Genomic DNA, 57,090 nt, shown 5'->3' on the forward strand with positions numbered 1-57,090 from the left:
ATCTTCTCCTCCAGCAACGCCATGAACGCATCGGCCTGACGCACCCGCAGCGGACGGTCATCACCCTCCGCCCGCGGTCTGGCGTAGGCGTCCAGCAGCGCCTGCAACCGGGCGGCGTGCTCACGCGGGAGATAGAACTCCCCTTCCAGCCCGCCGCCCTTGCCCGGGCGGACCCGCAGGAACCGCCGCGCGTAATCGGCCCGCTCATCGCGGTCCTCGCCGTCGGGGTCGAGTATCGCCCGCAGATAGCGGCCGGCCTTGGCCACCTCCGCCGCGCCCGCCCTGGCCGCCAGCTCCAAAAGGATCGGCTCGGCCAGCGCGACCTGCTCATCCGACAGCCCGGAGATCGCCGTGCAGATGGCTTCGGCCACTCCGGCCGCCAGCTCGCCGGCGGCGAACTTCTCCCGCACGAGGGGCAGGCGGGCCAGCTCCACCGCCAACGTCAGCAGCCGGCCCGCACCGGCGACGGTCATCCCGCCCGTGGTGCGCAGCCAGCTACGGGTGGAGGCATGCCCGTGCCGCTTGGCCTGCCCCGCCCGATGCACCCGACCCACCCGGTCGGCAAGAGCACACGTGATCCGATCCCGGGCGAACAACAACTCCTCGGCCTCGGCCAGGCAAATGTCCGCATCGTCGGGAACCGGCGCCAACGCCAACGCCTGCGCCGACTCACGCAACGACCCCACCAGCACCCACGACGGACGAGGCCGGTCGCGACCGGGACGCTCTGTTGCATCGTCGGCGGCGCCGGGGCCGCTTTCAGCCGCATTGCCGGTTGCGTCACTGGCCGCACCGGCACCCACAGAGTGATCAGACGGAACTCCAGAGTCTGCGGTTCCTGCGCAACTGGCGCGATTACCCCTGCCCTCCCCCGATACGGACTGCCCGAAAAGCCGATCGTGGGCGAGGGAGCCTTCGGATGACCATAGGGGCGAGTTGGCGATGAGCTCGTCCCACCAGTCGCCGGATGGCGCATTCGAATGCCGAGGATGTGCGGGAGCGACTTCGATGGGCTCCATCACACCCCCCTCTCAATCGAATGCCTGTACGAATTCTTTCACCGGCTATTACTTACAGCAAGTTCACCGCACGATTACTTGGAGTCACAGGATCGAGGCCGGACAAGCATCAGACATGACCGGCCACGAGGGCGAGCCGGACTACTAGCGCCTGGCGAGCGAGATCCGCCGCGACATCCGGGGCAGCGGTGCGCAGGTCGGACTCGGCGGCCAGCAGCCCGCTTTTCACCGCTATGTTCTCGGCGCCGACGACCACACGCGAGGACGCGAGCGTCCTCGCGCATCGAGTGCAGGGTTTCCACGTTCGGACAACCCCGAGGACGTGCACCGCCGGGTGAGCTGACCGCTTCCGCGCCCCCGGGGCGTCGTGCTATCGGCCGAAGATGCGCATCTGGAGCATGACGCTGAGCCGCGCGTCGGGGTCGGACAGGTCCAGCCCGCCGATCTCGGTCAACCGCTTGAGGCGGTAGCGGAACGTGTTGGCGTGCACGTGGACCCGCGCGGCGGCGGCGTTGACGTCGCCGAAGGCGTCCAGGTAGGCACGCAGCGTGGCGACCAGCTCGCTCCCGTGCTCGGCGTCGTACGCGAGCAGCCGCTCGTACGGCCCGTTGGGCGCCTGTTTCTCCGCGCGGACCAGATCGGAGAACTGGAGCAGCAACGCCTCGAAGTGCACGCTCGTGTACCCGGCCGCCTGGCCGGAGGCGCCCCTGGCGCGCAGCACCCGTAGCGCCCGGTCGGCGTCGGCCCGCGAGCGGGCCACCTCGGCGAGGTCGGCCGCCAGGCGGCCCACGCCGGTGTTGGCCGCGTGCCGGGGGCCGACCCTGGTCAGGAAGCTTTCCGCCACGCGTACGGCCCGCGCCTCCTCCTGCCCGCCGGCCTGCAGGGGCAGCACGGCATAGGCCACCGAGCCGACCAGCGCGGCGGCGGCCTTCGGGTGGATGGCCGCGACGTGCAGGGCGAGAGCGTCGCAGAACCGCTGCCGGTCGCTCTCCAACCGGGCGGCGTCGTCGTACGCCTCCTCGGTGAGCTGGGCCGCGAGCACGCACAGGCGCTCGCTCGCCACGCCCAGCCGGCCGGCCGCCTCCGCGGCGTCGCCGCCGCCGGCGAGCACGGTCGACAGGAGATCGGCGCGCAGCCGCCTGCTGGTGTCGGCCCCGGCGCGCTGCCGCAGAAGCTGCAGCGCGACGATCTTGGCGGCGTCGGCGAGGGCGCGCCGCCGCTGCTCGCTCAGCGGCTCGCGCACGGCGGCCCAGATGGAGCCGAGGACCTCGTCGCCCGAGCGGACGGCCACCGCCGCCCGGTTGATCCCCTCGTCGTGCAGTTCGATGTAGATCGGCTCACGGCTCTGGTAGAGCCGGCGGAAGACGCCCCCCTCCTCCAGCATCCGCCGGTACCGCTCCGGCACCTGACGGCCGAGCACGGTCGCCACCCGCCCGGGGTCGGCCTCCTCCTGCCGCTCGGAGTACGCCAGCACCCGGGAGGAGCGGTCCTCGATGGTCACCGGCGCGTCCAGCAGCGCGCACACGGCGTTGGCCAGCGAGAACAGGCCGTCCGGCGACTCGTCCAGCAGCGGGTCCCGCAGCTCGGCCAGCAGGGAGCGCAGCAGCGCCGCCACCTGGGCCCAGGACGCGGCGCGGGTGAGACCGAGCACCGCGACCCCGGTCTCCCTGACCTTCGCGCGGAGCGGCTCGTCGACCTCCACGGGCTGCTTGACCACGATGCCGGCCGCCGGACCGGCCGCGTCGAGCAGGGCCCGTACCCGCTCGGCCGAGTCCACCCCGACGGCGAGCACGAGAGCGCCCTCCTGCAGCGAGGGCTCGTCCAGGGGGTCGTGGATGTGCACCCCGGTGACCTCGGCGTCGAGGTCACCGGGAGAGGCGGCCACGTCGAGCACGGTGCTGCCGAGGTCCTCCAGAACGCGGCGAAGGCTGGCGCGCGGCCGTGCGTCCATCCCCCGCCTCAGCCGATCCTGGGCGTGGCCCGTGCGCCGAGGTGGACGTACGGCGTGCCGTCGGCGAGCCGGAAGAAGACGGCCGACCACCAGTCGGGCTGCCCCTGCGGGCGGCCGACGAACGTGACGTCGTCCACCGGCACGAGATCGAGGTCCACGGGCGGCTGCGCGCCGGCGAGGGCCCCGGTGGCCTCGATGTGCGTCGCCAGGGCTCCGTCGCGCGCGGTCATCGTGATCCGCATGCCGGTTCGCTCGTAGACCCCGGCGTATCGCGCCACGTCTGTCTCGTACGGCTCGGCCGGCGGGCCGAGCACGGGCGGGACGGCCAGGCCGAGCAGGTCGCCGAACAGCTCGGTGGCCACGGCGTGCTGGAAGGCGCCGGTCTGGCCGCCGTTGGCCAGCACGCACGCGACGGTGCCCGCCCCGGGGATCGCCCAGAGCATGGCGGCCTGGCCGATCGTGTTGCCGCCGTGCGAGATCACCCGGCGGCCGTCCCACTCGTCGAGGATCCAGCCGATCCCCCACTGCCTGCCCAGCGTGTGCGGATTCGGGATGTCCACCTGCGGCTCCCACATCACACGGGGATCGGCGAGCAGGCCGCCTTCCAGGTGGGCACGGGCGAAGGCCACGACGTCGGCGGCGCGGGCGCAGATGAGCCCGGCCGGTCCCCCCGACCGCATCAGGCCCCACATCGGTGCCGGAGCACCGTCGACGTGCCCCATGGCCGCGCGGAACCGCAGGACGTCCTCCGGCAGGGTCCAGGTGTGGGTCAGGCCCAGCGGCTCGACGATCTGCTCGCGCAGCGCGGCGTCCCACACCTTGCCGGTCAGGCGCTCGATCACCCGCCCCACGACGGAGAAGCCGGAGTTGCAGTACGACTGGGTGGCCCCGAGCGGGTGGTTCTGCGCGAGGTCCGCGCACGCCTCGACGTACTTCTCCAGGCAGTCGTCACCCCGGCCGGTGTCGAGGAACAGGTCACCGTCGATGCCCGAGGTGTGCGACAGCAGGTGCCGGAGCGTGACCCTCTTGGTCGCCTCCGGGTCCGCGACGCGGAACTCCGGCAGGATCTCCCGCACGGGGGTGTCGAGGGTGACCCGCCCCTGCTCGGCCAGCAGCATGATCTGCGTCGAGGTCCACAGCTTCGTGATCGAGCCGATCTGGAAGAGGGAGTCGGCGGTCGCCTCGACGCCGGTGGCGACGTTGAGCACGCCGGCGGCGAACTCACGGACCTCTCCCCCGTGCAGGAAGGCCAGGGCCGCGCCGGGGACCTCGTACTCGGCGATCAGCTCACCGAGCCGCGTCCGCCATCGTCCTGCCACGTCAGCCATCGAAAGGTCCTTCCGTCGCCGGGGCCGTCGCCCGAACGCTAGACGTCCTTCCCTGCCGCTGCTTCGTCCGGCTCAACGAACCGGCGCGTCGCCCGTAGTGGGATTGTCCAACACGACGCGCCGTACCTCGAACTTGAAGCAGCCTCGCGTCAGGAGGCGCTGACGGTCTCCGGCACGCTCTCCTCGGCGGCCGCCTTGGCGGCCTTGCGCTTCAGCCACACCGTGGTGCCCAGCCCGAACAGGACGGCGATCACCAGCCCGACCCAGGAGAAGCCCTTGAGCCACTTGTCGGCCACCACGCCCAGGTAGTAGATCGCGGCCGTGGTACCGCCGGCCCACACGATCCCGCCGAGGACGTTGGCGACGAGGAAGCGCCAGTAGGGCATGTGCAGGGCGCCGGCCAGCGGCCCGGCGAGGATCCGCAGGAGGGCGACGAAGCGGCCGAAGAACACCGCCCACATGCCGTGGCGGTTGAACACCTGCTCCGCCTTGGCGATGTGCGCCGGGCCGAAGTGCTTGGGGAAGCGCCGCCCCAGACGGTCGAACAGCGGCCGTCCGCCCCTGCGGCCGATCAGGTAGCCGATCGAGTCCCCGACGATCGCGCCGCCGCTCGCGCAGATCCCGACGATCAGGGGGTCCACGACTCCTCTGGACGACAGCAGCGCGGCGCTCACCAGCACGATCTCACCCGGGAGCGGGATGCCCAGGCTCTCCAGCCCGATGACGGCGCCCACGAGCACGTAGACCCAGACGGACGGGATGGTCTGCAGCCACTCGTCGACGTGCATCTCACTCCTCATGGCGGGGAAACAGCACCCATTCTGCCGTCGCCCCGCGAGTGCGGCATCCGCCGGAAGGACCAACAGGGGTAAGCCCGCAGGAGGACGGGCGCGCCCCCGGGTCCGGCCCGGAAACGATCAACCGCGCATGGCGGCGCGTACGGCCTCGCGCATCGCGGCGTGGACCGCCGCGTTGCGCGCCCGGTCGGTGCGCGCCTCCACCAGCCGCAGGCCGTCCCCCTTGATCGCCCTGGACAGCTCCTCGGGATCCTCCACCAGCGTGTACGGCAGGCCGCTCGCCGCGGCCAGGTAGCCGAAGTCCACGCCGTGAGGGGTACCGAAGACCCGCTCGAACGGGTCCTCGATGGCGGCCTGCGGCAGCAGCGAGAAGATCCCGCCGCCGTCGTTGTTCACCACCACCAGGCACAGGTCGGGCCGGGGCTCACGCGGGCCGAGGATCAGCCCGTTCTGGTCGTGCAGGAGAGTCAGGTCGCCGATCAGCGCGTACGCGGGCCCGTTGTGGGCGAGCGCGGCCCCGACGGCGGTGGAGACCAGGCCGTCGATGCCCGAGGCGCCCCGGTTGGCCATGAGCCGCAGCCCCCGCCGTGGGCGCATGGCCTGGTCGAGGTCGCGGATCGGCATGGACGAGCCGCAGAACAGCAGCGACCCGTTGGGCAGCACCTCGGTGAGGTCCCTGGCCAGCCGCGGCTCGGTCAGCCCGGAGGAGTCGAGCACCGTGTCGAGCGCCTCGCGCGCCAGTTGGTCGGCGTGCCGCCAGGCACGCAGCCAGGCGTCCCCTCCCGCGGCGATCGGGATCTCCACGGCCTGGGCCACCTGGGTGGCCGAACGCGTCGGGTCGGGCCACCGGGTCAGGTCGGGGGCCACGACGATGTGCTCCTCGGCCCGGCGCAGCCACGACAGCAGCGGGCGCGACAGCCCGGGGCGGCCGAGGGTGACCACGACGTCCGGCCGGTGGGCGTCGGCCCACTCCTGGTCGCCCAGCAGGAAGTGGTACGTCGAGATGGCGTGGTCGCCGTACCGGCCGCCTCCGTTGGGCTCCGACAGCACGGGCCAGCCCGCCATGCCCGCGGCGGCGACGTACCGCCGCACGTTGGCGGCGCCGTCGCCGACCACCAGCACGCCGCGCCGGGTCGGCGGGATGTGCAGGGCGGCGGACGGCGGCGCGACCCGCGCCCGCATCCACGCGCCCGAGGCGTCGCCGTCGAGGGGCTCGCACCAGCTCGCGTCGCCGTCGGGGATCAGCGGCTCGCGGAAGGCCACGTTGAGGTGGACGGGACCGGGGTCCGGCGGCCCGGCGGCGCGCTGGCAGGCCCGGCACACCAGGGAGCGCCAGTAGGCCACCTGGCCGGGCCGCTCCTCCGGCACGCCGACCTCGGCGAACCATCGCACGGCCGAGCCGTACAACTTGACCTGGTCGATCGTCTGGTTGGCGCCGGTGCCGCGCAACTCGGGCGGCCGGTCGGCGGTCAGCAGGAGCAGCGGCACCCCCGACTCCGACGCCTCGATCACGGCGGGATGGAAGTTGGCCGCCGCGGTGCCGGAGGTGCAGATCAGAGCCACCGGCCGCTCGGACCTCTTGGCCAGGCCGAGCGCGAGGTACGAGGCCGAGCGCTCGTCGACGCGCACGTGCAGCCGCACCCGTGACTCGCCGTGCGCGGCGAGCGCCAGCGGCGCGGACCGGGACCCCGGGGCGAGCACCACGTCGGTGACCCCGCAGCGCACCAGTTCGTCGATCAGGACGGTCGAAAGAGCGGTCGCCGGGTTCACCGCCGCGCCTCCAGAACGCCCAGATCTAGAACGCCCAGACCGGCCCGGTTTGTGTCCACCCGCCCGTCTCCTCCCGTTCCCGCAGCCGCAAGCGTACGGCAAAACGGAGAGGCCGCCGTCATCCCGCGGCCTCTCCCGGAGCCGGTCAGGGCCGGCGGGGGTACTTCGAGAAGTCCGGCTTGCGCTTCTCCTTGAACGCGTCGCGGCCCTCCTGGGCCTCCTCGCTCATGTAGTACAGCAGCGTCGCGTCGCCGGCGAACTGCTGCATGCCGGCCGCGCCGTCGGTCACCGCGTTGAGCGCGCCCTTCAGCATGCGCAGCGCGAGGGGCGACTTCTCCAGCAGCTCGCGGGCCCACTGGACGGTCTCCTCCTCCAGGCGCTCGAGCGGCACGACGGCGTTGACCAGACCCCACTGGAGCGCGGTCTGGGCGTCGTACTGACGGCACAGGTACCAGATCTCGCGGGCCCGCTTGAGGCCCACGGTCTCGGCGAGCAGCCAGGAGCCGTATCCGCCGTCGAACGAGCCCACCTTGGGGCCGGTCTGGCCGAATCTCGCGTTGTCGGCGGCGATCGTCAGGTCGCAGCAGACGTGCAGCACGTGGCCGCCGCCGATCGCGTAGCCCGCCACCATCGCGATGACCGGCTTGGGGCAGCGGCGGATCTGCACCTGGAGGTCCAGGACGTTGAGCCGGCCGATGCCGTGGGTCTTGTCGTCCACGTAGCCGTCGTCGCCGCGGATCTTCTGGTCGCCGCCGGAGCAGAACGCCTTGTCCCCGGCGCCGGTGAAGATGATCACACCGACCTCGGTGTCCTCCTGGGCCCGGTCGAAGGCCGCGCGGAGCTCGAACAACGTCGTGGGGCGGAAGGCGTTGTGCCGCTCGGGGCGGTTGATCGTGATCTTCGCCATCCCCTCGGCGGTCTCGTAGATGATGTCCTCGTACTCACCCGACCGCTTCCAGTCGACCCCGCTCGTCACACCCGCTCCTTCGTCGTCACCTGCCAGGCGGCGGCGTACGGCCACCGCGCCGGGACTAACCTTACGACCGTGCTCAGCCCTCCCGGACACCGCCCAGGACAGCGACCCGTGCACGCCCTCGTCCTGCCTCCGGGGCCCGCCCTGTCGGAGGCCGTACGGCAGGCCCTGACCGGCGACGGCCCCGCCGTGCTGCCGCTGTCGCCGGATCTGCCACGGCCCGCGCTGGAGGCGACGCTCGCCGCGCTGCGGCCCACCCACGTCGTCACCGCCGACGGCGTGCGGCGCGAGCCGGACGGGGAGCCGTCCGACGCGGCGCTGATCATCGCGACCTCCGGCTCCACCGGCGCCCCCAAGGGCGTGGAACTGACGGCCGGGGCGCTGCTCGCCTCGGCCCGGGCCTCGCTGGCCAGGCTCGGCGCCCGCGAGGGCGACCGCTGGCTGTGCTGCCTGCCGCCGTCGCACATCTCCGGCGCGCAGGTGCTCATCCGGTCGCTGCTGTGCGGCACCGAGCCGATCATCCATTCCCGCTTCTCCCCCGCCGAGGTCATCGCGAGCCGGGCCGACTACGTCTCGCTGGTCCCCACCCAGGTGCGGCGCGTGCTCGACGCGGGTGCGGACCTCACGGCCTTCCCCGTGATCCTGCTCGGCGGGGCCGCCGCTCCCGCCGGCCTGCTCGCCGAGGCCCGCGCCGCCGGGCTCCGGGTCGTCACGTCGTACGGCATGAGCGAGACGAGCGGCGGCTGCGTGTACGACGGCGTGCCCCTGGACGGCGTCGAGGTCGAGATCGGCGGCGACGGGCGGGTGCGGATCTCGGGCTCGGTGCTGTTCTCGGGCTACCGGCTGCGCGAGGACCGGCCCTTCGAGGGCGGCTGGTTCGTCACCTCCGACCTAGGGCGGATGGAGAACGGGCGGCTCACCGTGCTCGGCCGGGCGGACGACGTGATCAACACCGGCGGCCGGAAGGTCGTGGCGGGCGCGGTCGCCGAGGTGCTGGCCGGGCACCCGGCCGTACGCGACGTCGTGGTGGTGGGCAGGCCCGACCCCGAGTGGGGTGAGACCGTGGTCGCCGTCGTGGTTCCGGGGGACGCCCGCGAGGTCACGCTCGACGCGCTGAGAGGCTTCGCCAAGGAGCGACTGCCCGCCTACGCCGCGCCGCGCGCCCTCGAGCTGGTGTCCCAGATTCCCCTGCTTCCGAACGGCAAACCGGATATGGTCGCACTGAAGAACCGGAAGTGAAGATCCGGAACCGCGGATGACCGCCGTGCGTCTATGAGAGTGGGGGAAGGGGACGCCGCATGCAACCGATCCGCCTCACGCCGGCGCACAAGATGATGGCCTCCGCCGTGCTCGTCGGCGTCGTCATCGTGGGCGGAGCGTCGGTCACCGCGGCCGCGTTCTCCGGGCGCCTGGACGACGTCGCGAAGGCGGACGACGCTCCCGCCGCCAAGCTCGGCCCTGCGGGCCGCGGCCACGAGGGATCGCGCGACATCCTCCCGGCCGACTCCGGCCGGGGCGGCTTCACCGGGTCCAGGTCCACTCCCGGCGCCGACCCGGACGTGGTGTCCGAGGCGCTCACGGACGACCCGGACGGGGTCGCCGGCTACTGGACCAACGAGCGCATGGAGGACGCCGGTCCCATGCCGGTGCCCGAGGTCAGCGTCACCATCATCCCCGACTGACAGCACCGGCCGGCCGGGCCGCCCGGCCGGGTCCACCACCCTCCCCCGCGGGGTGAGGGAACAAACCAGGCGCGAGAGCGTTATTGATACTGGTGCGCTGAGCCGCCGGACGCCGCGCCCCGATCGCAAGCATTCGAAACCATGAACTCCGCAAGGAGGAGGTGTCCTCATGCCCCGGACCGCCGTGGCGGCCTCGCCCGAGCGCGAGGTGACCCCGACGACGCTCGACCTGCTGCTGGAGCGAGGCCGTGCGCAGGGTCGCCTTTCCCTGTCGGAGCTGCGCGAGGCCTTCGCCAAGGCCGGCGTCAGCCCCGTCGAGGGCCGCTCGATCCTGCGCGAGCTGACCGAGGCGGGCGTGAACCTGGCCGCCGACACCGCCGCTGACGGCGCGCCGGGCGGCACCGCCCCCGCGGGCACCCAGAAGGCCAAGGCTCCCGCCAGGAAGTCCCGCCGGGCCGCCCAGGCCGAGGCCGCCAAGAAGAGCGCGCCCGCCGCCAGGAGCACCGCGAAGAAGACGGCCAAGGCCGGCGACGAGGAGCCGTACGACGAGGAGCTCCCGGTCGACGAGACCGAGGCGGAGGAGAGCGAGACGCTCGACCTCGACGACACCTCGTCGGTCATGGGCGACTCGGTGCACACCTACCTGAAGTCCATCGGCCGCCGCACCCTGCTCACCGCCGCCCAGGAGGTGGAGCTGGCCAAGCGCATCGAGGCCGGGCTGTACGCCGAGTACAAGCTCGAGACCGCCCTGGAGAACGGCGAGCGCCTCGCGCCGGGCGTCCGCGAGGACCTGGAGTGGGTCATCGAGGACGGCAGGCGGGCCAAGGACCACATGCTGGAGGCCAACCTCCGCCTGGTCGTCTCGGTCGCCAAGAAGTACACCGACCGCGGCATGGCCCTGCTCGACGTCGTGCAGGAGGGCAACCTCGGCCTGATCCGCGCGGTCGAGAAGTTCGACTACACCAAGGGCTACAAGTTCTCGACGTACGCCATGTGGTGGATCCGGCAGGCCATCCAGCGCGGCTTCGCCGACTCGGCCCGTACGATCCGGCTGCCCGTCCACGTGCTGGAGATGCTGTCGAAGCTGTCGCGCGTCGAGCGTGACATGCACCAGCGTCTCGGCCGTGAGCCCACGCCGGAGGAGCTGGCCGTCGAGCTGGACAAGACCCCGGACCAGATCGAGGAGCTGCTGCGCACCAGCCGGCAGCCGATCAGCCTCGACTCGACCATCGGCGAGGACGGCGAGACCCGGATCGGCGACCTCATCGAGGACGTCGACTCCCCCGAGGCGTCCGAGGTCGTGGACCGGCAGCTGCTGGCCGAGCAGCTCAAGGGCGTGCTGAGCAACCTGTCGCCGCGCGAGGCCAAGATCATGAGCCTGCGCTTCGGCCTGGCCGACGGCAAGCCGCACACGCTGGACGAGATCGGCAAGCACCTGGGCCTGACCCGGGAGCGGATCCGCCAGCTCGAGAAGGAGTCGCTGTCCAAGCTGCGCCACCCGAGCAACACCCGCCCGCTGCTCGACTGGGCGAGCTGAGATCTGGGCCGGCTGAGCGCCGCCTGATCCGGATACGAGTACGGCCCGCGTCCCCGCGAAGGGGGCGCGGGCCGTACGGCTTTCACGCCCCCGGCTGGTCGTCCCGCCGTCCGCCCCGCAGCCTGCGCAGGACGGTCCACAGCGAGGACCGGGCGGCCCGGCGGTTGTCGGCGGGGGCGTCGGCGGGGACGTCGGACGGCTCCCGTCCGCTGTCACCACCCGCGCTCTGCGCATCGCTCCTGCCACGCGGCCCGGACGCCGGCCTCACCTCGTACTGCACGGGCAGGGAGCGCAGCGCCCGCGTGAAGGGGGAAGGGCGCCAGGGCAGCTGGTCGGGCGGCAGCGCGAGGCCCAGCGCCGCGAACCGCTCGAGCAGCCGCCGCACGGCGATCGTGGTGATCTGGGTCGCCAGCCGCCGGCTCGGGCATCGGTGCGGGCCCGCGCCCCACGACAGGTGCGCGCGGGTGCTGCGCACGGTGTCGTCGCCGAGGGCCGAGGCGAACCGCGGGTCGTTGTTCGCGGCCGCGATCGACAGCAGCACGGGGTCGCCCGCGGCGATCGTGAAGTTCCCCAGCTTCGCGTCCGCCCTGGCGTAGCGGAGGGTGACGTTGGCGATCGACGGTTTCAGCATCGCGACCCGGTTCACCGCCTCCTCGACCGCCCCCGTCGACAACGTCGCCCGCAGCCGCGGGTTGGTGATCGCCTCGACCACCGCGTTGCAGATCAGGCTGCCGGTGAAGTCCAGGAAGGCGGGCAGCAGGAACAGCTCGCGGGCCAGCTCGTCGTCGGTGAAATCCGGCTTGGCGGCGAGCAGATAGGAGGGGACGTCCTCGCCGGGCCTTCTCCGCTTGACCGTCGCGAGTTCCAGGAAGGTGGCGTGCAGCCGCTGGTACGCCCCGCCGGAGTCCGGGCCGTCCAGCAGGCGCCACAGATCCATCACCAGGTCGTCGCCGCGGCCGATGCCGATGCCGAACAGGCGGCCCGCGACCATCAGCGGCAGCGGTCGCCCGTACTGCGCGGACAGGTCCGCGAGCCCCGTGGACGTGCCCTCCGTGACGACGTCGATGAGCTCGTCGCAGTAGCGCAGGATGGCGCGTTCCATCAGCTGCGCCTGCGGATGAGCGGGGTCCTGGTACGGCCGGAGGGCGGCGTCCCAGGCCGCGCGGCCCGCGCGGTGCCTGTCCCCGTCCTGGAACCCGGTGTTGTCCGCCGCGAGCAGGGTCAGCGGCGGCCAGTCGGCGGGCACCCTGCCCTCGGTGTAGGCCCGCCAGCCGGCCACGCACTTTCTCCAGCGCTCGCCCGCGTTCTGCAGGACGTGCAGCACCTCGTCGTAGCCGAGGACGAACCACACGGGCACACCGAGGAGATCGACCGGCGCCACCGGGCCGTAGGCGCGCCGGAGGCGTTCGTGGACGAGCGCGGGTTCGGTGTCGTACTCCCTGGTGAGCAGGGGTTCCAGCGGTGACGACGACAGCGAGTCGGGGATCAAGGGGACGACCTGCCTTCCTGCTCCCGAGCCCTGACGCTCGGCTCGGGTGTGAGGCGGAATCGTAGACCTTCGCGGCTCCCGTGTCAGGAGCCGCGATCACCGTCGTCGCGCCGGCCGGCCGGCCCGGACGCGCGGGCTCAGCGACCGGCGGCGGCCAGCCCCTTGCGCACGTCGCGCGGGGTCAGGCGGGCGGGGTCGCCCGTCTTGCCGGCACGGGGCACCCGCGGAATGCCGCTGAGGCGGTGCGCCTCGCGCAGCGTGCGCAGCCGGTTCACCTCGTCGGTCCACAGCGCGCCGTCGGGGGTGGCCCTCGCCTTGCGCCGGGCGATCCTGCTGTCGTAGGACTTCACGCCGTACGTGGCACGCTGTCCCGCCTCGGCCGCGCGCAGCGCCTCGGTCAGCGCCGTGTCGAGGCCCAGGGCCGCCTCACGGAGCTCGGGGAGCGGCACGCCCGCCGCCTTCGCCTCCTGGAACCGCCGCTGCGCCGCCCGGAGCTTGTCCAGCACGTGGTCGAAGTTCTTCCGGGTCTCCAGATCCGCGTGGTAGCGGACCTCCGCCTCCCGGCTCACCCGCGGACGGAAAAACGCCATCGTCAGCCCCTTCGTATCGGCTCGCGCATCGAACTCACGTCGCAAGCGGTAGCGTACGCGCTCCGCGCGGAGGCCCGCACCGCAGGGTGCGCCGCCCTTTACGAAGTAAGGCCCGATGTGGCAGCATGATCGCATGCCCGCCAAGCGACCACCCGTCCCCCTGTCCCGGGAGCGGATCATCGACGCCGCCCTGCACATCGCCGACGGTCAGGGCCTGCGCCGGCTGACCATGCGCCGGCTCGGCGACGCCCTCCAGGTGGAGGCCATGGCCATCTACCACCACCTGCCGCGGGGCAAGGAGGCGCTGATGGACGCCCTCGCCGAGCACGTGACGACCGTGGAGGTCGATCCGGCCGGCGCCGCCACCTGGCAGGACAGGGCGCGCGCCTGGGCCCGCGCGAGCCGCGCCGCGCTGCTGGAGCACCCGGGTGTGCTGTCGCTGGCCCTGACCAAGCCCCCCAAGGGATCGGCCCTCATCGCGATCAGGGAGCAGACCGAGCAGCTGCGCGAGTCGGGGATCGGCGACCCGGCCGGGGCGGTCCGCGCGCTGCGGGCCTACGTGTTCGGCAGCGTGGCCGTGGAGGTCCAGCAGTCGGGGTGGGCCGATCCGGACGCCGAGGTGCGCGACGCGCGCACCGCCGAGGGCGAGCGCGACTTCGAGCACGGCCTCGACGCGCTGATCGCCGGCCTCGGCGGCTGAGGGACCGGATTTCCGGGCCGACTACATCTAGCTCGTCAGGCGGCCGAAACCTGTGATCTTCCGGTTACCCGGCTGTCGGCGTGTCGAGGCCGGACCGTTGCCTGCAATGGGGCATTCTTGTGTACTAGGTCACAACAGTGCGCGTGAGCCTGCTCGGGGTGCGGCCGGGTCCCCTGCCCGACCGGCGGAAATGCTCCGAACGGACTATGTCGTACGGATGCGGCCGAGCCGCAAACTGGTGTAGTCCAGTGTGGTGTTCGTCATACCGAGCTCCTCGCACCCTGAACGAGGACACTCGTGACGGCGCCCGCGGGACGCCCGCAAGACAAAACGAGCGAACGAACGAAAAGACACGGAGCCCCGGCGATGTGCCCTCATGAACCGGCCTGTCCCACCGCGGACGCGAAGGACCGAGAAGCCGCCCGCACGATAGCCTGTCACCCCGAGCAGGGCTGGAGTCTGCTCTGCAACGGTGTCGTGCTGTTCGAGGACACCGGCGAGCTGCTGCCGGACGGCGGCGTCATCGCCCCGCACCGTCCCACCGACATGGCCATCAGCGCCGCCTAGGCGGCAACAGCCACTGCGCCACCACCTCGCCCACCCGGGCGGGGTCCTTCTTGAACTCGTGTCCCTCCCCCGGGAGGACGACGAGACGTGCGGCGTCCTTCTCGTCCGGCACGCCGAACGGATCCCGATCCCCGTTGACCACGAGCACGGGGGTCCCCGCCTGCCGCAGTTCCTCCGCCCGTGAGCGTTCCGGCTTTCCCGGCGGATGCAGCGGGAACGCGAGCGCCACCACCGCCTCGGCCCCGGCGGCGCGCGCGGTGCGGCAGGCGACCCGCGCCCCGTTGCTCCGCCCGCCCTGGACGAACGGCAGGCCCGGATGACGCGCGCGGAGCGCGGCCACGATCGACAGCCACGCCTCGTCCTGCTTGACCGCCGGCCCCGGCGCCCGCGCGCCGCGCAGCCGGAACGGCTGGACCACCCGGGCGACCGTCCCCCCGGCCGCCAGCACCGCGTCACGTACGGCGAGCAGGTCGGGGGCGTCCACACCTCCCCCGGACCCGTGGGTCAGGACCAGCAGCAGCCGGGGATCGGGCGCCTCGTCCACCTCGGCCAGGGCGCGGCCGTGCGGGGTCTCGATCTCCATGGCGGTGACGGTAGCGGGTCCGACCGGAGCAGGAGGAGGCGACCCTCCGATCGGAGGATGGCAGGCCCCCGAGGAAGGGGACAGAATGTCATGGTGCCGGACATCGCATCCCAGCAGCCGCCCGCGACCGGGCGCCCCGTCCCCCCGCCGTCCGTGGCGCCATCGACCCGTGAGGACCTGCGCGCCGTCATGGCGGCCCGCCGCGACCTCGGCCCGGATTACGAGGACGCGCTGGTCGACTCGTTCCTCGACAAGCTCGACGTGGAGATCGCCGCGCGGGTGCGTAACGAGGTGGCGGCCCACCTCAGCCGGCAGCCGCCCGGGAGTCAGCCCAGGCAGAAGGACAACGGGGTCGCGGTGGCCCTGGGATCGCTGGGCATCGGCATCCCCCTGACCACGATCGCGGGGGCCGCCGGTCACCTTCCCGGCATGGTCCTCGCCTGGGGCGGGATCATCGCGGTCAACGTCGCCTACGCCCTCGGCCGCCGCAACCAGCGCTGAGCCCCGCCCGGCGGATCAGGCCTCCACGACGCCTTCCATGACGGGGCGCACATCCCGCCCGAGGCGCAGCCGCACCTGCTCGGCGAGCGCCGGATCGGGGTGGTCGAGGCCGTAGCGCCACACGGTCTCCGCGTCGCCGTCGCGGCCGCGCAGCGGCAGCGTACGGGCCAGCAGTTCGATCGCGAGCGCGCCGGTGCCGGCGTCGGCCCCCTCCTGGCGGCTGTCCTCCACGGCCCCGGCGAACTGCGCGCACGCCATCTCCAGATGGGCCATGCCGAGCAGCACCCGCAGGCGCGCCGGGTCGGCCACCGCGCTGACCGACAGCGCCTCCAGCAGAATGTCGGCGGCCCGTTCGGGCTCGCCGTCCTCCAGCAGCCGCTCGGCCATCCGCTCGACCACGACGGACAGGCCCTCGCCGGCCTCGCCGCGGTCCGGCGCGGCCTCGTCCGCCGCGAGCTCCGCGAAGATCGCGGCCGCGCCGTCGAGGTCGCCGCCCTCGGCGAGCCGGCGCGCGTGGTCGAGCCGGTCGGACCGCCGCCCGGATTCGATGGCCGTCATACAGGGGCCTCGCATTGTCGCAGGTGATGAGGAACGATCACCGCGATCTTAACGAGACCGGCCGCCGGGCGGGGCCGACATACTCAACTGATCAGTCCTCGTACGCCTCGAGCGGCGGGCAGGAGCAGACGAGGTTGCGGTCGCCGTACGCCTGGTCGATCCGGCGCACCGGCGACCAGTACTTGTCGTCCCGCAGGCCGGGCACCGGGTAGGCCGCGACCGCCCGCGAGTACGGGTGGGTCCACTCGTCGGCGGTGAGGCACTCGGCCGTGTGCGGGGCGTTGCGCAGCGGGTTGTCGCTCTTGTCGAACTCGCCCGACGCCACCTTGGCGATCTCACCCCGGATGGCGATCATCGCGTCGGCGAAGCGGTCGAGCTCGGCCAGGTCCTCGCTCTCCGTCGGCTCGATCATGAGCGTCCCGGCGACGGGGAACGACATGGTCGGCGCGTGGAAACCGTAGTCGATCAGGCGCTTGGCCACGTCGTCGACGGTGACGCCGGTCTCCTTGGTGATCTGCCGCAGGTCGACGATGCACTCGTGGGCGACCAGGCCGTCCCTGCCGGTGTACAGCACCGGGTAGTGCGGCGCCAGCCGCCGGGCCAGGTAGTTGGCCGAGAGGATCGCCTGCTCGGTGGCCTGCCGCAGGCCGTCGCCGCCCATCATCCTGACGTACGCCCAGGAGATCGGCAGGATGCCCGCCGAGCCGTACGGCGCGGCCGACACGTGCGCCGGGAGGTGCTCGGCGAGGTGGGCCTTGACGGCCACCGGGCCGACGCCGGGCCCGCCGCCGCCGTGCGGGATGCAGAAGGTCTTGTGCAGGTTCAGGTGGGAGACGTCCGCGCCGAACTCGCCCAGCTTGGCCAGGCCCACCAGCGCGTTGAGGTTGGCGCCGTCGACGTAGACCTGCCCGCCGGCCTCGTGCACCCGCTCGCAGATCTCGACGATCGTCTCCTCGTACACGCCGTGCGTGGACGGGTAGGTCACCATGATCGCGGCGAGCGCGTCGCGGTGCTTGTCGATCTTGGCGGCGAGGTCGGCGAGGTCGACGTTGCCGCATCCGTCACAGGCCACCACGACCACCCGCATGCCCGCCATGACGGCGCTGGCGGCGTTGGTCCCGTGCGCGGAGGACGGGATGAGGCACACGTCACGGCCGCCCTCGCCCCTGGAGCGGTGGTAGGACCTGATCGCCAGCAGCCCGGCGAACTCGCCCTGGGAGCCCGCGTTCGGCTGGATGGACACCCGGTCGTAGCCGGTCACCTCGGCCAGCCAGCCCTCCAGCGTCGCGATCAGCTCGGCGTACCCCTCGGCCTGCCCGGCGGGCGCGAACGGGTGGATGGAGGCGAACTCCGGCCAGGTGATGGGCTCCATCTCGGTGGTCGCGTTGAGCTTCATCGTGCAGGAGCCCAGCGGGATCATCGAGCGGTCGAGCGCGATGTCCTTGTCCTGCAGGCGACGCAGGTAGCGCAGCATGGCCGTCTCGGACCGGTAGGCGTGGAACACCGGGTGGGTGAGGAAGTCCGAGGTCCGCTGCAGACCGGCGGGAACGGCGTCGGGCGTCACCCGGTCGAGGTCCTCCACCACGACCTGCCCGGCGCCGAACGCCTCCCACACGGCCCTCAGGTGACCGGTGGTGGTCTTCTCGTCGCAGGCGACGCCGACGTGGTCGTCGTCCGCGAGGCGCAGGTTCACTCCCCGCTCCGCGGCGGCGGCCACGACCTGGGCGGCCCGCCCGGGCACGCGGGCGAGCACGGTGTCGAAGAACTCGTCGTGGACGACCTCCACGCCGCCCTCGCGCAGGCCGGCGGCGAGGACGGCGGCGTGGCGGTGCACCCGCTGGGCGATCCTCCGCAGGCCGTCCGGGCCGTGGTAGACCGCGTACATGGACGCCATGACCGCGAGGAGGACCTGCGCGGTGCAGATGTTGCTGGTGGCCTTCTCGCGCCGGATGTGCTGCTCGCGGGTCTGCAGGGCGAGCCGGTAGGCCGTGCGGCCGTCGGCGTCCACCGAGACGCCGACCAGACGGCCCGGCATCTGCCGCTGCAGGCCCTCGCGGACCGCCATGTAGGCCGCGTGCGGACCGCCGTAGCCCAGCGGGACCCCGAAGCGCTGGGAGGAGCCGACGGCGATGTCGGCGCCCTGCTCCCCGGGGGGCTCCAGCAGGGTCAGCGCCAGCAGGTCGGCCGCGGCCACGAGCAGCGCCCCCCGGGCGTGGGCCCGCTCGGCGACCTCGCGGAAGGACGCCACCCGGCCGCCCGCCCCCGGATACTGCACGAGGACCCCGAAGCACTCGGGCAGCTCACCGGCGAGGTCGGACTCCACCAGCGTGATGCCGAGCGGCTCGGCGCGGGTCGCCAGCACGGCCTTGGTCTGCGGCAGCGCGTCGGCGTCCACCACGAACACGTCGGTCTTGACCTTGCTCGCCCGGCGGGCCAGGGTCATCGCCTCGGCCGCGGCGGTCGCCTCGTCCAGCAGGGACGCACCGGCGACGTCGAGGCCGGTGAGGTCGGACACGACCGTCTGGAAGTTCAGCAGCGCCTCCAGCCGCCCCTGCGAGATCTCCGGCTGGTACGGCGTGTACGCGGTGTACCAGCCCGGGTTCTCCAGCACGTTGCGCAGGACGACGCCCGGCGTGATCGTGTCGTGGTAGCCGAGGCCGATCATCGAGGTCAGCACCCGGTTGCGGCCCGCGAGGGCGCGCAGCTCGGCCAGGGCCTCGGCCTCCCCCACCGCCTCGGGCAGGTTCAGCGGACCGCGCGTGCGGATCGCCTCGGGCACGGCCACGGCGACCAGGTCGGCCACCGACTCGTAGCCGACGGCCTCGAGCATCCGGGCGCGGCCGGCCTCCGAGGGGCCGATGTGACGGGTCGCGAAGGGCGGAGCGGAAAGATCGCGGAGCGTGGACCGATCGGTCATGACAGGGGCCTCCTGGACGGGGTCGAGACCTGCGGCGACCGCCCGGCGCCCTGTGTGGCGCGGCCGGTCGTGAAGCGGTCTCCCCCTCTGTCATCGGACCTGAGAGCTTCACCGGGCCGTCGAGCCCGGCTTTCCCCTTCGGTGAGGCGCCGCCTGGCCGGCGGGCCTGCTTTTCAGAGTCGCCTCGTCCGTGCGGTACGGATGCCTGAGAGATTCCGGGGAGGTTTGCTCCTTCGGCGCCTCTGAACGTCCAGAGGTCTCTCCCGCACGAGGTCGTCGGCCTTGTCACTCTACCCGTTACGGGAGAGCCGACTCCCCTCGCTCCTTGCTTTGCCGATCACCAGGGACCGTCGATCACAGGGACCGTCGATCGCAGGGACCTCAGCCGGTCCTGCGGGCCTTTCTACGGCGGGCCAGCTCGTCCGCGGGATGGTCCCCCTCCGCATCCGGGGCGGGCTCCGCGCGCTCACCCGGAAGCTCGGCCAGCGATCCCTCGACCTCGCGCCAGACCCGGCCGAGCGCGATGCCGAACACGCCCTGACCGCCCTGCAGCAGGTCGATCACCTCGTCCGCGCTCGTGCACTCGTAAACGCTCACGCCGTCGCTCATCAAGGTGATCTGGGCCAGGTCGTTGACGCCGCGGTCGCGCAGATGCCGTACGGCGGTGCGTATCTGCTGGAGGGAGACCCCCGTGTCGAGAAGACGTTTGACGACCTTCAGGACGAGGATGTCGCGGAAGCTGTACAGTCGCTGGGACCCGGATCCCTGGGCGGCCCTTATCGTCGGGAGCACCAGTTCGGTCCGGGCCCAGTAGTCGAGCTGACGGTATGTGATCCCGGCCGCCGCACACGCCGTCGGCCCGCGGTATCCGATGCCCTGGGGCAGCGCCGTCGGCTGCTCGTCGAACAGCAGACCCTGTTCGCCGGCGCGCTCGCGCGCCGCCTGCCGAACCGGGTCGTGCTGGCCGGCCGACTTACCCTCGCCGCTGCTGACCGCCACTGCGGACCTCCGGCTTTCTCTCATCCCACGGTCTGATCTGGGGGTTCGTGAATTACAACCGTGGTTTCCCTTGCACCGTAGGACCGGGGCCATCGTCAGTCAACGACCCCGTCCGGCGCGTCGTGAAGCGTAATCTCCCGAAATCGTCCGGCACGTCAGCCCGCCCGGCCGAAGTCTTCCGGGGTGATTTTGTCCAGGAACTCGCGGAACTTCTCCACTTCGTCTTCCTGGTCGTCGGGCATGCTCACGCCCGCCTCCTGGATCACGTCCTCACTCGCGTAGATCGTCGCACCCGTACGCAACGCCAGCGCGATCGAGTCCGAAGGACGGGCGCTGACCTCCACGCCGTTGGAGAAGACCAGATCGGCGAAGAAGATTCCATCGCGGAGCGCGACGATGTTGACGGTGCGCAACCGCACCCCCAGGGCCTCAATGACGTCACGGAACAAGTCGTGGGTCAGCGGCCGGGGCGGGGGCTCCTCCGCCTGGGCCAGCGCGATAGCGGTCGCCTCGGTCATGCCTATCCAGATCGGAAGGTACCGATCGCCGCTCGTCTCCTTCAGGAGCACGATCGGCTGGTTGGTGGGCATCTCAACGCGAACCCCCACGACCTCCATCTGCAACACGGGCGGCTCCGTCTCAAGCGTCGCGGCATATCACCAGGCATTCAACGTAACACCCACGGAGGAGCGGATGTGCCGGTCACCGCCCCAGAACGCCGCGAACACTCCCACGCAGTAACGCATTGTGCACTTCCTGGAGAAGTCCGGAGATCTCCCGTGCGGTCTCGTCCGCCTCGGCGATCGCCCCCGGCGCCTTGCGCCGCAGCAGCGGGGCCACCGCCTGCTCGATCAGGCCGGCCTCCCGCTCCACCGCCGCGCGGACCGCTCTCAGGTGCCGCGCGCGCAGGCCGAACCGCGACAGCGCCCCCACGCTGCGCGCGATCTCCAGCGCCTCCCCGTCGTACCGGCGCGCCACGGGGGCGACCAGGCCGAAGCTCTCCATCTCGGCCAGGGTCTCCTCGTCGATGCCCGCGGCCTCGATGAGCTCCTCCCGGCTGAGACGCACGGGCGGCACCCCGTCGGAGACGGCGTGCGGACGGGCCGCCTGCTCGTCCAGCTGGTCCTTGATGACCCGCAGCGGCAGGTACTGGTCGCGCTGCGCCCGCAGGATGTACCGCAGGCGCTCGACGTCGGTGTAGGTGAACTTGCGGTACCCCGACGGGCTCCGCTGGGGCTCGATCAGCCCCTCACCCTCCAGAAACCGGATCTTGGAGACGGTCACGTCCGGGAACTCGCCCTGAAGCAGGGCGAGCACTTCCCCGATGCTCATGAACGCCCGTACGGCCTGCGCGCTCATGACTCCTCCTCCTCAGCGATCACAGCCCTCCGGGACCACGCGTGAGGAACACCAGCCGGAACTTGCCGATCTGCACCTCGTCTCCGCCCTGCAGCGGCGACTCCTCGATGCGCTCCCGGTTGACGTAGGTGCCGTTCAGGCTGCCCACGTCACGCACGGTGAACTGGCCCCCGCGCCGGTAGAACTCCACGTGCCTCCTGGACACGGTCACATCGTCCAGGAAAATGTCGCTTTCCGGGTGGCGACCCGCCGTAGTGAGGTCGCTGTCGAGCAGAAAACGGCTGCCGGCGTTCGGGCCCCGCATGACCACCAGGAGAGCCGTGCCGGGGGGCAGCTGGTCGACCGCCGACCTGTCCGGCAGAAGCGTCTGGCCCGTCTCCGCCTCGAGCGCCTCGAGCGAGATCGTCGAGGTCGTGTCGGCCGCGACGGGCGCGGGAGCGCTCAGCGGCGAACCGCATCGTGAACAGAAACGGGCATCCTCGGGGTTGGCATGACCGCACTGCGTGCAGTAGACGCTGGGCATCGAACGGCTCGGCCTCTCTCACGACTTGCTCTAGGACTAGCTCAAACTGCGAATGCCGCAACTTACGCTGATCAGGCACAAAGGTCAAGACCGCGGCTGGGCGCGGACTGACCAACGCTACAGCCAGCGGCGGTTCAATGTCATCTAGCTCCGGCCGCTTGTTCGACGACGTGGGCCCAGCGTTCCAGGAGTGCCTGGGCCGTGTCCATGTCGTGGCCCTCGGCCCACAGGTGGGTGACGGCCTCGGCGGGGTCGGGCAGGACGAGCGCCCAGCTCCCGTCGTCCTCCACGACGCGGACGCCGTCGGTGGTGTCGAGGCGGTGGCCCTCGGCCGCCTCGACGACCGAGCGCATCACCGCGCCCTTGTGCGCCCAGGGTGTCGGAACGGTCCGCTTGAGCAGCTTGGCCTCCGGGATCCGGGCGTCGATCTGGCTGAGCGACAGCCGGGTGCGCGCGACCAGGCCGAGCAGCCGCAGGAACACCGCGAGGCCGTCCACGGTGGGCGCGAACTCCGGGACGATGAAGCCTCCCCTGCCGTCGCCGGCGAAGATCGTGTCCGGGTGCCGGGCCGCGTGCGTCAGCGTGTCGAGGCTCGTGGCCGTCCAGTCGACCTGCACGCCGTGGAAGCGGCACACCATCTCCGCCACCCGCGTCGTGGTGACCGGCAGGGCCACCCGCCCGCCCCGGCGCTCGGCCGCCACCAGGTCGAGCACCACGAGCAGCGCGCGCTCCTCGCTGATGAGCTGGCCCATCTCGTCCACCAGGGAGACCCGCTCCCCCACCGGGTCGAACCGCACGCCGAAGGCGGCCCGCGCCGAGGCCACCAGCTCCGCCAGGCGCTGCAGATCACGGCGGCGCTCGGCCAGCGTCTCGGTGGGCGAGGCGTCGTCGAGGCGGTTGTTCACGGTCAGCACGTCGACCCCGGCCCGGCCCAGCAGGCTCGGCAGCACGAGCGAGGAGGTGCCGCCCGCGCAGTCGACCACGACCTTCATCTCCGTGTCCTTCACGCCGGACATGTCGATGCAGGCCAGCAGCTCCCGGGCGTAGGTGTCCACGGCGCGGGCCGGGAAGGTCAGCTCGGCGATCTCGCCGGGGAAGGCCCGGCGGTACTCCTGCCGGGAGAAGACCCGCTCCAGCTTGCGCTGGGCCGCCTGGGACAGGTCGGCCCCCGTCTCGTCCATGAAGACGATGTCGACGCTCTGGGGATCGCCCGCCGTGGTGCGTACGGCGATGCCGCCCCGGACGTTCTCGCGGGAGGTGTTGAACCGGGCGACCGGCAGGGCGGCGGCCTCCAGGTCGACCACGTTGATCGCGCTGGAGTTCAGCGCGCTGATCACCGCCCGCTTGAGCGCCCGCGCCGCGCGTGAGGCGTCGCGGGAGGTGACGACCGTGTCGCCCTTGTGCAGCGTCGTGGCGTACGCGCTGGCCAGCCGTACGCACAGCTCCGGGGTGATCTCGACGTTGACCAGCCCGGAGACGCCGCGGGGGCCGAACAGGCTGCGCTGGCCGCGCGACTCCCAGATGACGCTGGTGTTGACGACCGTGCCCGCCTCGATCGTCTTGAACGGATAGATCTTCACGCCGGAGGAGACGTACGCCTCGGCCTCGATGACGCACTCGTCGCCGACGACCGCGTTCTCCTCGATCCTGGCGCCGGTCATCACGTCGGTGTTCTTGCCGATCACGCAGCCGCGCAGGTGGGCGGCGGGGCCGACGTACACGTTGTCGCTGACCACCGCGCGGTGGAGGAAGGCGCCCTCCTTCACGACCGCGTTGCTGCCGAGCACGGTGTACTCCCGCAGCTCGGCGCCGGCCTCGACCTTGGCGTAGTCGCCGATGTACAGAGGGCCCTTGAGCACGGCCTCGGGGTCCACCGACGCGCCCTCGGCGGCCCACACGCCCGGGGCCAGTTCGAAGGCGTCGAAGTCGACCTTGACCTTGCCCTCCAGCACGTCGGCCTGGGCCTTGAGGTAGCTCTCGTGCGTGCCGACGTCCTCCCAGTAGCCCTCGGCCACGTACCCGAACAGGCGGCAGCCGCGGTCGAGCAGCCTGGGGAAGATGTCGGACGACCAGTCGACCGACTGGCCGGGGGCGATCTCGTCGAGGACCGACGGCTCCATGACGTAGATGCCGGTGTTGACCGTGTCGGAGAACACCTGGCCCCAGGTGGGCTTCTCCAGGAAGCGCTGGATGCGGCCGTTCTCGTCCACGATGATGATCCCGAACTCCAGCGGGTTGGGCACGCGCTTGAGCCCGATGGTGACCAGCGCCCGGTTCTCGCGGTGGAAGCGGAGCATGTCGGTCAGGTCGATGTCGGTGAGCGCGTCGCCGGAGATGACCAGGAACCGGTCGTCGCGGAGCTTGTCTGCGGCGTTCTTCACGCTGCCGGCCGTGCCGAGCGGGACCTCCTCGGTGGCGTAGTGGAGGGTCATGCCCAGTTCGTCGCCGTCGCCGAAGTAGTTGCGGATCAGGGCGGCCAGGAACTGCACGGTGACCACGGTCTCGGTGAACCCGTGCCGCTTCAGCAGCCGGAGCACGTGTTCCATGATCGGCCGGTTGATGATGGGGAGCAGGGGCTTGGGCTGGTTGGCGGTCATCGGCCGCAGCCGTGTCCCCTCCCCGCCCGCCATGACGACGGCCTTCACGGGTCACCCCTTCGTTAGCTGGCGCACCTGTACGACATACAACACCCCCGCCCACCAATACAGACCAGTTCCCCAGATGGCGAAGGCCCATCCGAAGATCGCGGCAATCTCGGCGTACCAGCCCGCGTGAGAGGCGAGGAACAGCAGCGGGAAGGCGTACATCAGGGCGGCGGTGCCCGCTTTGCCGAGGAAGTGGACGGGCAGGGCCGGGCCGTACCCGTGCCGCCGCAGCAGGGGCGGGATCCACAGCATCAGCACGTCGCGCAGCGGCACCGCGAGCGCCAGCCACCAGGGGACCACGTCCCGCAGGACCAGGCCGACCAGGGTGGCGAGGATGTAGAGGCGGTCGGCGAGCGGGTCGATGAGCCGGCCGAGCCGGCTGATCTGGTTCCAGGCGCGGGCGAGCTTGCCGTCGAGCCAGTCGCTGAAGCCCGCGAGCGCCAGCAGCGCGATGGCCCATCCGTCGGCGTGGGGACCCAGCACGAGCCAGAGGAAGACGGGGACGCCGAGCAGCCGCAGGGCGCTCAGCAGGTTGGGCACCGTCCAGATCCGGTCCTCGGCAGCGTTCACGCCCCAGACCCTACATGCCGCCCTCGCTGCCGCTTCGCGGAGGATCAACGGGGTTGAACCCCGTGTCGACCAAGCCGAACCGGTGCGCCAGCACCGCCGCCTGGGTGCGGTTGCGCAGCCCCAGCTTCTCGATGAGCGCGGCGACATGGCTCTTGACCGTCGTGACGCCCACGTGCAGCCGCTCGGCGATCTCGGCGTTGGACAGGCCCACCCCGACCAGGGTGAGCACCTGCGCCTCGCGCTCGGTGACCCCGGGCGGCAGCGGCGCCGCCTGACGCTCGGCGGCCAGGGCCCGTTCGACGACGCGCCGCAGCACGGACGGCGCGAGCGGGGGCTCCCCCGCCGCGGCCCGCCGTACGGACTCGACCATGCGGGCGGGCGGGTCGTCCTTGACCAGGAACCCGAGCGCGCCCGCGCCCAGGGCGGCGTAGAGGTTCGCGTCCTCGGAGAACGTGGTGAGCACGACGATCCGGGCGGACGGCTGGGCCGCGAGGATCCTGCGGGTGGCCTCCAGGCCGTCGACGCGCGGCATCCGCAGGTCCATCAGCACGACGTCGGGGCGGTGCCGCTCGGTCAGCCGTACGGCCTCGGCCCCGTCGGCGGCCTCCCCGCACACCTCCATGTCCCCGGCCGCCTCCAGCATCATCCGGACGCCGGCGCGCACCAGGGCCTGGTCGTCGGCGACCACGACGCGGATCACGCGAACCTCCCCACCTTGCGGCACGCCGATCGGCCCTCGCGCGGGACGGGCAGCGAGGCGGTCAGGCGCCAGCCGCCGTCCCCGGCCGGCCCCGCGGTGACGTGCCCGCCGAAGGCGCGGGCGCGCTCCCGCATGCCCGCGATGCCCTGGCCGTGGGACGGCAGCGTCTCGGTGGGAGGGCAGGTGCCGGGGCCGTTGCGCACCTCCACCGTCAGCGCGTCCGGGCCCATCGCCACGCTGACCTCCGCGCGGGCTCCCGGCCCCGCGTGTTTGAGCACGTTCGTCAGTCCCTCCTGGACGATCCTCGCCGCCGACGCCCGCACCACCAGCGGGGCCCGCTCCGCCTCGGCCGACAGGCGCAGGTCCACCAGCAGGCCGGCCGCCGACACCCGGGCCACGGCGTCGCGCAGCACGTCGTCCGGGTCGGCGAGCATGTCGGCGAGCGCGAGATCGGCGCCCTCATCCGGGCCGAAACCGGGGTCGGGGGACTCGCCCGGGTCGCGCAGCACCGCCAGCAGGCCGCGCAGGTCCTCCAGCACACGGTGGCCGGTGTCCCTGATGTCGGCCAGCGCCTCGGCGGCCGGTCCGCTCGCCCCGGCGTACTGCGCCGCGCTCGCCCGCAGCACCATGGCCCCAACGTGGTGGGCCACGATGTCGTGGACGTCCCTGGCGATCCGCTCCCGCTCGGCGAGCCGGCCCGCCCTGGCCCGCTCCGCGGCGAGCTCGGCGGCGTGCCTGGCCTGGGCCTGGCGCACGCCCACGTAGCGGCCGATCGCCACGGGGGCGGTCACCATCGTCATCAGCGCGACCACCCGGAAGGGCGTGATGTCGGCGGGGTCGTCCACGACCACGACCGCGGCGACCGAGCAGGTCAGCGCGTACGCCGCGGCCAGCCACGGCCAGGCGGCGCGGGTCGCGAAGACGCCGAGGGCCACCAGGGTGAGCAGTTGCAGGCTGCTGCCGGTCCCCGGCGCGTATTGGTCGGCCAGGAGCAGCGCGCCGCTCTCCAGCAGCAGGACCGCCCCGGGCAGGTGCCGTACGACGCCCAGCGCGAGCCCGGCGAGCATCACCCCGAGCGCGACCGCCCACACGGGCACCGCGCCGCCGTGCCAGTAGGGCCAGGTGGTGAGCACCGACAGCGCGACCCCGCCGCCCGCGAGCAGCAGGTCGAGCAGCGGCGCGGGGTCCTCCTTGCGGCGTCCCTCCTGGCCGCGCAGGTAGCGGCCGATCAGCACGGGAGCCGCGATCAGTCCGGTGGAGTAGAACCAGGTGTTGCCCGTGAGGGCGATGCCGGGGTCGGCGAGGTTCACCGCCGTCGCGGCGGAGGCGAGCACGGCCGCCGGTGCCGTCCGGCGCCAGCCGCGCGACCGGGCCAGCACGCCCACCGAGATCGGCAGCAGGACCTGCAGGGTGTTGACGGTGAACGCGCCGAGCTGGTCGCAGATCACCAGCAGCGCGGACAGGTAGACGGCCACCGGCCCGGGCCACCGGCGCAGCAGGCCCATCGGCAGCCCGGCCAGCAGCGCGAACCCCATGCCCACCCACACGGTGACGGAGCCACCCGCGTCGCCGGAGAAACCCCAGGAACCGGCGCTGACGAGCACGTCGAGCCCGGTCCCGCACACCGCCAGCCCGATGTCGAGGGCCGCCCCGCGCGGGAACGCCAAGGGCCTGCCGGTCAGGATCGGGCGCGTCGGGGGCCACCGCATGAGGGAACGCTACCGCCCGCCCGCGCGGTGCCCGGTCCTCCACCCGGAGGACCCCCCTCCTCCTTCTGGCCGGTGCCGCCCCGCCGACCGGTCGCCATGTCGGTCCGGACGGCGGGCGGCCGGGCCGCGACCGCGGGCCTAGCGTCGCGGCATGACCAGCGAATCAGCGATCCTCTTCGGGCAGTTCCTGCGCTCCCCCGCCGCGACCGGGGCGGTCGCGCCCAGCTCACGGCGGTTGTCGGAGGCGGTGTGCGTGCCGGTGCCGGAGCGCGGCGACCCCGTCGTGGTCGAGCTGGGGCCGGGCACCGGTCCCTTCACGGCCGAGATCCAGCGCCGGCTCGGCGGACGGGGACGGCACCTGGCGGTCGAGATCAATGCGCGGCTGGCCGGCCGTCTCGCGGCCCGCTATCCGAAGGTCGAGCTCGTGGTCGACGACGCCGCGCGGCTGCCGGAGCTGCTCGCGGGCCGGGGCGTGGCCGCCGCCGACGTGATCGTGAGCGGGCTGCCCTGGGCGGCGTTTGCCCCGGCCCACCAGGCGGGCCTGCTGCGCGCGGTGGTCGCCTCGCTCGCGCCCGGGGGCGCGTTCACCACGTTCTCCTACGTCCATGCCCGCGCCCTGCCCGCGGCCCTGCGGTTCCGCCGCGGGCTGGGCCGCGCGTTCGAGGAGGTGGTGGCCGGGCGCACGGTGTGGCGGAACCTGCCCCCCGCCTTCGTCTACCACGCCCGGCGTCCGCGCCGATGATCTCGCGGCCCGCCGAATGGCGTTCTAGAGTGGCGGGCATGGACTTCACGCTGCCGGAGAGCGCGCAGGCGGTGCGCCGGGGCATCGCGGACATCTGCTCGCGCTACGACATGGACTACTGGCAGCGCTGCGAGGCGGACAAGCGCTGGCCGGAGGAGGTCTGGGCCGATCTGGCCAAGGGCGGCTGGCTCGGTCTCGCCGTGCCCGAGGAGTACGGCGGAGGCGGACAGGGCCTGCTGGAGCTGGCCGTGGCCACCGAGACCCTGTCGGCCTCCGGTTCCGCAGGCGGCTCGGCGTTCATGTACGTGCTGACGCCGGGGTTCGGGGCGCTCACGCTGGCCAGGCACGGCACGGCCGAGCAGAAGGCCGCGCTGCTGCCGAAGCTGGCCACGGGCGAGATCGAGACCTGCTTCGCGCTGACCGAGCCCGACGCCGGGTCCAACTCCCTGGCGATCTCGACCTTCGCCCGCAGGGACGGCGACGACTTCGTCGTCAACGGCCAGAAGATCTGGATCACCGGGGTGCAGCGGGCCGCCTGGATGCTGCTCGTCACCCGGACGATCCCGGCGGCGGAGGCGAAACCGCGGACGGACGGGCTGACGGTGTTCCTCGTGAACGTGCCCGAGGCCGTGGCGGCGGGGCGGCTGTCCTACCGGCCGATCCCGAAGATGGGCGCGAACACCACGCCGTCCAACATGGTCTTCGTCGACGACCTGCGACTGCCCGCCTCCAGCGTGCTCGGCGAGGTGGACCGGGGCGTGGCCGTGCTCTGGGACGTGCTGAACCCGGAGCGCATCCTGCTGGCGGCCAGTGCGCTCGGCGGCGCCGAGGTGGCGCTGCGGGTGGGCGTGGACTACGCGAGGCAGCGGGAGGTCTTCGGCCGCCCCATCGGGGCCAACCAGGCCATCGCGTTCCCGCTGGCGCAGGTCAAGGCCAAGATCGAGCTGGCCAGGCTGATGCTGTACAAGGCCGCCTGGTCGTTCGACAACGGGCTGCCCTGCGGCACCGAGGCCAACATCGCCAAGCTGACGGCCTCGCAGGCCGCGTGGGAGGCCGCCGACGCCGCGTTCCAGACCCACGGCGGCATGGCGTACTCGCTGGAGTACCCCGTCGCGCGGCTGCTCGCCGACGCGAGGATCGGCAGGGTCGCGCCGGTGACCGAGGAACTGCTGCTCAACTATCTGGCCACGCAGGTGCTCGGCCTGCCGAGGAGCTTCTGACGCTCGCGCGGGAGCGGATCAGGACCGGAACCGGGGCGGGCGCTTGTCGCGCAGGGCTCTGACGCCCTCGGCCGCGTCCGGGCCGGTGAACCCGAGGAACTCCATGGCCAGCGAGGCGTCGAACGACGGCCCCGCCATGCGCAGCCAGTTGTTCAGCGCGTGTTTGGTGAGGCGGATCGCCTCGGCCGAGCCGGCGGCCAGCCGGGTCGCGATCTCCAGCGCCCTGTCGTGGACCCGGTCGTCGTCGACGCACAGGCTCACCAGGCCCATCGCCTCTGCCTGCTCGCCGGTGACCGGCTCGCACAGCAAAAGGTGATACTTCGCCTTGGCCATCCCGCAGAGCAGCGGCCAGATGATCGCGGCGTGGTCGCCCGCCGCGACGCCGAGCCGGGTGTGCCCGTCGATGATCCGGGCCGTCCGCCCGGCGACCGAGATGTCGGCCAGCAGCGCGACGGCGAGCCCCGCGCCCACCGCCGGCCCCTGGATCGCGGAGACGACCGGTTTGGAGCAGTTGAGCACGTTGTAGACGATGTCGCGGGCCTCGGCGAAGACCTCCAGGCGCGTGGCGTGGTCGCGGATCATCTCCTCGATCATCGACAGGTCGCCGCCCGCCGAGAACGCCTCGCCCTCCCCGCGCACGATCACCGCCCTGACCTCGTCGTCGCGGTCCACATCGCGCCAGATCTCGGCCAGCTCGCGGTGACCGGTGCGGTCAACGGCGTTGCGCCGGGACGGCTCGCTGATCACGATTCGCAGCACGCCGTCGGCCGCCCACTCGGTGCGCAGCTTCTCGTACTCCCTCACGACGCGGCTCCCATAGCGTCCCTGAGCCGGGCCGCGAGGAGATCGCGGCCCTCCAGCGCCTGGTCGAAGAACCCGGGCAGGCCGAGGAAGCCGTGCAGGGCGCCCTCGAAGCAGCGGTACTCCACGGGGACGCCCGCCCCGGCGAGCGCCCGCGCGTAGGCCGCGCCCTCCTCGCACAGCGGGTCGCACTCCGCCGTGATCACGGTCGCGGGCACCAGGCCCGACTTGTCCAGCAGGTGCAGCGGCGCGAGCCGGGGGTCGCGGGGGTCGGCGCCGCCCGCGTACTGCTCGATGAACCACCGCATCTCCGCGGCGTCGAGCCCGAACCCCTTCGCGTACGTCACATAGCTGGGCGTGTCGGTCGAGACGTCGACGACCGGGTAGATCAGCGCCTGGTGGACGAGGCGCAGCCCGGCGTCCCTGGCCAGCCAGGCCGCCACCGCCGCGAGGTTGCCTCCGGCGCTGTCGCCGACGACCGCCACCCTGCGGGGGTCCGCGCCATAGCGGGCGGGACGGGCGTGCACGTCGCGGACCACGGCGAAGGCGTCCTCGGCGGCCGCGGGGAACGGGTGCTCGGGCGCGAGGCGGTAGTCCACCGAGACGACGACCGCTCCGGTCCGGTGGGCGAGGTCGCGGGCGAGGGCGTCGTTGCGCTCGACGCTGCCGAAGACCCAGCCGCCGCCGTGGAAGTACACGAGCACCGGCAGCGGACGCCCGTCCGGCTCCGGGCGGTAGATCCGGACCGGCACCCCGGCCGCCGTCTCGTCCCTGACCTCCGGCAGGGCAATCCTCGGCCCGCGCTGCGCGGCCATGCCGTCCACAGACCTCATCCGGGCGATCTGCTCACGGGTGAGGGAGGCGATGTCGACGCCGAGATCCGAGGGGAACCGCGTGAGGTAGGCCTCAGCCTGGGGATGCAACGCCATGCCCCGCACAGTAACAGCGCCCGCCGGCGGCCACTGCCGCACCGATGATCAGGGGCGGGCCGCGTCCACCAGCGCCTCGACGAGGCGGTTGTCCTGGCCGCGCTCGGGGTGCCACTGGACGCCGACCGCGAACCGGTGCCCCTGCAACTCGACGGCCTCGACGATCTGGTCGTCCGCCCAGGCCACCGCGATCAGGCCGGTGCCGAGCCGCCGGACGCCCCGGCGGTGCGCGCCGGTGACCTCGGCGCGGTCGCCCACGGCCTTGCCGAGCCTGCTCGACACGCTGACCGTGACCACGTGCGCGGCGCTCTCGTGGCGGTCGTGGCCGACGGCCTCCCGCAGCGACGTGATCAGCGTGCCGCCCTGGGCGACGTTGAGCACGTGCATCCCCCGCGAGATCGCCAGCAGCGGCACGTCCGCCTCCACCGCCGCCTGCGCCAGCGCCGTCTCGAACCGGTCGCGCTGGGGCTGCGGTCCGCCGAGCCCGTCGTCCGGTTCGTCGGTGGGGACCTCGCCGTACAGCGCGGGGTCGACCTCGCCGCCCCCCGCGAGGACGACCGCGTCCAGGCGGCGGACGTAATCTCCGGCGGACACCGGGCTCAGCGGCGGCAGCAGGACCGGCGCACCGCCCGCCTTCTCCACCGCGCGCGCGTACGCACGGGGCGAGACCGCCGCCTCACGGACCCATGTCCCCCAGCGCGCGGCCTCGAGGTAGGTGGTGATGCCGACGATGGGACGCGCCATGGGCCATCTCCTGGGGTGTGCGAGCAGGCAGGCCCATCATGGCGCAGATCTTTCCTCTGTTGGCCGATTTTCACACGAGTCACACCAGTCACAGCGTGAGCGTCACGATAAATAACGAAGTGTTCACAGTCGGTTGCCTTGCGGGGAATCGGTTGTGGCGCCCGGGACCGAGTGGAACACTCCCCGTTGAGCGATCGGTCGAGCCGGGGCCGCCGGCGCTCGTCACCCGGAGCCGTCAGGGAGGTGGATCGACAGACCGGAGCACGATTCCGGTCCCTAGGGTGGGACACAACTGATGCCGCTGAATCCGCGCCTCGTCAAGGAGAGCTTCTCGGTCGTCGAACCCGTCGCCGGGAAGGCCGCGGGGTACTTCTACGGACGACTGTTCACCCACTGCCCGCACATGCGGGGGATGTTCCCGCCGGGCATGGAGGTGCAGCGCGACCGGCTCTTCAACGCGCTCACCAGGGTCGTCTGGATGCTCGACAGCCCCGAGGGGCTGGCGTCCTATCTCGCCCAGCTCGGGCGGGACCATCGCAAGTACGGCGTGTCCCCCGAGCACTACACCGCCGTGGGCAGCGCCCTTCTCGCCACCATCAGGCATTTCGCCGCCGACATCTGGACCGACGAGATCGAGGCCGCCTGGACCGAGGCGTACGCCATGGCGGCGAAGATCATGATCGACGCCGCCGCCGCGGAGACGACCCCGCCCTGGTGGCTGGCCGAGGTGACCGACCACGAGCAGCGCACCCGGGACATCTCGGTGCTCACGCTGCGGCCCTCGCAGCCGATGGACTTCGTCCCCGGCCAGTACGTCACGGTCCAGACGGCCAGGTGGCCCCGGGTGTGGCGGCGGTTCTCCATCGCGAACGCGCCCCGCCCCGACGGCACGCTGCGCCTGCACGTGCGCGCCGTGCCGGGCGGCTGGGTGAGCACGGCGCTGGTCCGCCACACCCGCGTCGGCGACCAGCTCCTGCTGGGCCCGCCCGTGGGCACGATGACGCCGCCCGAGTCCGACCGGGACATCCTCTGCGTCGCGGGAGGCACCGGTCTCGCGCCGATCAAGGCCGTCGTCGAGCACGTCATCGCCTCCGGCGACCGCCCGAACATCCACCTGCTGTTCGGCGCCCGCCACGCGCGAGACCTGTACGACATGCCGGACCTGGCGAGGATGGAGGCCGCCTTCCCCTGGCTGCGGGTGATCCCGGTGGTCTCCGACGACCCCGGCTTCGACGGGATGCGCGGGCGGCTCCCCGACGTGGTCGACAGGTTTCACTCCTGGGCCGACCACGAGACGTACGTCTGCGGCCCGCCCGCGATGGTGAACGAGACCGTACGGCGCCTCCAGTGCTCGGGGGTGCCGCTGTCACGGATCCACCGCGACCCGGTCCAGAGCACCGCTTGACCGGAACCGCGAGCGGACAGGAGGGCTTCCTGGCAGGATCGAATCGAAAACACGATCGAAACCGGCACATGGGAGGACCAATGACCGCACTGCTCGCCATCGGCACCCGAAAGGGACTGTTCCTCGCGCGCTCCTCGGAGGGCGGGACATTCGAGGTCGAGCCCGTGCGGTTCTCCACGATCGGGATCCACTCGGTCGCGATCGACACCCGCGGGAGCACGCCCCGCCTCCTCGCCGGCATCGAGTACGGCCACTTCGGCCCGTCGGTGATGTGGTCCGACGACCTCGGCGAGACGTGGCAGGAGGCGTCGGCCCCGCCGGTCGCCTTCCCCGAGCGCACGGGGGCCGCGCTGGCCCGGGTGTGGCAACTCCAGCCGTCGCCGGCCGAGCCGGACGTCGTCTGGGCGGGCGCCGAGCCCGCCGCGCTGTTCCGGTCGAAGGACCGCGGGGCGACCTACACCCTGGTCGACGGCCTCTGGGACCACCCCACCCGGCCCCGGTGGCAGCCCGGCGGCGGTGGCCTGTGCCTCCACACGGTGATCCCCCACCCCAGCGACCCGCGGCGTATCGGCGTCGCCGCCTCCGCCGTCGGGTTCTTCCGCAGCGACGACGCGGGGGCCACCTGGCGGCCGTCCAACAAGAACATCCGCGCCCCCTTCCTCCCGGAGGGCGCGCAGTATCCCGAGTTCGGGCAGTGCGTGCACAAGGTGGCGCAGCATCCCGCCGAGCCCGAGCGGCTCTACCTTCAGCATCACTTCGGGGTCTACCGGTCCGACGACTTCGGCGACTCCTGGACGGAGATCGGGTCCGGCCTGCCCTCCGACTTCGGGTTCCCGATCGCCGTGGACCCGGACGACCCCGACAGGCTGTACGTCTTCCCGCTGCACGGCGACGTCGACCGGACGCCGCTCGGCCACCGCTACCAGGTGTTCCGCAGCGACGACGCCGGAGCCACCTGGCAGGGCTACTCCACCGGGCTGCCCGAGGGCCCGCTGCACGCCTCGGTGCTCAGGGACGCGATGTGCGCCGGGCCCGCCGGGGTGTTCTTCGGCACCCGGGACGGCGAGGTGTACGGCTCGGCCGACGCGGGCGAGAGCTGGTCGCTGATCGCCCGCCACCTGCCCGACGTGCTGTGCGTGCGGGCCGCCGTCCTCTGACCCGCCGGCGCCGCCCCGCGGCCGCCCTCTCCGGGCGACCGCGGCGGGCGGCCGCGGCGGCTCAGACCTTGCGGTATCCGGGGACCCAGGCGCCGTCCTCGACCACGTAGTCGCCGAACAGCGCCGGGGCCTCCTCCCGCATGATCTCTCCGATCCGGCCGAAGACGACGCGGATCTCCTCCTCGGCGCCGGCGGCCGTACGGGCCTCGATCGTGTGCCGCAGGGTGCGCACGTTGGCCGTCCAGACCAGACCGGTCGCGACGCCCTCGGGGGCGAAGCGGCGCATGAACGAGGTGCGGTGCTTCTTCTCCGCGAACGGCACGCCGTCCTCGTCCAGCCCGAAGTGGGCCGCCATCCAGCTCTGGAACTCCTCCATGCGGTCGAGCATCTCGGTCGCCCGCTTCATCAGCTCGGCGTCCTCGCGCGCCCACTCGGGGAACCAGAACGGGATGTCGCTCAGCCGGACGAACCGCAGCGACTCCTGCGAGATCGCCACCCCGGGCCGGTGCCGCACCAGCTCGTGGGTGAACACCCGCGAGACGTTGTGCAGCACGAAGCTGAAGCTGATGTGCTCGAGCACGCTGCCGTGCGCGGACGCGAGGATGTTGCGCAGGTACGCCTCCTGGTCGGTGCGCACCCTCGTGACGTTCGGGTTCAGCCCCGGCTCGAACGACCGGTAGCACAGCCGCCCGGCGAACTCGGCGAGGTTCTGGGCGTCGAACTCGCCGCGCTCCAGCCGCTCCAGCCAGCTCTCCCCGCCGATCTCCTGGAGGTAGCGGGCCAGCTCGTCGTAGTCGACGGACGGTTTGGCGACGAGGAAGACCTCGGGCTCGACGCTGCGCATTCACTATCCCCGTGACGTTCGGTGCCGGTTGTGACCGTCCAAGCAAACCAGTTCGGGCCCACGATCGCGAAACGGCCCCTGGTCAACGATGGTCAGGTGATGTCCCGCCGGACCGTGGTGGCGGTGGCCACCGCGGCGAACAGCAGGCCGTAGGCGACCAGGACGAGGGCGCCCGCCCAGGCGGGCAGCCATTCGGGCCGGCCCAGGCCGGTGTCCACGTCGATGCTCATCAGCGCCTGGGCCGCGCCGGCCGGCAGCCACTTGCCCACGCCGTGCAGCGCCGGGATCGCCGTGAAGATGCTCTCGATCACGTACGACCAGACGACGGCGGCCACGATGCCCGCGATCTGGTTGCGGACGAGTGCCCCCAGGCCGATACCGAACAGCGCGTACAACGCGAGGGTCGCGAGGATGCCGATGCTGATCTGGGGGACCCGCGAGGCCGACAGCGAGAACTCGCCTCCCGCGATCGTCACGGCCGGGATCACCGTGACCGCCTGGAAGATCAGCACGGCCAGGCCGAACAGCGCCCCCACGATCAGCCCGGCCAGCAGCTTGGCGAGGATCACCAGGCCCCGCCGGGGGGTGACGAGGAAGGTCCCGGTGATCGTCTGGTAGCGGAACTCGGAGGTCATCATGACGACGCCGAGGATCATCACGAAGATCCCGGCGCCGGACCCGCTCGCCCAGGCGAGCTCCGTCCACTGCGGGGTGTCCAGCGCGGGCGCCGCGCCACCGTTCTGGTTCACCCCCGCGAACGCCATGAGGGCGCCCAGGCTCACCCCGACGAGCAGCAGCGTGACGATCAGCATGATCCACCACAGCCGGGTGGTGAACAGCTTGCGCAGCTCGGCCCTGACGAGGCCGGGGATGTGGCTCATCGTCCCTCCGTGAGTTCGAGGAAGACCTTCTGCAGGTCGGACCGCTCCTGCGTGAGCTCGGTGAGCACGACCCGCCGGTCCAGGGCGACCCGGCCGATGGTCTCCGCGTCCAGCCCGCGCACCCGCAGCAGGCCGTCGTCCGCGCGTTCGATCGCGGCGCCCGCCGCCTCCAGCGCGGGGGCGAGGTCGGCGGACTGGGCGGTGCGCACCCGGATCACCTCTCCTCCGTTGCTGGTGAGCTCGGCGAGGCTTCCCTGGCGGACCAGGCGGCCCCTGGCGATGATCACGACGTTGTCGACGGTCTGCTCGACCTCCGCCAGCACGTGGCTGGAGACGAGCACCGCCGCCCCCTCGTCGTGGGCGAGGTGACGCAGGAAGCCGCGCAGCCACTCGATGCCCGCCGGGTCGAGGCCGTTGGCGGGCTCGTCGAGGATGTACACCCGGGGCCGGCCGAGCAGGGCCGAGGCGAGCGCGAGCCGCTGCCGCATGCCCAGCGAGTAACCGAGCACGCGCTTGTCCGCGGCGTCGGCGAGGCCGACCTGATCGAGCGCCTCGTCGGCGCGGGCGTCGGGCAGCCCGGCCGCGGTGCAGAGGACGCGCAGGTGGTTGCGGGCGGTGCGGCCGGGGTGGAAGTTCGTGGCCTCGAGCACGGCGCCGACCTCGGTCACCGGACGCGGGAGCGTGCCGTAGCGCTCGCCGTTCACCAGCGCCTCACCCGAGTCGGGCGTGACCAGGCCGAGCAGGGAGCGGAGCGTCGTCGTCTTTCCGGCTCCGTTCGGGCCGAGATATCCGGTGACGGATCCGGCCTCCACGCTGAACGAGACGCCGTCCACGGCCCTCACCGGCCCGAACGACTTAATCAAATTTTTTATCTCTATAGCAGCCATCGGGCGCGATTATCCCGTGCCGTAGATCGCAAATCATCCTCATAAAGGAGGATCATTTCGGCCCGGACAGATTGGGATTTCAGAGGCGATAGACGCGGCGCGCATTGCCCGCGCCGATCATGTGGGCGATCCGGGCCGCGTCGGCCGTGCTCCACTCGCCCTCGGCGATCCGGTCGCCGAGCACACGGGCCAGGCCCCGGCGGTGGTGAAGCGCGCCCAGGAAGCACAGCTCGGCGGCGCCGTGACAGCCGGAGCCGTACATCTGCTTGTGGAACGGGACGAGTTCGAGCACCTCACGCAGGACGTGGGCGGAGCCCGCGGCGGTGTGCGCGACGGCGGGCCCCGCGTCGACGTACACGTGCGGGAAGACGCCCGCCAGGTAGGCCGCCTGACGGTGGTAGGGGTAGCAGTGCAGCAGGACGACCGGCACCCCGAGCGGCGCGAGGGCGCGCACGAACCCCGTCAGCAGCGCGGGATCGGCCAGGTGACCGGCGACCCCGGCGTCGCCCGTGCCGGACGGGCCCCAGCCGGACAGACCACAGTGGAACTGCAGCGGCAGGCTCCGCTCCCTGGCGACGTCGACCGCCGCCCAGAGCAGGTGCCGTACGAGGACGGGGTCGGCCAGGCGGGCCTTGGGGTCGGCGAGCCGGCGGCCGGCCGCCGCGATCACGCTGCCGCGGGAGGGCCGGGAGGGGTCGAAGCCGAGGCCGCAGCGGTGCGCCGCGACCGACTTGAGCGCGGCGGCCCGGGCGCCACGCAGCGCGAGCTCGTCCCGCAGCATCCCGGCGTAGTCGGCCGCGGGCAGCCCGGCCTCGGCGACGTCCTGCTCGACCTGCTCCAGCCGGACGATCTCGTCGGCGGCGGCCGCGCCGAGCCGGCCCATCTCGGCGGGCGAGAGCACCCCGGGGACGTCGAGCCCCGCGTCGACCAGGAAGGCCGACACCCCGGCGCCGCGCAGCAGCCGCCGGTTGACCTCGGTCGCGCCGAGCTCGGCGCGGCGCGACAGATAGACGGTGGCCGAGGCGTGCGGCTCCAGCCCGAGGACCGGCGCGCACCAGCGGCGGATGGCCGCGCCGGCCGGGGTGTCGAAATGCGTGGTCCCCGGCGGCGCCGGCGTCCCGCCCTCGCCGATGAGCTGCTCGAACCCCGACCTGGTGGTGTCGTCGCGGCGCACGCCGTGACAATGCTGGTCCACCAGGGGCGCGAGCAGGGCCGCCCGCACCGCGTCGGGCAGGGGAACGGGCAGCGGTTCGTCGGGTCTCGGCTCCGGCACGGCAGTGGACTCTACGGCTCCCCCGCCGCGCCGGCGCCTCCCCCGACCACCTCTTTACTCAGTCATGGCGCGCGCAAAGCCGCAGGACGTTCGCGATGATCCTCGCCCCGGCGCCGCCCTGCGTGGTCAGGATCGACTCGGGGTGGAACTGCACGCCGAAACGCAGGTTGTCGGTGTCCTCGATCGCCATGGCCGCGCCGTCCTGGGTGGACGCGGTGACCCGGAAACCCCTGACCCCCGGCTCCTTGGCGTGAAGGGAGTGGTAGCGGGCCGCGACGAACTCGCCGGGCAGCCCGTCGAGCAGCGCGCTGTCGCCCTCGCGGCGAACCCGGCCGCGCTTGCCGTGCTCGGGGTACGGCAGCAGTTCGAGCGTGCCGCCCGCCTGCTCGACCATGGCCTGCAGGCCCAGGCACACCCCGAACACCGGCAGCCTCCTGGCGTACAGCGCCTCGATCAGCGCCGAGCAGCCGAAGTCGGACGGCCAGCCGGGGCCGGGCGACAACACGACGAGCGTGGGCGCGATCTCGTCGAGCTTGTCCAGCGGGAAGCCGTGCCGCAGTGTGACCACCGAGGCGCCCTGCTGACGGAAGTAGTCGGCGAGGGTGTTGACGAAGGAGTCCTCGTGGTCCACGAGCAGCACGCGGTGACCCTCGCCCGGTAGGTCGGCCCGGGGCTCGGCCCGCGCCTCGTCCCGGGGGCGGGCGGACGCGGCGAGCGCGCCGAGCAGGGCGCTGGCCTTGAGCTCGGTCTCCCGCTCCTCGGCCTCGGGGTCGGAGTCGTACAGCAGTGTCGCCCCCGCCCGTACGGTCGCGACGCCGTCGCGGATCTGCGCGGTGCGCAGGGTCAGGCCGGTGTTCATCGAGCCGTCGAAGCCGATGAAGCCGACCGCGCCGCCGTACCAGCGCCGGGTGGTCTCCTCGTGGTCCTCGATGAACTGCATCGCCCACGTCTTGGGGGCGCCGGTGACGGTGACGGCCCACATGTGGGTGAGAAACGCGTCGAGGGCGTCGAACTCGGGGCGCAGCCGGCCCTCGATGTGGTCGACGGTGTGGATCAGCCGGGAGTACATCTCGATCTGGCGGCGGCCGATCACCCGGACGCTGCCCGGGACGCAGATGCGCGACTTGTCGTTGCGGTCCACGTCCGTGCACATGGTCAGCTCCGACTCCTCCTTCACGCTGGACAGGAGCGTGCGGATGGCCTCGGCGTCCTCGACCGGGTTGGCCCCCCTGGCGATCGTGCCGGAGATCGGGCAGGTCTCGACGCGGTCGCCGCTCACCCGGACGTACATCTCCGGCGAGGCGCCGACCAGGTGCTCGCCGTCGCCGAGGTTGAGCAGGAACTCGTACGGCGCGGGGTTCTCCGTGCGCAGCGACCGGTAGAAGGCGGCGGGGTCGGTGCAGGCGCCGTGGAAGACCTGGCCGGGGACGACCTCGAACAGGTCGCCGCGCTGGAACTTCTCCTTGGCCTTGGCGACGACGTCGGCGTAGGTCCCCCGCACGGGGTTGGGCGGGATCTCGCGGGGCGCGGCCAGGGGGACCGCCTCGCCGGTGCGCTCCAGGCCACGGGTGGAGACGCCGTCCACGGTGAACTCGTAGCAGTACTCCACGCTGGTCTCGCGGACCCGGTCGATCACGACGAGCCGGTCGGGCAGGTGCAGCACCAGGTCGCGCTGGTCGCCCGGCCGGGTCAGCCGGTAGCGGATCGGCTCGAACTGGAACGCCAGGTCGTAGCCGAAGGCGCCGTACAGGCCGAGGTGCGGGTCGTCGGACCGGAAGGCCGCGATGATCTCACGGATGGCGGTGAAGACCGTGGGACGGCGGCTGCGCATCTCCTCGGGCAGCAGGTCCTCGGACTCGGCGACGTGCACCTCGACATAGCTGGGGGTCGGCTCGGTCTCCGGCTTGCCCGCGGCGAGCAGGCAGGAGGCGACGGCGGGCAGCACGACCTCGCCGCGCTCGTTGAGCGCCCGGGCGGAAATCCGCCGGCCGCGCGCCACGATCTCCAGACAGGGGTCGACGTAGCCGAAGGCCCATCTGCTGTAACGGCCCGGGTAGTCCATGCCGGACGAGAAGGCCCCGCCGCGCCGCTCCCCCAGCGACGTGACGATCTCCTCGAGCGTCTCCTCGGGCACCTCGCGCACCCGGCGCTCGACCGCGATGCCGCCGGCCGTGGTATATCCGCTGATCTCCACTGTCCACGCCCCTTTTTTCGTATGCCCCGGGGCGGACATACAGAAGGCCGCCTCTCACGGGGCGGCCGGTCTCCAAAACGAATGCGAAAACGCCGCCTGCTAGCGGCGCCACCACTGGGAGGGTGCAGGAGTTCGCATGCGGTAAGGGTAGCCGCGGGAACCGCGATCATGCAACGCGACGCGACTGGAAGCGCGAGCACCGGATAGATATTCTGTTACTGGTCGGAAACTCCACCCTCGGCCGGGCGCGCGACCGCACTCCGGGCCGGAAAAGGAGGGGCGTCATGGTCCGCGTGCCGGCCGGACTGCCACCGCACCGCCGCGCCCCGCAGGGATCGGGCGGACTGGGGGGACCGCGAGGCCCGAGCGGCCCGCCGGGCCACCGGGTCCGGGTGCGCAGGAATGTGCCCGTGCCGATGCCGGACGGCGTGACCCTCCTGGCCGACCACTACACCCCGATAGGCGCCGACCGGCCGCCGACGATCCTCATCCGCACGCCGTACGGGCGGGGCGGCGTGGTCGGCTGGATGTACGGCTGGACCTTCGCCCGGCACGGATTCCAGGTCCTGCTGCAGAGCTGCCGGGGCGGTTTCGGCTCGGGCGGCCGGCTCGATCCCCTGGTGCACGAGCAGGAGGACGGCCTGGCGACCGTCGAGTGGATGCGGGCGCAGTCGTGGTACGGCGGCGGCTTCGCCATGCACGGGCCCTCCTACCTGGGCTACACCCAGTGGGCGATCGCGGCGCAGACCCCCGACCTGCGGGCGATGGCCGTCCAGGTGACCGCGTCGTGCTTCCGCGACGCCGCGTACGTCGGCGGGTCGTTCGCGCTGGAGTCGACGCTGATCTGGACGACGCTCACCGCGCAGCTGGAGGGCAGGCTGAGCGGCATGGCCGCGTTCATCGCGCCGCGGCGCACTCGGCGGGCCGTGCTGTCGGGCCTGTCGGGCCACCCGCTGCCCGAACTCGACGTGCTGTCGGCGGGCAGGCCGCTGCCCTTCTTCCGGGAACTGGTGGCCCACCACGGCGAGGCCCTCTGCACGTACTGGGACAAGAGGGATTTCTCCGCGTCGGTGGGAGAGGTCGGCGCCGAGATCACGATGACCGGCGGCTGGTACGACGTGTTCCTGCCCTGGCAGCTCAAGGACTACGCGGCGCTGCGGGCGGCCGGGCGGCGGCCCCACCTCACGATCGGGCCGTGGTACCACGCCGACATCCGCCACGGGCGGGCGGCCAACGCCGACGCCCTGGCCTGGTTCCGCGCCCACCTGCTCGGCGATCCCTCGGGCCTGCGCACCTCCCCCGTCCGCCTGTACGTCACCGGCGCGGGCCGGTGGCGGGACGAGCCGGACTGGCCGCCGCCCGGCATGCGGCGCGAGCGCTGGCACCTGCAGCCGGGTTTCGCCCTGTCTCCGGACAACCCGGCGGGCGGCGAGCCGGACCGCTACCGCTACGACCCCGCGCATCCGACGCCGGTGATCGGCGGCCCGGTGCTGATCGGCAACTCCGAGCCGAGGGACAACCGGCGGCTGGAGGCCCGGCGTGACGTGCTCGTGTACACCTCGGAGGCGCTCGCCAGGGACACCGACATGATCGGCCCGGTGAGCGCCGAGCTGTTCGTGCGCACCGGCAGGGAGCACACCGACTTCGTCGTACGGGTGTGCGACGTGCATCCGGACGGCGCGTCGATGAACGTCTGCGAGGGCGTGCGCCGGCTGACGCCGCAGCTGCGGGCCGACGAGGACGGCGTGCGCCGGGTGGAGATCGATCTGTGGCCGATGGGCCACCGGTTCCGGCGCGGGCACCGCATCCGGGTGCAGGTGGCCAGCGGGGCCTACCCCCGCATCGCCCGCAACCCGGGCACCGGCGCGCCGCTGACGGCCGGCACCCCCATGGTCGCCTCGGACCAGGAGATCCTGCACGACCCCCGCCATCCCTCGGCCGTGATCCTCCCCGCGCTGCCCTGATCCGATCGGCGCGCCCGGCCGCCGCGATCGGGCGCTGCTACCCTCGCGATCGTGGCGATCAGGAACTCCCACTGTTCCTTCTGCGGAGCGGCCTACCCGTCCGGCCTGCCCTGGCCGAGGACCTGTCAGGAGTGCGGCAACACCGGCTACCTCAACCCCCTGCCGGTCGCGGTCATGGTGCTTCCGGTGGACGACGGCCTTCTCGTGGTCCGCCGGGACGTCGAGCCGCACCGCGGCCTGCTCGCCCTCCCCGGCGGCTTCGTCGACATCGGCGAGTCCTGGCAGGATGCCGCCGTACGGGAGCTCCGCGAGGAGACGGGCGTCGTGGCCGACGCGGCCGGCGTCCGGCTGTTCGACACGGTCAGCGCGCCCGACGGCACCGTGCTGATCTTCGGCCTCGGGCCGCGGACGACCGCGGACGCCCTCCCGCCGGTCGCGCCCACCGCGGAGACCAGCGAGTGGCTGGTGATCGACGGCCCCAGGGAGCTGGCGTTCCCGCTGCACACGCGGGTCGTGGCCCGCTACTTCGGCTCCGGCGGAACTTCCCGGGCGTAACGGCCGCGAATCCTGCGGTGCATCGCCGAGGTCGCTCTCGTCAGCCTGGGGTGGCGGAGGGCGGCTCCTTCATCCAGGCCGGGACGTCCCGGCCGGCGACGACGCGGAACTCGTCGGCCACCGCGGCGGCGTCTTTCGCATAGGCGAGACGCAGCAGGTGGGCGACCGAGCCGGTGATGCCCTGGGCGACGTGCTCGGGCAGTTCCCGTGCCGCCAGCAACGCCTCGATCAGCGGGGTGACACCGGCACGGAATTTGCGGTTTTCGATCAGCACATATCCTCGGACCACGAGGCTTTGCAGGTAGCCGGGCAGGTAGGCGTCCGGGTTGAGCTCGGACAACTCCCGGCGCAGACGGACGGCCTCCTCACTGACAGGAACCGCCTCGGCCCGCCGCCCGACCTCCGCCAGCCACAGGGCGTGGTTGCTCAACGACATTGCGAGATCGGGCAGATAGGCGTCCGGGTTGAGCTCGGACAACTCCCGGCGCAGACGGACGGCCTCCTCACTAACCGGCACCGCCTCAGCCCGCCGCCCGACCTCCCCCAGCCGGTTCGCGTGATTGTTCAATGAACTGCCCAGGTCGGGCAGGTAGGCGTCCCGATTGAGCTCGGACAACTCCCGGCGCAGACGGACGGCCTCCTCACTGACCGGCACCGCCTCGGCCCGCCGCCCGACCTCCCCCAGCCGCACAGCGTGAATGTCCAACGAGTTGGCCAGGTCAGGCAGATAGGCGTCCCGATTGAGCTCGGCCAACTCCCGGCGCAGACGGACGGCCTCCTCACTGACAGGAACCGCCTCGGCCCGCCGCCCGACCTCCCCCAGCCACAGGGCGTGGTTGCTCAACGACATTGCGAGATCGGGCAGGTAGGCGTCCCGATTGAGCTCCGCCAACTCCCGGCCCAGACGGACGGCCTCCTCACTGACAGGAACCGCCTCAGCCCGCCGACCGACCTCCGCCAGCCACACAGCGTGGTTGCTCAACGAGGTGGCCAAGTCGGGCAGATAGGCGTCCCGATTGAGCTCGGCCAACTCCCGGCGCAGACGGACGGCCTCCTCACTGACAGGAACCGCCTCAGCCCGCCGCCCATCCTTCGCCAGCAAGGCGGCGTGATTGTTCAACGAGGTGGCCAGGTCAGGCAGATAGGCGTCCCGATTGAGCTCGGCCAACTCCCGGCGCAGACGGACGGCCTCCTCACTGACAGGAACCGCCTCAGCCCGCCGACCGACCTCCGCCAGCCGCACAGCGTGGTTGTCCAATGAACCCGCCAGGCCCGGCAGGTATGCGTCCCGATTGAGCTCCGCCAACTCCCGGCCCAGACGGACGGCCTCCTCACTGACAGGAACCGCCTCAGCCCGCCGACCGACCTCCGCCAGCCACACAGCGTGGTTGTCCAATGAACCCGCCAGGCCGGGCACATAGGCGTCCCAATCCAGCGCGGCGAGCTGACGCCAGAGCTGGAGGGCCTGGTGGCCTTCGGTCAGGGCGCGTGTGTGCAGCCCCGCGTAGAACAGGCGGACAGCCAAGGCGTCATGGATATGGGCGCGGGTGGCCGGATCGGTGGCGGCGGCGAGCCGTTCTTCGGCCAGGCGGGACGCCAGCGCGGCGGCCCCGATGTCGAGATCGATATGCCGATGACCCGGCAGCAGCGCCTCAATAGCCGCCAGCAGCCGCACGTCGATGTCGTCCAGGCCGGCCAGCCTGGCCAAAGCGGCGCCACCGGCGTGCACCGCCAGGTGCGGGGCATCGGCCAGCAGCGGATACAACTGCCGCCGCGCCAGGTGGGGCCACCGGTGAGCGGCTTCGATCAGCGTGGTCACCGCATGCCGCGCCCACACCGGTACCCCGCCGTCCTCGCCCTCTCCGCCGTCGGCGCCGGCAGGCACGGCCAGCAGCCGGGCAGGCGCCGCCTGCGCCCACAGATCGGCGGGAAAATCGCAGGAATGGCCCGGGGTGGACAAGGCGATGAAGTCCTCGCCCAGGCGGTCGGGAAACAACGGCTCCAGCACCGTGGCACTCGCTTCAGCAGCCGAAATCCCCTGCGGCGAGACCGGCCCGGCGGGCGGGTAGCACACCGCATGGTCCTTCAGCAGCTGCCCGACCGCCTGGGTCGACTCGACCTCGGCGCGCGCCAGGGCGGCTTTGCCGTCGTCGTAGCCGAGCCGGCCGGTCAGCGTCGCGGTGTAGACGATCTGCCCCATCGCCTCCGGCGAGGTCGCCAGGGGCTTGTCCCGGCGCGGGGACGCCATCGCCTCCCAGTGATCCCGTTCACGCGCCAGCAGGAACTGCGACACCCACACCGGATCGACGGGTGCCGCCTGACCACGCTCGGCGGCCAGCACCGCGGCCAAGGCGGCCATGTGCACGGTCAGCACCAGCCGGTAGGCATCGTGCCGCTCCAGCGCGGCCGGTGCGGCCGCCGAACCGGCTTCGGGTACCCGCAGCAGCTCGGCGAACCGATCACGGGCCGCGGCGAACAGCCCCGCACGAGTGATCCCGCTCTCCCGCTCCAGTGGCTCCAGCTCCCGCCGGCTGGGCACCAGACCCAGATCACGCTGCATCCGCCCCTTCAGGCTGTTCCACCAGGTGCCGGCCGGACGGGCCAGCAACAGCACCCGAACCGGAACCCGCCCGGACGCGTGGGCGTCACGCAGCAGGGTGAGCAGGTCGGCGGTGTCCCAGCGCTCGGCATAGTCCACCACGACCAGCACCCCGGCCGCCTTCTCGAGGGCGGGAACCTCGAAGTCGGCCGCGGTGGAGCGATCACGCCGGTGGTGTGCCGCCAGCACCACCCACCCCCGCCGCCGCCACAGGTGCGCCACATGTCCGGCCAGCCGGGTCTTGCCCTGCCCGCCCGGCCCATGGATCAGACGCACCGCGACGTCCTGCCGCGTGCCGGTGTCCCGCCAGTCCGCCAGCTCCGCCAGCAACTCGCGGCGGCCGGTGAAGGTGACGAGCGCATGAGTGGCCCGCAGCAGCTCACTGGGCTGCGCCCGCGCCTGACCCGCCGTCGGAGGCGGCGCCGGCGCGGGCCACAGGGCCCACCGGTACGGCTCCTCGCCCCCATACACGATGAGGTCTCCGGCCGCCTGGTAGATCCGGGCCAGCCCCGAACCCTCCGCATGCTGGATCACCTTGCGTGACCCGCGTGCCGGCTTCACCGCGTGCCGATGTCGCGGCCGGCCTGATCCACCTGCCCGTCCTCGATGGCCGTGGCCTGCTGCCACACCGGGTGCGCCGCGCCGGCGGCGGTGCCACCCACCGCGTCGGCGTCGTCGCTGCCTCCGAGCCGGCGCGCCGACCCGGCGTTGATGTCGCGCCCGGCCTGAAAGACCCGGCCACGCCCGGTGGCCTCGGCTCGCTGCCGCACACCGCCGCCTCTCCGCTCAGTGGTCAGCCCGTACACCGCCACCCCCAGCCCCACCAGGGCGACGAACAGCCCGATCACACTGGCCAGCTTGTCCGCCTTGTCCAGCCCCACCTGCGACAGGTAGACGCCCAGCGCCGCCAGGGCCGCCACCGCGACCCCGCCTCCACCCCATACCGGTCTCCATCCGCGCATACCGGCATCATCAACCACCTATCAGCAGCACGCCATGTGGTTGATCGACAACGCATCGGACGTCTCGCGCTTTCAGGTTTCGTGGACGCGGCCGTCCTCGGCGACGACGCGGCGTGTCGTGCGGACGGCCTTCAGCATGCGCCGGTCGTGGGTGACGAGCAGCAGGGTCCCCGTGTACGAGTCGAGCGCGGACTCCAGCTGTTCGATCGCCGGCAGGTCGAGATGGTTGGTGGGCTCGTCCAGGACGAGCAGGTTGACCCCTCGGGCCTGCAGGAGGGCGAGGGCCGCCCTCGTACGCTCCCCCGGCGACAGCGTGGCCGCGGAGCGGAGCACGTGGTCGGCGCGCAGGCCGAACTTGGCCAGCACCGTGCGGACCTCGGCCGGCGGCAGGTCGACGAGCGCGCCGAACGCGCCGAGCAGCGGCTCGTCGCCCTCGAACAGGGCGCGGGCCTGGTCGACCTCGCCGACGACCACACCGGGACCGAGCGCCGCCGTCCCCTCGTCAAGGGGGACCCGGCCGAGCAGCACGCCGAGCAGGGTGCTCTTGCCCGAGCCGTTCGCGCCGGTGATGGCGACCCGGTCCGCCCAGTCGATCTGCAGGTCGACGGGCCCGAGCGTGAAGGCGCCACGCCGCACCACCGCGCCGCGCAGCGTCGCGACCACGGCCCCGGAGCGGGGCGCGGCGGCGATCTCCATCCGCAGCTCCCACTCCTTGCGCGGCTCCTCGACGACCTCCAGCCGCTCGATCAGCCTCTCGGTCTGCCGGGCCTTGGCCGCCTGCTTCTCTGTGGCCTCGGTGCGGAACTTCCGCCCGATCTTGTCGCCGTCGGGGGCCTTGCGGCGCGCGTTCTTGACGCCCTTCTCCATCCAGGCGCGCTGGGATCGGGCGCGGGCCTCCAGGGACGCCCTGGTGTCGGCGTACTCCTCGTACTGCTCGCGGGCGTGCCTGCGGGCGACCTCGCGCTCCTCCAGGTAGGCGTCGTAACCGCCGCCGTACGCGCGGACCTGCCGCTGGGCCAGGTCGAGCTCGACCACCCTGTTGACCGTACGGGCGAGGAACTCGCGGTCGTGGCTGACGACCACGGTGCCGGCGCGCAGTCCCGTCACGAAGCGTTCGAGCCGGTCCAGGCCGTCGAGGTCGAGGTCGTTGGTGGGCTCGTCGAGCAGGAACACGTCGTAACGGCTGAGCAGCAGCGAGGCCAGCCCCACCCGGGCCGCCTGGCCGCCGGACAGGGACGTCATCTCCTGCTCCAGGCCGACCGTGAGCCCGAGGTCGGCCGCCACCTCCGCGGCCCGCTCCTCAAGGTCGGCGCCGCCGAGGGCGAGCCAGCGGTCGAGGGCCTCGGCGTACGCGTCGCCGGGGTCGCCGCTCACGAGCGCCTCGGTGGCCGCGTCGAGGGCCCGCTGCGCGGCGGCGACCCCGGTGCGGCGGGCGAGGAAGGCGGCGACGGTCTCACCGGGCCGCCGTTCCGGCTCCTGCGGCAGATGGCCGACGTTGGCGGTGGGCGGGCTGAGCCGTACGCCGCCGTGCTCGGGCGCGTCGAGGCCGGCCAGCAGGCGCAGCAGCGTCGACTTGCCCGCGCCGTTCGCCCCCACCAGCCCCACGATGTCCCCGGGCGCGACGACCAGATCGAGATCCGCGAACAGGACGCGGTCGCCGTGCCCGGCGGCGAGCTCCTTCGCGACAAGAGTGGCGCTCATCAGGACACCGACCCTACTGCGTCCCGTGTGGTCAGAGGTCCTCGGCGAGTGCGAGCAGGCGGGTGACCGTGTTCCAGTTGCGCGTGGTCGCCGGGCCGGTCGAATACCTCTCCATGAGAGGCGGCAGCTTGGGACGCCGCAGCCCGTCGGGGAAGTAGACGTACAGCTCCCGCTCGCCCATCCGCATCTCCTCGGGGGCGTACGCCGCCGGATCGATGCTCGCCAGCCCCTCCCGGTCCGGCGGCCGGGCCAGGAAGACCACGGCGAACCGGGCGGGGTCCCGGACCTCCAGGGGGTTGCGCTCCACCACGCCGCGCAGCTGCTCGGCCGTACGGACGATCACGGCGGCGGACAGGCCGAGCTCCTCCCGAAGCCCGCGCTCGATCGCGGCGGAGATCGACCCGGCGTCCCCGACCGCCGTGAACAGGGCGTTCCCGCTGCGCAGGTGCGTGCGCACGTTCCCGTACCCGAGCCGTTCCAGCAGTGCCCGCAGGTCGGCCATCGCCACCGTGGTGGCGGGGCTGACGTTGATGCCGCGCAGCAGCGCCACGTACCGCATCGCATCGCCTCCTTCCCGCGGGAAGCTACCGCCCGTTCTTGTCAGACTGCGTCAGGTTTCGGACTGCCCCCGTCACCCGTAGATCGCAAATTTTCGTTGTTCGTGGACGTGTTCGGCTGTGTGCCGTCAGTATTGATCTGGATTTCGTTGGTTCGTCTGCGGGGCGGCTGGGGGCCGCCGCGGGTTTGCGAGAGAACCGGGGGTGACGGCCGGTCCACCATCGGGAACAAGCGCTCTGCGTCACCTGATCATCGACCGGTACCCGCGCGGCGAGGTCGGCACGGACCGCCGTCCGGAACTCGGTGCGACCGAAAGACATCTGATCGCGACGAGAGGAGTGCCGATGTTGACCGAAGCCCTCGCGGCATTGGCCGCCAGCGGCGGGGCGGCCCTGGCAGAGGCCATGGCGACCGATGCCTGGCAGGCCGCCCGTAACGGGATGGCCCGGCTGTTCGGCCGCCAGGGATCCCAGCGTCAGGCCGCCATCGAGGCCCAACTAGATGGCAACGTCGTCCTGGTGGAGCGGGCCAGCGATCCCGCCCGGGCCCGGCGAAGGCTGATGTCGCTATGGGAGGAGGAGCTGGTCCAGCTGCTGGACGAGCACCCCGAGGCCGAAGCCGACCTGCGGGAACTCATCACCCACATACATGATGCGCTGCCCAGCGCGCAGCAGCGGGTGCAGAACTTCCAGTACAACATCGCCCGTGACGGCTCCCGCCAGTTCGCGGTACAAGGGGGCGACATCATCTACCACGACTCCCCTTCCTCCGGCCTTCACCACCCCTCCTCACAGCCGGGTGCGGCGGACGGCGGTTCGGACAGCTCACGGTGACTGCGATGGACGGCGCTTCCAGCCCGATGGGGCGTCTGCAGAGCGCGCACCAGCAGGTGTGGGCCGAAAGCGGCTTCGCCTACGGAGTGATCGGCGCGGACCTGCACGTCTTCGGAGACGGCAGGCCGGTGTACCTGCTCAGGGAGGCCGGCGGGCGGGCGGGCCTGAGGCTCGCGGTGGACGGCCACGGGCTGCCGGCGCAGCCGAGCCATCTGCTCAACGCCCGTCACGCCGTGGTGGACTTCACCGGCCGCAACGACGAGGTCGGCGAGCTGACCGCCTGGTGCGACGGCGGCGGTGCCCGTGCGGTCCGCTGGCTGCACGGCCCCGGCGGCCAGGGCAAGACCCGCCTGGCCGGACACCTCGCCGCGTCGGCGGCCGACGACGGCTGGAAGGTGATCGTCGCCGAACACGCGCCGGCCCGGGTAGTCGACGCCGAGGAGCAGACCAGTCACGACCTGCGTCTCGGGGCCGCCCGCGGGTTGCTCATGTTGGTCGACTACGCCGATCGCTGGCCGCTGGCCCATCTGACGTGGCTGTTCAGCAACAAGGTGCTCGATCAGAATGTGCCGGTGCGGGTGCTGCTCCTCGCCCGGAACGAGCACGTCTGGCCCGCTCTGCGCCATGCCCTCACCCAGGCCGGCTGGCCGCCCGAGGCCTGCATCACCCAGTCGCTGGGCGCCCTCCCGAACGCGAAGGACGCCCGCGGCGACATGTTCGTCGCCGCACGGGACTGTTTCGCCCGCCGCTATGGGCTGGCGGAAGCGGCGGCGATCCGCGTGCCTGACTGGCTGGAGCGTGAGGAGTTCGGCCTCACCCTGGCGGTGCACATGGCGGCGCTGGTCGCCGTCGACCGCCATGCCCGCAGCGCGCCCCCACCGGCGCCGCGGGAGGACGACATGACGGCCCTGACCGCCTACCTCCTGGAGCGGGAGAGCCTCCACTGGCACGCCCTGCACGGCGCCGTCGACTCCCTGGCTGGCGCATGCGGCACATTCGACACCCACCCGACCCAGATGCGCCGGGCCGTGTTCACCGCCGTACTCACCGGCGCCCTGGGCTATCGGGACGCCAGAGCCGTGCTGGACGCCGTCGGTGTCGGCGGCGATACCGACCGGGTGCTCACCGATCACGCGTTCTGCTACCCGCCCGCCGATCCCCGCACGGTGCTGGAGCCGCTCTACCCCGACCGTCTGGCCGAGGACTTCCTCGCCTTGTGCCTGCCCGGCCATGACCTGCCCGAGCACAGGCCGGAAGCGTGGGCCGCCGACGCCCCCGAGATGTTACTCACCCCTCCGTCCGGCGATGGAGCGCTGCCGCCGTACGCCGCCAGAGCGATCACGTTCCTCACCGCGGCCAGCGAACGCTGGCCGCACCTGATCCCCACCCTGGAAGCGCTTGAGCGTCTCCTCCCCGAAGATCCGGATGAGGCGGCCGTCGACCTCGCCGTCGCCGCGGCCGACCTGGCCGACCGCCTCGCGCATCACCGCCTGCCGACGCTCACCGATCCCGCCGCCCGCGCCGAGCTGCACGACACCCTGGGCCGCTGGCTCAGCCGGGCCGGCAGGGAGGAGAAGGCGGCCGCCGCGCTCAGGGAGGCCACGCGGTTGTACCGCCCGCTGGCCGCCACCGACCCACAGACCTTCGAGCCCAGACTCGCCGAGGCGGCCTTCCACCTCGCCATGGAGCTGGCCCTCGGGGGCATCGTGCCCCAGCCGGACGACTTTGCGGGCGTGAACTACCTATCCGCCGGCGGTGATGCGCTGCGGCCGGGCCTGGCCCGCCCGGACGAGGCGCTGGCGGCGTTCCGCGAAGCCGTCGAGATTTTCCGCCGGCTCGCCCGCGACGACCCCGCCGAACACCAGGGGCACCTGGCCGGCGTGTTCTGCATGATTGCACTCTGTGGGCCGTCGCTGGGAGCCTCAGAGGAGTCGCTGGCCCTCGCGCGCGAGGGCGTCGACCTCGTCAGCCAGCTGGGGCGCGCCCAGGAGAACCTGGGTAAGGAGTACTCGCACAACGTCGCAGCGGCGCTGATGGCCCTCGCGGGCAATCTGGTGAGCTCGGAACCAGAGCAGGCGGCAGCTCTCGCCCATGAGTCCATTGAGATCCTCCGCCGACTCGCCCACGAGAACCCCGTCGAACCCGAACATACGGACAGTCTCTACGGAATGCTGCCCTTTCAGGCCGGGGTGCTGCTGCGACTCGGCCAGGCGGAACCCGCCATCGCCGCGCTCGCCGAGGCGGTGCGGATCCATCGCCGCTTGAATCAGGGGAAGGACCCGGACGGCCGCGATGCCTGGCAGGCCACGTTCTACGCGGCGCTCGGCCTGGTGTTGCTGCAAGGGACCGAGGCCGACGTAGAGACCGGCCTGGAGACGGCCTTACAGGTATTCCGCCACGAGGCCCGGGCCAACCCCACCACCCATGGGACGGCGCTGTATAACGCGTTCCTCGCACTCGACTTGCTACTGCGTCGGCGGGAGCGATGGGACCTCGTCCTGGCCGGGCAGCGCGATGCCATCGCCTTTCTAAGGCACTCGGACGACGCCACCGATCTCCTCGGCGTGTTGGGCGCCAACGCCACCGTTCTGGCGATGCTGGGGCGGTGGGACGAGACGCTGGACGTGATCGGCGAGATCGCCGAGGAGCTCCAGCGGGAAAGCACCGCTGGGCTTGAGCAACGCCTTGAGGCAGTGCTCACGGCGATGGCCGCTTACGGGTCAGTGGGCGAGTTCTCAGGCGACAATTACAGGAGGGTGGCGCAGGACGAGGGCGTCGCCATGCTGAACCAGATAGCGGCGGCGTACCGTCAGCGCACCCACGGCGACGCACACAGGCGCGACCATGGCCTGGCCGTCACGCTGAAGATGCTGGCCGAGGCGCTGTGGATCCTGGGCCGACCATGGGAGTCCCTCGCCGCCGGCGAGGAGGCCGTAGAGGTCCGCCGCCGGCTGGCGCGGGGCGGATCCGCCGAGCATGAGGGCCACCTCGCGCTCGCGCTGAGACGCCACGCCGAGAAGTCAGGGCGTCTCAGACGCCCCGCACAGGCAGTGGCTGCGGCGAAGGAGGCTGCCGCGGTCTATGGACGCCTCTCGCAGAACGACTACGCCTTCGCCAAGTCGCTGCGCCTTCTTACGGTCAACCTGTGCCGGTTGTGTCCGCCGGATGCCCTGGATCCGGCGCGGCGGTCCGTCGATCTGGCAAGACGGGTGGATGACGAGCTGTACAAGCACGAGCCCAATCTCGTCATCGTGCTGGATACGCTCGCCGGGCTCCTCCATGAGCTGGGGCAGGAAGAGGAGGCGCGCGCCGCGGCGAGCCGGGCGGGCGAGCTACGCGAGGAAATCGCCGCCCGTGGCGACTCGTCGCGGAGTAACCGCTGATCGTCGCTCGGCGCGCCAACACGACCGTTCGGCGATCGGTGATCTCCCTGTTACCCGGGCTTCCTTACGCTGCCGCCGAGTAACCGTCCCGCTGGTCCGCGTGACGGCCCGTCACGCGGAGCTGCCGGGCACGCCTGGTCCGTGTCCGATTGGAGAACGTGTGACGACCCCCCGCGACGACCGCGGCCGGAGCCCGGACTACAGTCCGCTCAACTGGCTGCTCCTGCTGCCGATCGTGATCCCGCTCCTCCCGCCCCTGTTCAACGCGGTGGAACCGCGGCTGTTCGGCATCCCGCTGTTCTACTGGCTGCAGCTCGCCTTCATCATCCTCGGTGTCACCACGACCACCCTCGTCTACCGCGCGACGAGGAGGAACCGGTGAAGACCACCGAGATCGTCATCTTCACGATCCTGTTCCTGGCCGTGAGCGGCCTGGGCTTCGTGGCCGCTCGCTGGCGCCGCCCGGACGACCTCGCCAGCCTGAACGAATGGGGCCTCGGCGGGCGCAGCTTCGGCAGCTGGATCACCTGGTTCCTGATCGGCGGCGACCTCTACACGGCGTACACCTTCGTGGCCGTGCCCGCCCTGATCTTCGGCGCGGGCGCCATGGGCTTCTACGCCGTGCCGTACACGGTGGTCGTCTACCCGATGGTGATGCTCGTGCTGGTCCGGCTGTGGTCGGTCTCGCACGTGCACAACCTCGTCACGCCGGCCGACTTCGTCCGGGTGCGCTTCGGCTCCCCCACGCTGGCGCTGCTCGTGGCGATCACCGGCATCGTCGCGACCATGCCGTACATCGCGCTGCAGCTCGTCGGCATCGAGGCGGTGCTGAAGACGATGGGGCTGACGGGCGACCTGCCGCTGATCATCGCGTTCGCGATCCTCGCGGCCTACACCTACCAGTCCGGGCTGCGCGCCCCCGCGCTGATCGCGTTCGTCAAGGACTCGCTGATCTACGTGGTGATCCTGGTCGCGATCATCTACATCCCGGCCAAGCTCGGGGGGATGGGCTCGGTCTTCGACGCCGCGAAGGCCAAGTTCGACGCCGCCGGCAGCGGCGGCATCACGCTCAACGCCAACAACCAGCTCCAGTACGTCACGCTCGCGTTCGGCTCGGCGCTGGCGCTGTTCCTGTATCCGCACAGCGTCACCGGCATCCTCGCCTCGCGGAACCGCAACGTCATCAAGCGGAACATGTCGGCCCTGCCGGCCTACAGCCTGCTGCTCGGCCTGATCGCGCTGCTGGGCTACATGGCCATCGCGGCCGGGATCACGCCCATCGGCAAGGACAACAACACGATCGTGCCGCGGCTGTTCGACGCGATGTTCCCCGACTGGTTCGCCGGGGTCGCGTTCGCCGCCGTCGGGATCGGCGCGCTCGTGCCCGCCGCCATCATGTCGATCGCCGCGGCCAACCTGTTCTCCCGCAACATCTACAAGGAGTACGTCAACCGGAACGCGACCCCCGCCCAGGAGGCCACGGTCAGCAAGGTCGCGTCGCTGGTCGTGAAGGTGGGCGCGGTGCTGTGCATCCTGCTCATCGACCCGCAGTTCTCGATCGACCTGCAGCTCATCGGCGGGGTCATCATCCTGCAGACGCTCCCGTCGGTGGGCCTCGGGCTCTACACCCGGTGGTTCCACCGGGGCGGCCTGATCGCCGGCTGGGCCGCCGGCATGGCGGCCGGGATGCTGCTGCTGTACAACATCGCCAACCCGGCCACCAACCACGCCCACTTCGGCGGCTCGGCCTTCCCCCTGTCGCAGCTCGGGTTCGACACCAAGATCACGGTCTACGCGGGCTTCCTCGCGCTGATCGTCAACCTGGTCGTCGCCGTGCTCGGCACCGTCGTGGCCCGCGCGCTCAAGAGCGCCGACGGCCCGGACGGCACCCGGCCCGGGGACTACTTCGCCGACCAGGGCGACCCGCGCGTCCACGAACTGGAGACGACGGCGCCCGCTTCCTGAGGTCCTGCGCACCTGGCCGCCTGATCTCCGTACCGACTTGTGGCCGGCTTGACGCGGCGGGAAACCCCGCATGGAGCCGGCCACAAGTGCGCGGTGGGACAAAGAGGCATCACCTCGAACACCGAAGGAGCCAAGGATGCCTCTCAGCAACGACCTGGTCGTCACCGGCGGTCACGTGCTCGGCATGGACCCGGCCGTCCCGGACGGCCCCGCCGACGTCGTCGTCCGCGACGGCGTGATCGTCTCGGTCGGTCCCGCCGCCGAGATCCCCCCGGGCGCCGACGTCGTGGACGCCGCCGGCTGCGTGGTGATGCCGGGGCTGGTCGACACCCACCGCCACACCTGGCAGTCGGCGCTGCGCCACATCGGGCTCGACTGGAGCATGATGGACTACCTCGGAGCCGCGTTCCTCCAGCTCGGGCCGAACTTCCGGCCGCAGGACGTCTACGCGGGCACCCTGCTCGGCGCGCTCGGCGCGCTGGAGTCGGGGATCACCACGCTGGTCGACTGGTCCCACATCCAGAACACCCCCGAGCACAGTGACGCCGCCGTGGCCGCGCTGCGCGACAGCGGGATCCGGGGCGTCTTCGCCTACGGCTGGCCGCAGGTCGATCCGCTCCACTGGGTCGGCGACCACAGCGAGGCGGAGCTGCCCGCCGACGTCCGCCGCGTCAGGGACGTGCTCCGCGACGACACCGCCCGCGTCACGATGGCCCTGGCGGCGCGCGGCCCCGAGATGTCGGCCCCCGCCGCCGCCCGGCGCGACCTGCTGCTCGCGCGGGAGCTCGGCCTGCGGGTCACCATGCACGTCGGCTCCGCCGACAAGATCGGCAGCGTCGGGTGGCTGTACGACGAGGGCCTCCTCGACGAGACGGTCACCCTGGTGCACGCGAGCGCGACCGGCGACGACGAGCTGAAGGCCGCCGCCGGTGCGGGCGCGACCGCGAGCGTGTCGCCGTTCATCGAGATGACGATGCCCGGGCTCGGCACGCCCGCGACCGGCCGGCTCCTGCGGGCGGGCGTCGTCACCGGCCTCAGCTCCGACACCGAGGTCGCCACCTCCGGAGACATGTTCACGCAGATGCGCGCCGCACTGGCCCACCACAGGTTCACCCAGGACCCGGCGCCGCTGACCGCCGGCGACCTGCTGCGGATGGCCACCGCCGACGGCGCCGCGGTGGCCGGGCTCGCGGGCGTCACCGGCAGCCTCACGCCCGGCAGGCGGGCCGACCTGATCGTGCTCACGGCCGGCACCCCCGCCGTGGCGCCGGTGCTCGACCCCCGCGCGGCCGTCGTCCTCGCCGGCCACCCCGGGATGGTCCGCACGGTCGTCTGCGACGGCGTGGTCGTCAAGCGGGACGGCGCGCTCACGGGACCGGTCGGCCGGGCCATGGACGCCGCGAAGGCGAGCCTCGCCCACCTCCGCGGAGCCGTGCCCGGACTGCCCGTGGCCTGACGCCGCGATGCCGGCCGGTGATCGTGGCACAATCCCGGCATGGCGGTCATGTTCCGGGTGCTGGGCCCGGTCGAGGCGTACGTCGACGGCGTTCCCGTCGACCTCGGCGGGCCACGGCCCCGGCTGCTGGTGGCCCGTCTGCTGATCGCCAGGGGCGCGACCGTTTCGGTGGACGCGATCCTCGACGACCTGTACGACGGCGCGCCGCCGCCGCGCGCCCACAACACGTTGCACAGCTACATCTCCACCCTGCGCCGGGTGCTCGAACCCGGCCGCGCTCCCCGCACGCCGTCGTCCGTGCTCCTCAGCCGCCCTCCCGGGTACGCGCTCGGGCCGCACGAGGTGGACGCGGAGGAGTTCGTCCGCCTGGCCCAGACCGGCGAGCCCGAACGCGCGCTGGCCCTGTGGCGCGGCATGCCGTACGAGGAGTTCGGCGACGTGCCCTGGCTCCGGCCGGAGATCGAGCGGCTCGCCGAGGCTCACCTCGTGACGCGGGAACGGCTCCTGGCCGGACGGATCGGCGACCCGCACGTGGTGGGCGAGCTGGAGGCCCTGGTGGCCGCGCACCCC

General features: G+C 72.3%; 50 protein-coding genes and 1 riboswitch (1 of these 51 only partly in view). Of the genes, 18 read left to right on the forward strand and 32 right to left on the reverse strand.

From position 1 onward, the window contains the following. The 7 genes from AAH991_RS31950 to menB form a co-directional block, all read right to left on the reverse strand. Positions 1-677 (reverse strand): DUF222 domain-containing protein (locus AAH991_RS31950; RefSeq protein WP_346229646.1); only part of this gene is annotated, 677 nt, incomplete at its 3' end. A 451-nt stretch (positions 678-1,128) separates the two neighbouring features. Then, positions 1,129-1,275 (reverse strand): hypothetical protein, encoded by a 147-nt coding sequence (locus AAH991_RS31955; protein WP_346229647.1) that lies wholly within the window; start codon positions 1,273-1,275, stop codon positions 1,129-1,131. A gap of 114 nt (positions 1,276-1,389) precedes the next feature. Beyond that, entirely contained in the window at positions 1,390-2,970 is a 1,581-nt protein-coding gene (locus AAH991_RS31960) for a PucR family transcriptional regulator (protein ID WP_346229648.1), read from the reverse strand. An 8-nt stretch (positions 2,971-2,978) separates the two neighbouring features. Further along, positions 2,979-4,298 carry a serine hydrolase domain-containing protein gene (locus tag AAH991_RS31965; protein ID WP_346229649.1) on the reverse strand — a complete coding sequence of 440 codons (1,320 nt, stop codon included), beginning with the start codon at positions 4,296-4,298 and terminating at the stop codon, positions 2,979-2,981. Between the two features lie 149 nt (positions 4,299-4,447). Next, the gene (locus AAH991_RS31970) at positions 4,448-5,086 is read right to left on the reverse strand and encodes a DedA family protein (RefSeq protein ID WP_346229650.1); all 639 of its coding nucleotides are present in this window, start codon (positions 5,084-5,086) and stop codon (positions 4,448-4,450) included. A gap of 129 nt (positions 5,087-5,215) precedes the next feature. Next, positions 5,216-6,865 (reverse strand): 2-succinyl-5-enolpyruvyl-6-hydroxy-3-cyclohexene-1-carboxylic-acid synthase, encoded by a 1,650-nt coding sequence (gene menD, locus AAH991_RS31975; RefSeq protein WP_346229651.1) that lies wholly within the window; start codon positions 6,863-6,865, stop codon positions 5,216-5,218. Positions 6,866-7,010: 145 nt separating this feature from the next. Continuing rightward, positions 7,011-7,841: a 1,4-dihydroxy-2-naphthoyl-CoA synthase gene (gene menB / locus AAH991_RS31980; RefSeq protein ID WP_346229652.1), complete on the reverse strand. Its 831-nt coding sequence runs from the start codon at positions 7,839-7,841 to the stop codon at positions 7,011-7,013. 108 nt (positions 7,842-7,949) lie between these two features. Between menB and AAH991_RS31985 the strand changes: the two genes are divergently transcribed. The 3 genes from AAH991_RS31985 (at position 7,950) to AAH991_RS31995 (ending at position 11,057) form a co-directional block, all read left to right on the forward strand. Further along, positions 7,950-9,077, forward strand: a complete 1,128-nt coding sequence (locus tag AAH991_RS31985; RefSeq protein WP_346229653.1) for an AMP-binding protein — start codon at positions 7,950-7,952, stop codon at positions 9,075-9,077. 59 nt (positions 9,078-9,136) lie between these two features. Further along, positions 9,137-9,520 (forward strand): hypothetical protein, encoded by a 384-nt coding sequence (locus tag AAH991_RS31990; protein ID WP_346229654.1) that lies wholly within the window; start codon positions 9,137-9,139, stop codon positions 9,518-9,520. 169 nt (positions 9,521-9,689) lie between these two features. Next, a complete protein-coding gene (locus tag AAH991_RS31995; protein ID WP_346229655.1) occupies positions 9,690-11,057 on the forward strand; it encodes an RNA polymerase sigma factor in 1,368 nt (455 codons plus the stop codon). Between the two features lie 82 nt (positions 11,058-11,139). Here the strand turns inward: AAH991_RS31995 and AAH991_RS32000 are convergent, their stop codons facing one another. Further along, positions 11,140-12,546 carry a cytochrome P450 family protein gene (locus tag AAH991_RS32000; protein ID WP_346229656.1) on the reverse strand — a complete coding sequence of 469 codons (1,407 nt, stop codon included), beginning with the start codon at positions 12,544-12,546 and terminating at the stop codon, positions 11,140-11,142. Positions 12,547-12,683: 137 nt separating this feature from the next. Then, a complete protein-coding gene (locus tag AAH991_RS32005) occupies positions 12,684-13,136 on the reverse strand; it encodes a hypothetical protein (RefSeq protein ID WP_346229657.1) in 453 nt (150 codons plus the stop codon). A 133-nt stretch (positions 13,137-13,269) separates the two neighbouring features. Between AAH991_RS32005 and AAH991_RS32010 the strand changes: the two genes are divergently transcribed. Continuing rightward, positions 13,270-13,836 (forward strand): TetR/AcrR family transcriptional regulator C-terminal domain-containing protein, encoded by a 567-nt coding sequence (locus AAH991_RS32010; RefSeq protein ID WP_346229658.1) that lies wholly within the window; start codon positions 13,270-13,272, stop codon positions 13,834-13,836. A 366-nt stretch (positions 13,837-14,202) separates the two neighbouring features. Then, positions 14,203-14,403 (forward strand): DUF5999 family protein, encoded by a 201-nt coding sequence (locus AAH991_RS32015; protein WP_169952435.1) that lies wholly within the window; start codon positions 14,203-14,205, stop codon positions 14,401-14,403. Here the strand turns inward: AAH991_RS32015 and AAH991_RS32020 are convergent. Continuing rightward, on the reverse strand, positions 14,390-14,986 hold the full coding sequence (locus AAH991_RS32020) for an alpha/beta hydrolase family protein (protein ID WP_346229659.1): 597 nt from the start codon (positions 14,984-14,986) through the stop codon (positions 14,390-14,392). The two genes, AAH991_RS32015 and AAH991_RS32020, sit on opposite strands and share 14 nt — an antisense overlap. Positions 14,987-15,076: 90 nt before the next feature. Here AAH991_RS32020 and AAH991_RS32025 point away from each other — a divergent pair, with 90 nt between their 5' ends. Next, positions 15,077-15,487 carry a hypothetical protein gene (locus tag AAH991_RS32025; RefSeq protein ID WP_346229660.1) on the forward strand — a complete coding sequence of 137 codons (411 nt, stop codon included), beginning with the start codon at positions 15,077-15,079 and terminating at the stop codon, positions 15,485-15,487. 15 nt (positions 15,488-15,502) lie between these two features. On the opposite strand, the gene AAH991_RS32030 is transcribed toward AAH991_RS32025, so the two are convergent. From AAH991_RS32030 to AAH991_RS32075, 10 genes are all read right to left on the reverse strand, one after another. After that, positions 15,503-16,045: a hypothetical protein gene (locus AAH991_RS32030; RefSeq protein WP_346229661.1), complete on the reverse strand. Its 543-nt coding sequence runs from the start codon at positions 16,043-16,045 to the stop codon at positions 15,503-15,505. Between the two features lie 91 nt (positions 16,046-16,136). Then, a complete protein-coding gene (gene gcvP, locus AAH991_RS32035; protein WP_346229662.1) occupies positions 16,137-18,962 on the reverse strand; it encodes an aminomethyl-transferring glycine dehydrogenase in 2,826 nt (941 codons plus the stop codon). Positions 18,963-19,145: 183 nt separating this feature from the next. Then, positions 19,146-19,238: riboswitch (glycine riboswitch) on the reverse strand. Positions 19,239-19,343: 105 nt separating this feature from the next. Beyond that, positions 19,344-19,961 (reverse strand): MerR family transcriptional regulator, encoded by a 618-nt coding sequence (locus AAH991_RS32040; protein WP_182907002.1) that lies wholly within the window; start codon positions 19,959-19,961, stop codon positions 19,344-19,346. 155 nt (positions 19,962-20,116) lie between these two features. Beyond that, positions 20,117-20,587 carry a bifunctional nuclease family protein gene (locus AAH991_RS32045; RefSeq protein WP_189179865.1) on the reverse strand — a complete coding sequence of 157 codons (471 nt, stop codon included), beginning with the start codon at positions 20,585-20,587 and terminating at the stop codon, positions 20,117-20,119. A 76-nt stretch (positions 20,588-20,663) separates the two neighbouring features. Then, positions 20,664-21,320, reverse strand: a complete 657-nt coding sequence (gene ftsR / locus AAH991_RS32050; RefSeq protein WP_346229663.1) for a transcriptional regulator FtsR — start codon at positions 21,318-21,320, stop codon at positions 20,664-20,666. A 19-nt stretch (positions 21,321-21,339) separates the two neighbouring features. Beyond that, positions 21,340-21,843, reverse strand: coding sequence for an FHA domain-containing protein (locus tag AAH991_RS32055; RefSeq protein WP_169984391.1), 504 nt, complete (start codon positions 21,841-21,843; stop codon positions 21,340-21,342). Positions 21,844-21,983: 140 nt separating this feature from the next. Beyond that, on the reverse strand, positions 21,984-24,488 hold the full coding sequence (locus AAH991_RS32060; protein ID WP_346229664.1) for a sugar phosphate nucleotidyltransferase: 2,505 nt from the start codon (positions 24,486-24,488) through the stop codon (positions 21,984-21,986). A 3-nt stretch (positions 24,489-24,491) separates the two neighbouring features. Then, positions 24,492-25,058, reverse strand: coding sequence for a cardiolipin synthase ClsA (clsA, locus tag AAH991_RS32065; protein WP_346229665.1), 567 nt, complete (start codon positions 25,056-25,058; stop codon positions 24,492-24,494). Positions 25,059-25,068: 10 nt separating this feature from the next. After that, complete coding sequence (locus tag AAH991_RS32070) at positions 25,069-25,758, reverse strand: response regulator (protein ID WP_346229666.1); 690 nt, start codon at positions 25,756-25,758, stop codon at positions 25,069-25,071. After that, positions 25,755-27,467 (reverse strand): sensor histidine kinase, encoded by a 1,713-nt coding sequence (locus tag AAH991_RS32075; protein ID WP_346229667.1) that lies wholly within the window; start codon positions 27,465-27,467, stop codon positions 25,755-25,757. Before AAH991_RS32075 ends, AAH991_RS32070 begins: the two co-directional genes overlap by 4 nt. Positions 27,468-27,618: 151 nt before the next feature. On the opposite strand from AAH991_RS32075, the gene AAH991_RS32080 reads away from it, so the two are divergent. Together AAH991_RS32080 and AAH991_RS32085 are read left to right on the forward strand one after the other, a co-directional pair. Beyond that, a complete protein-coding gene (locus AAH991_RS32080) occupies positions 27,619-28,209 on the forward strand; it encodes a class I SAM-dependent methyltransferase (RefSeq protein ID WP_346229668.1) in 591 nt (196 codons plus the stop codon). Positions 28,210-28,247: 38 nt separating this feature from the next. After that, positions 28,248-29,429, forward strand: a complete 1,182-nt coding sequence (locus tag AAH991_RS32085; RefSeq protein ID WP_346229669.1) for an acyl-CoA dehydrogenase family protein — start codon at positions 28,248-28,250, stop codon at positions 29,427-29,429. An 18-nt stretch (positions 29,430-29,447) separates the two neighbouring features. On the opposite strand, the gene AAH991_RS32090 is transcribed toward AAH991_RS32085, so the two are convergent. From AAH991_RS32090 to AAH991_RS32100, 3 genes are read right to left on the reverse strand one after another with little or no spacing between them, the layout of a single operon-like run. Next, complete coding sequence (locus AAH991_RS32090) at positions 29,448-30,233, reverse strand: enoyl-CoA hydratase/isomerase family protein (protein WP_346229670.1); 786 nt, start codon at positions 30,231-30,233, stop codon at positions 29,448-29,450. After that, entirely contained in the window at positions 30,230-31,159 is a 930-nt protein-coding gene (locus tag AAH991_RS32095) for an alpha/beta hydrolase (protein ID WP_346229671.1), read from the reverse strand. The genes AAH991_RS32090 and AAH991_RS32095 overlap by 4 nt, the downstream gene beginning before the upstream one ends. 48 nt (positions 31,160-31,207) lie before the next feature. Continuing rightward, positions 31,208-31,903: a gamma-glutamyl-gamma-aminobutyrate hydrolase family protein gene (locus AAH991_RS32100; RefSeq protein WP_346229672.1), complete on the reverse strand. Its 696-nt coding sequence runs from the start codon at positions 31,901-31,903 to the stop codon at positions 31,208-31,210. A 295-nt stretch (positions 31,904-32,198) separates the two neighbouring features. Between AAH991_RS32100 and AAH991_RS32105 the strand changes: the two genes are divergently transcribed. Next, on the forward strand, positions 32,199-33,308 hold the full coding sequence (locus AAH991_RS32105; RefSeq protein WP_346229673.1) for a globin domain-containing protein: 1,110 nt from the start codon (positions 32,199-32,201) through the stop codon (positions 33,306-33,308). Between the two features lie 80 nt (positions 33,309-33,388). Continuing rightward, positions 33,389-34,465 (forward strand): WD40/YVTN/BNR-like repeat-containing protein, encoded by a 1,077-nt coding sequence (locus AAH991_RS32110; RefSeq protein ID WP_346229674.1) that lies wholly within the window; start codon positions 33,389-33,391, stop codon positions 34,463-34,465. A 61-nt stretch (positions 34,466-34,526) separates the two neighbouring features. Here AAH991_RS32110 and thyX read toward each other — a convergent pair whose 3' ends face one another. The 5 genes from thyX to AAH991_RS32135 all read right to left on the reverse strand — a co-directional run bounded on the left by thyX (position 34,527) and on the right by AAH991_RS32135 (position 40,583). Further along, the gene (thyX, locus tag AAH991_RS32115) at positions 34,527-35,309 is read right to left on the reverse strand and encodes an FAD-dependent thymidylate synthase (protein ID WP_346229675.1); all 783 of its coding nucleotides are present in this window, start codon (positions 35,307-35,309) and stop codon (positions 34,527-34,529) included. Positions 35,310-35,401: 92 nt separating this feature from the next. Further along, positions 35,402-36,190, reverse strand: coding sequence for an ABC transporter permease (locus tag AAH991_RS32120; protein ID WP_346229676.1), 789 nt, complete (start codon positions 36,188-36,190; stop codon positions 35,402-35,404). Continuing rightward, entirely contained in the window at positions 36,187-37,077 is an 891-nt protein-coding gene (locus AAH991_RS32125; protein WP_346229677.1) for an ABC transporter ATP-binding protein, read from the reverse strand. The genes AAH991_RS32120 and AAH991_RS32125 overlap by 4 nt, the downstream gene beginning before the upstream one ends. 79 nt (positions 37,078-37,156) lie before the next feature. Then, positions 37,157-38,350, reverse strand: coding sequence for an amidohydrolase family protein (locus AAH991_RS32130; RefSeq protein ID WP_346229678.1), 1,194 nt, complete (start codon positions 38,348-38,350; stop codon positions 37,157-37,159). Positions 38,351-38,408: 58 nt separating this feature from the next. After that, positions 38,409-40,583: an anthranilate synthase component I gene (locus AAH991_RS32135; RefSeq protein WP_428834057.1), complete on the reverse strand. Its 2,175-nt coding sequence runs from the start codon at positions 40,581-40,583 to the stop codon at positions 38,409-38,411. A gap of 245 nt (positions 40,584-40,828) precedes the next feature. Here AAH991_RS32135 and AAH991_RS32140 point away from each other — a divergent pair, with 245 nt between their 5' ends. Further along, positions 40,829-42,508 (forward strand): CocE/NonD family hydrolase, encoded by a 1,680-nt coding sequence (locus AAH991_RS32140; RefSeq protein WP_346229680.1) that lies wholly within the window; start codon positions 40,829-40,831, stop codon positions 42,506-42,508. A 51-nt stretch (positions 42,509-42,559) separates the two neighbouring features. Then, a complete protein-coding gene (locus AAH991_RS32145) occupies positions 42,560-43,063 on the forward strand; it encodes an NUDIX domain-containing protein (protein ID WP_346229681.1) in 504 nt (167 codons plus the stop codon). A 40-nt stretch (positions 43,064-43,103) separates the two neighbouring features. Here AAH991_RS32145 and AAH991_RS32150 read toward each other — a convergent pair whose 3' ends face one another. The 4 genes from AAH991_RS32150 to AAH991_RS32165 form a co-directional block, all read right to left on the reverse strand. After that, positions 43,104-46,223 (reverse strand): tetratricopeptide repeat protein, encoded by a 3,120-nt coding sequence (locus tag AAH991_RS32150; protein ID WP_346229682.1) that lies wholly within the window; start codon positions 46,221-46,223, stop codon positions 43,104-43,106. After that, positions 46,220-46,624: a hypothetical protein gene (locus AAH991_RS32155; protein WP_346229683.1), complete on the reverse strand. Its 405-nt coding sequence runs from the start codon at positions 46,622-46,624 to the stop codon at positions 46,220-46,222. The genes AAH991_RS32150 and AAH991_RS32155 overlap by 4 nt, the downstream gene beginning before the upstream one ends. A gap of 72 nt (positions 46,625-46,696) precedes the next feature. Beyond that, positions 46,697-48,325: an ABC-F family ATP-binding cassette domain-containing protein gene (locus AAH991_RS32160; protein ID WP_346229684.1), complete on the reverse strand. Its 1,629-nt coding sequence runs from the start codon at positions 48,323-48,325 to the stop codon at positions 46,697-46,699. 31 nt (positions 48,326-48,356) lie between these two features. Further along, entirely contained in the window at positions 48,357-48,884 is a 528-nt protein-coding gene (locus AAH991_RS32165) for a DUF1697 domain-containing protein (protein WP_346229685.1), read from the reverse strand. A 343-nt stretch (positions 48,885-49,227) separates the two neighbouring features. On the opposite strand from AAH991_RS32165, the gene AAH991_RS32170 reads away from it, so the two are divergent. The 6 genes from AAH991_RS32170 to AAH991_RS32195 form a co-directional block, all read left to right on the forward strand. Next, positions 49,228-49,716, forward strand: coding sequence for a hypothetical protein (locus tag AAH991_RS32170; RefSeq protein WP_346229686.1), 489 nt, complete (start codon positions 49,228-49,230; stop codon positions 49,714-49,716). Between the two features lie 5 nt (positions 49,717-49,721). Then, complete coding sequence (locus AAH991_RS32175; protein WP_346229687.1) at positions 49,722-53,099, forward strand: hypothetical protein; 3,378 nt, start codon at positions 49,722-49,724, stop codon at positions 53,097-53,099. 160 nt (positions 53,100-53,259) lie between these two features. Then, positions 53,260-53,481: a DUF3311 domain-containing protein gene (locus AAH991_RS32180; protein WP_310742053.1), complete on the forward strand. Its 222-nt coding sequence runs from the start codon at positions 53,260-53,262 to the stop codon at positions 53,479-53,481. Next, positions 53,478-55,064, forward strand: coding sequence for a monocarboxylate uptake permease MctP (gene mctP, locus AAH991_RS32185; RefSeq protein WP_346229688.1), 1,587 nt, complete (start codon positions 53,478-53,480; stop codon positions 55,062-55,064). Before AAH991_RS32180 ends, mctP begins: the two co-directional genes overlap by 4 nt. Positions 55,065-55,200: 136 nt before the next feature. Next, complete coding sequence (locus AAH991_RS32190; protein ID WP_346229689.1) at positions 55,201-56,520, forward strand: amidohydrolase family protein; 1,320 nt, start codon at positions 55,201-55,203, stop codon at positions 56,518-56,520. A 39-nt stretch (positions 56,521-56,559) separates the two neighbouring features. Next, positions 56,560-57,090, forward strand: partial view of an ATP-binding protein gene (locus tag AAH991_RS32195; RefSeq protein ID WP_346229690.1) — the 5' portion only. It continues 2,745 nt past the right edge of the window; 531 of the gene's 3,276 nt are visible here — the first part of the coding sequence; it begins with the start codon at positions 56,560-56,562; the stop codon falls past the right edge of the window.

This window comes from Microbispora sp. ZYX-F-249, from assembly GCF_039649665.1.
Classification (GTDB): Bacteria; Actinomycetota; Actinomycetes; order Streptosporangiales; family Streptosporangiaceae; genus Microbispora; species Microbispora maris.

Excerpts from the sequence above, each read along its gene's own strand:
- AAH991_RS31960 (WP_346229648.1), bottom strand. The coding sequence starts at position 2,970 with ATGGACGCACGGCCGCGCGCCAGCCTTCGCCGCGTTCTGGAGGACCTC.
- AAH991_RS31965 (WP_346229649.1), bottom strand. The coding sequence starts at position 4,298 with ATGGCTGACGTGGCAGGACGATGGCGGACGCGGCTCGGTGAGCTGATC.
- AAH991_RS31970 (WP_346229650.1), bottom strand. The coding sequence starts at position 5,086 with ATGCACGTCGACGAGTGGCTGCAGACCATCCCGTCCGTCTGGGTCTAC.
- AAH991_RS31990 (WP_346229654.1), top strand. The coding sequence starts at position 9,137 with ATGCAACCGATCCGCCTCACGCCGGCGCACAAGATGATGGCCTCCGCC.
- AAH991_RS31995 (WP_346229655.1), top strand. The coding sequence starts at position 9,690 with ATGCCCCGGACCGCCGTGGCGGCCTCGCCCGAGCGCGAGGTGACCCCG.
- AAH991_RS32005 (WP_346229657.1), bottom strand. The coding sequence starts at position 13,136 with ATGGCGTTTTTCCGTCCGCGGGTGAGCCGGGAGGCGGAGGTCCGCTAC.
- AAH991_RS32010 (WP_346229658.1), top strand. The coding sequence starts at position 13,270 with ATGCCCGCCAAGCGACCACCCGTCCCCCTGTCCCGGGAGCGGATCATC.
- AAH991_RS32015 (WP_169952435.1), top strand. The coding sequence starts at position 14,203 with ATGTGCCCTCATGAACCGGCCTGTCCCACCGCGGACGCGAAGGACCGA.
- AAH991_RS32020 (WP_346229659.1), bottom strand. The coding sequence starts at position 14,986 with ATGGAGATCGAGACCCCGCACGGCCGCGCCCTGGCCGAGGTGGACGAG.
- AAH991_RS32025 (WP_346229660.1), top strand. The coding sequence starts at position 15,077 with ATGGTGCCGGACATCGCATCCCAGCAGCCGCCCGCGACCGGGCGCCCC.
- AAH991_RS32030 (WP_346229661.1), bottom strand. The coding sequence starts at position 16,045 with ATGACGGCCATCGAATCCGGGCGGCGGTCCGACCGGCTCGACCACGCG.
- gcvP (WP_346229662.1), bottom strand. The coding sequence starts at position 18,962 with ATGACCGATCGGTCCACGCTCCGCGATCTTTCCGCTCCGCCCTTCGCG.
- ftsR (WP_346229663.1), bottom strand. The coding sequence starts at position 21,320 with ATGAGCGCGCAGGCCGTACGGGCGTTCATGAGCATCGGGGAAGTGCTC.
- AAH991_RS32055 (WP_169984391.1), bottom strand. The coding sequence starts at position 21,843 with ATGCCCAGCGTCTACTGCACGCAGTGCGGTCATGCCAACCCCGAGGAT.
- AAH991_RS32075 (WP_346229667.1), bottom strand. The coding sequence starts at position 27,467 with ATGCGGTGGCCCCCGACGCGCCCGATCCTGACCGGCAGGCCCTTGGCG.
- AAH991_RS32080 (WP_346229668.1), top strand. The coding sequence starts at position 27,619 with ATGACCAGCGAATCAGCGATCCTCTTCGGGCAGTTCCTGCGCTCCCCC.
- AAH991_RS32085 (WP_346229669.1), top strand. The coding sequence starts at position 28,248 with ATGGACTTCACGCTGCCGGAGAGCGCGCAGGCGGTGCGCCGGGGCATC.
- AAH991_RS32095 (WP_346229671.1), bottom strand. The coding sequence starts at position 31,159 with ATGGCGTTGCATCCCCAGGCTGAGGCCTACCTCACGCGGTTCCCCTCG.
- AAH991_RS32100 (WP_346229672.1), bottom strand. The coding sequence starts at position 31,903 with ATGGCGCGTCCCATCGTCGGCATCACCACCTACCTCGAGGCCGCGCGC.
- AAH991_RS32105 (WP_346229673.1), top strand. The coding sequence starts at position 32,199 with ATGCCGCTGAATCCGCGCCTCGTCAAGGAGAGCTTCTCGGTCGTCGAA.
- AAH991_RS32110 (WP_346229674.1), top strand. The coding sequence starts at position 33,389 with ATGACCGCACTGCTCGCCATCGGCACCCGAAAGGGACTGTTCCTCGCG.
- thyX (WP_346229675.1), bottom strand. The coding sequence starts at position 35,309 with ATGCGCAGCGTCGAGCCCGAGGTCTTCCTCGTCGCCAAACCGTCCGTC.
- AAH991_RS32120 (WP_346229676.1), bottom strand. The coding sequence starts at position 36,190 with ATGAGCCACATCCCCGGCCTCGTCAGGGCCGAGCTGCGCAAGCTGTTC.
- AAH991_RS32125 (WP_346229677.1), bottom strand. The coding sequence starts at position 37,077 with ATGGCTGCTATAGAGATAAAAAATTTGATTAAGTCGTTCGGGCCGGTG.
- AAH991_RS32135 (WP_428834057.1), bottom strand. The coding sequence starts at position 40,583 with ATGTCCGCCCCGGGGCATACGAAAAAAGGGGCGTGGACAGTGGAGATC.
- AAH991_RS32140 (WP_346229680.1), top strand. The coding sequence starts at position 40,829 with ATGGTCCGCGTGCCGGCCGGACTGCCACCGCACCGCCGCGCCCCGCAG.
- AAH991_RS32155 (WP_346229683.1), bottom strand. The coding sequence starts at position 46,624 with ATGCGCGGATGGAGACCGGTATGGGGTGGAGGCGGGGTCGCGGTGGCG.
- AAH991_RS32160 (WP_346229684.1), bottom strand. The coding sequence starts at position 48,325 with ATGAGCGCCACTCTTGTCGCGAAGGAGCTCGCCGCCGGGCACGGCGAC.
- AAH991_RS32165 (WP_346229685.1), bottom strand. The coding sequence starts at position 48,884 with ATGCGGTACGTGGCGCTGCTGCGCGGCATCAACGTCAGCCCCGCCACC.
- AAH991_RS32170 (WP_346229686.1), top strand. The coding sequence starts at position 49,228 with ATGTTGACCGAAGCCCTCGCGGCATTGGCCGCCAGCGGCGGGGCGGCC.
- AAH991_RS32175 (WP_346229687.1), top strand. The coding sequence starts at position 49,722 with ATGGACGGCGCTTCCAGCCCGATGGGGCGTCTGCAGAGCGCGCACCAG.
- AAH991_RS32190 (WP_346229689.1), top strand. The coding sequence starts at position 55,201 with ATGCCTCTCAGCAACGACCTGGTCGTCACCGGCGGTCACGTGCTCGGC.